Origin of the sequence: Erysipelatoclostridium sp. MSK.23.31 (assembly GCF_019125875.1) — a bacterium.
Classification (GTDB): Bacteria; Bacillota_I; Bacilli_A; order Erysipelotrichales; family Coprobacillaceae; genus Thomasclavelia; species Thomasclavelia ramosa.
In genome coordinates this window covers 57,672-113,004 of the sequence record NZ_JAHOCB010000005.1, presented here as the reverse complement: position 1 = coordinate 113,004, position 55,333 = coordinate 57,672, and the positions used below count along the sequence as shown (strand labels likewise).

Annotated in this window: 71 protein-coding genes, 2 tRNA genes and 1 other annotated feature (2 of these 74 only partly in view); of the genes, 56 read left to right on the top strand and 17 right to left on the bottom strand. The window is 30.5% G+C overall.

The window, feature by feature from the left end; translation table 11 throughout:
• Positions 1–618: the beginning of an NADP-specific glutamate dehydrogenase gene (gene gdhA / locus KSU54_RS04350; RefSeq protein ID WP_003537367.1), read on the bottom strand. Its footprint begins 726 nt before the window's first position; only the first 618 of its 1,344 coding nucleotides appear in the window; its start codon is at positions 616–618; the stop codon falls past the left edge of the window.
• Positions 619–970: 352 nt separating this feature from the next.
• Between gdhA and KSU54_RS04345 the strand changes: the two genes are divergently transcribed.
• From KSU54_RS04345 to KSU54_RS04330, 4 genes are all read left to right on the top strand, one after another.
• The gene (locus tag KSU54_RS04345; RefSeq protein ID WP_003537369.1) at positions 971–2,491 is read left to right on the top strand and encodes a Y-family DNA polymerase; all 1,521 of its coding nucleotides are present in this window, start codon (positions 971–973) and stop codon (positions 2,489–2,491) included.
• Positions 2,488–2,895 (top strand): hypothetical protein, encoded by a 408-nt coding sequence (locus tag KSU54_RS04340; protein WP_117791910.1) that lies wholly within the window; start codon positions 2,488–2,490, stop codon positions 2,893–2,895. The genes KSU54_RS04345 and KSU54_RS04340 overlap by 4 nt, the downstream gene beginning before the upstream one ends.
• 224 nt (positions 2,896–3,119) lie before the next feature.
• The gene (locus KSU54_RS04335) at positions 3,120–3,344 is read left to right on the top strand and encodes a PF20097 family protein (RefSeq protein ID WP_117561220.1); all 225 of its coding nucleotides are present in this window, start codon (positions 3,120–3,122) and stop codon (positions 3,342–3,344) included.
• Between the two features lie 34 nt (positions 3,345–3,378).
• Positions 3,379–3,717 (top strand): hypothetical protein, encoded by a 339-nt coding sequence (locus tag KSU54_RS04330; RefSeq protein ID WP_003537373.1) that lies wholly within the window; start codon positions 3,379–3,381, stop codon positions 3,715–3,717.
• 70 nt (positions 3,718–3,787) lie between these two features.
• Here the strand turns inward: KSU54_RS04330 and KSU54_RS04325 are convergent, their stop codons facing one another.
• Positions 3,788–4,495, bottom strand: a complete 708-nt coding sequence (locus tag KSU54_RS04325; RefSeq protein WP_003537374.1) for a hypothetical protein — start codon at positions 4,493–4,495, stop codon at positions 3,788–3,790.
• 145 nt (positions 4,496–4,640) lie between these two features.
• Between KSU54_RS04325 and KSU54_RS04320 the strand changes: the two genes are divergently transcribed.
• The 3 genes from KSU54_RS04320 to KSU54_RS04310 all read left to right on the top strand — a co-directional run bounded on the left by KSU54_RS04320 (position 4,641) and on the right by KSU54_RS04310 (position 6,251).
• Positions 4,641–4,871 carry a helix-turn-helix domain-containing protein gene (locus tag KSU54_RS04320; RefSeq protein ID WP_003537376.1) on the top strand — a complete coding sequence of 77 codons (231 nt, stop codon included), beginning with the start codon at positions 4,641–4,643 and terminating at the stop codon, positions 4,869–4,871.
• A gap of 167 nt (positions 4,872–5,038) precedes the next feature.
• The gene (locus KSU54_RS04315) at positions 5,039–5,584 is read left to right on the top strand and encodes a DUF6431 domain-containing protein (protein WP_003537377.1); all 546 of its coding nucleotides are present in this window, start codon (positions 5,039–5,041) and stop codon (positions 5,582–5,584) included.
• Positions 5,585–5,849: 265 nt separating this feature from the next.
• Positions 5,850–6,251 carry a sporulation initiation factor Spo0A C-terminal domain-containing protein gene (locus tag KSU54_RS04310; RefSeq protein ID WP_224209009.1) on the top strand — a complete coding sequence of 134 codons (402 nt, stop codon included), beginning with the start codon at positions 5,850–5,852 and terminating at the stop codon, positions 6,249–6,251.
• A 32-nt stretch (positions 6,252–6,283) separates the two neighbouring features.
• Here KSU54_RS04310 and KSU54_RS04305 read toward each other — a convergent pair whose 3' ends face one another.
• Positions 6,284–6,781 (bottom strand): sporulation initiation factor Spo0A C-terminal domain-containing protein, encoded by a 498-nt coding sequence (locus KSU54_RS04305; protein WP_009300174.1) that lies wholly within the window; start codon positions 6,779–6,781, stop codon positions 6,284–6,286.
• 524 nt (positions 6,782–7,305) lie between these two features.
• On the opposite strand from KSU54_RS04305, the gene KSU54_RS04300 reads away from it, so the two are divergent.
• The 11 genes from KSU54_RS04300 (at position 7,306) to KSU54_RS04250 (ending at position 15,913) form a co-directional block, all read left to right on the top strand.
• The gene (locus KSU54_RS04300) at positions 7,306–8,286 is read left to right on the top strand and encodes an ATP phosphoribosyltransferase regulatory subunit (protein ID WP_009009018.1); all 981 of its coding nucleotides are present in this window, start codon (positions 7,306–7,308) and stop codon (positions 8,284–8,286) included.
• Positions 8,279–8,908: an ATP phosphoribosyltransferase gene (hisG, locus tag KSU54_RS04295; protein ID WP_009009019.1), complete on the top strand. Its 630-nt coding sequence runs from the start codon at positions 8,279–8,281 to the stop codon at positions 8,906–8,908. The genes KSU54_RS04300 and hisG overlap by 8 nt, the downstream gene beginning before the upstream one ends.
• On the top strand, positions 8,908–10,206 hold the full coding sequence (gene hisD / locus KSU54_RS04290) for a histidinol dehydrogenase (RefSeq protein WP_029480278.1): 1,299 nt from the start codon (positions 8,908–8,910) through the stop codon (positions 10,204–10,206). Before hisG ends, hisD begins: the two co-directional genes overlap by 1 nt.
• Positions 10,207–10,208: 2 nt before the next feature.
• Positions 10,209–10,796: an imidazoleglycerol-phosphate dehydratase HisB gene (hisB, locus tag KSU54_RS04285; RefSeq protein WP_008791509.1), complete on the top strand. Its 588-nt coding sequence runs from the start codon at positions 10,209–10,211 to the stop codon at positions 10,794–10,796.
• A 19-nt stretch (positions 10,797–10,815) separates the two neighbouring features.
• Positions 10,816–11,424 (top strand): imidazole glycerol phosphate synthase subunit HisH, encoded by a 609-nt coding sequence (hisH, locus tag KSU54_RS04280; protein WP_003537396.1) that lies wholly within the window; start codon positions 10,816–10,818, stop codon positions 11,422–11,424.
• Positions 11,418–12,143: a 1-(5-phosphoribosyl)-5-[(5-phosphoribosylamino)methylideneamino]imidazole-4-carboxamide isomerase gene (gene hisA, locus KSU54_RS04275; RefSeq protein ID WP_009009021.1), complete on the top strand. Its 726-nt coding sequence runs from the start codon at positions 11,418–11,420 to the stop codon at positions 12,141–12,143. Before hisH ends, hisA begins: the two co-directional genes overlap by 7 nt.
• A complete protein-coding gene (gene hisF, locus KSU54_RS04270; RefSeq protein WP_022007557.1) occupies positions 12,125–12,889 on the top strand; it encodes an imidazole glycerol phosphate synthase subunit HisF in 765 nt (254 codons plus the stop codon). Before hisA ends, hisF begins: the two co-directional genes overlap by 19 nt.
• Entirely contained in the window at positions 12,889–13,527 is a 639-nt protein-coding gene (hisIE, locus tag KSU54_RS04265) for a bifunctional phosphoribosyl-AMP cyclohydrolase/phosphoribosyl-ATP diphosphatase HisIE (protein WP_003537400.1), read from the top strand. Before hisF ends, hisIE begins: the two co-directional genes overlap by 1 nt.
• A 1-nt stretch (position 13,528) precedes the next feature.
• Positions 13,529–14,314, top strand: a complete 786-nt coding sequence (locus tag KSU54_RS04260; protein ID WP_008791513.1) for a histidinol-phosphatase HisJ family protein — start codon at positions 13,529–13,531, stop codon at positions 14,312–14,314.
• An 85-nt stretch (positions 14,315–14,399) separates the two neighbouring features.
• The gene (locus tag KSU54_RS04255) at positions 14,400–14,747 is read left to right on the top strand and encodes a hypothetical protein (protein WP_008791514.1); all 348 of its coding nucleotides are present in this window, start codon (positions 14,400–14,402) and stop codon (positions 14,745–14,747) included.
• The gene (locus KSU54_RS04250) at positions 14,747–15,913 is read left to right on the top strand and encodes a cation diffusion facilitator family transporter (protein WP_003537412.1); all 1,167 of its coding nucleotides are present in this window, start codon (positions 14,747–14,749) and stop codon (positions 15,911–15,913) included. Before KSU54_RS04255 ends, KSU54_RS04250 begins: the two co-directional genes overlap by 1 nt.
• 34 nt (positions 15,914–15,947) lie before the next feature.
• Here KSU54_RS04250 and KSU54_RS04245 read toward each other — a convergent pair whose 3' ends face one another.
• The 7 genes from KSU54_RS04245 to KSU54_RS04215 form a co-directional block, all read right to left on the bottom strand.
• Positions 15,948–17,120: an ABC transporter permease gene (locus tag KSU54_RS04245; protein ID WP_003537413.1), complete on the bottom strand. Its 1,173-nt coding sequence runs from the start codon at positions 17,118–17,120 to the stop codon at positions 15,948–15,950.
• Positions 17,113–17,844, bottom strand: coding sequence for an ABC transporter ATP-binding protein (locus tag KSU54_RS04240; protein WP_008791516.1), 732 nt, complete (start codon positions 17,842–17,844; stop codon positions 17,113–17,115). The genes KSU54_RS04245 and KSU54_RS04240 overlap by 8 nt, the downstream gene beginning before the upstream one ends.
• A gap of 14 nt (positions 17,845–17,858) precedes the next feature.
• Entirely contained in the window at positions 17,859–18,320 is a 462-nt protein-coding gene (locus KSU54_RS04235; protein ID WP_003537415.1) for a hypothetical protein, read from the bottom strand.
• On the bottom strand, positions 18,307–18,522 hold the full coding sequence (locus KSU54_RS04230; protein ID WP_009009025.1) for a helix-turn-helix transcriptional regulator: 216 nt from the start codon (positions 18,520–18,522) through the stop codon (positions 18,307–18,309). The genes KSU54_RS04235 and KSU54_RS04230 overlap by 14 nt, the downstream gene beginning before the upstream one ends.
• A 66-nt stretch (positions 18,523–18,588) precedes the next feature.
• On the bottom strand, positions 18,589–19,056 hold the full coding sequence (locus tag KSU54_RS04225; RefSeq protein WP_003537417.1) for a hypothetical protein: 468 nt from the start codon (positions 19,054–19,056) through the stop codon (positions 18,589–18,591).
• On the bottom strand, positions 19,049–19,258 hold the full coding sequence (locus KSU54_RS04220) for a helix-turn-helix transcriptional regulator (protein ID WP_003537418.1): 210 nt from the start codon (positions 19,256–19,258) through the stop codon (positions 19,049–19,051). Before KSU54_RS04220 ends, KSU54_RS04225 begins: the two co-directional genes overlap by 8 nt.
• Before the next feature lie 101 nt (positions 19,259–19,359).
• The gene (locus KSU54_RS04215) at positions 19,360–19,650 is read right to left on the bottom strand and encodes a nucleotide pyrophosphohydrolase (RefSeq protein ID WP_009009027.1); all 291 of its coding nucleotides are present in this window, start codon (positions 19,648–19,650) and stop codon (positions 19,360–19,362) included.
• Positions 19,651–19,826: 176 nt separating this feature from the next.
• Positions 19,827–20,056 (top strand) — a binding site (T-box leader).
• 37 nt (positions 20,057–20,093) lie between these two features.
• On the opposite strand from KSU54_RS04215, the gene KSU54_RS04210 reads away from it, so the two are divergent.
• The 14 genes from KSU54_RS04210 (at position 20,094) to KSU54_RS19120 (ending at position 30,043) form a co-directional block, all read left to right on the top strand.
• Entirely contained in the window at positions 20,094–21,098 is a 1,005-nt protein-coding gene (locus tag KSU54_RS04210) for a methionine ABC transporter ATP-binding protein (protein WP_117791908.1), read from the top strand.
• Positions 21,099–21,764 carry a methionine ABC transporter permease gene (locus tag KSU54_RS04205; protein ID WP_003537421.1) on the top strand — a complete coding sequence of 222 codons (666 nt, stop codon included), beginning with the start codon at positions 21,099–21,101 and terminating at the stop codon, positions 21,762–21,764.
• Between the two features lie 9 nt (positions 21,765–21,773).
• Entirely contained in the window at positions 21,774–22,595 is an 822-nt protein-coding gene (locus tag KSU54_RS04200) for a MetQ/NlpA family ABC transporter substrate-binding protein (RefSeq protein ID WP_003537424.1), read from the top strand.
• 85 nt (positions 22,596–22,680) lie between these two features.
• On the top strand, positions 22,681–23,016 hold the full coding sequence (locus KSU54_RS04195) for an inorganic diphosphatase (RefSeq protein ID WP_003537426.1): 336 nt from the start codon (positions 22,681–22,683) through the stop codon (positions 23,014–23,016).
• Between the two features lie 11 nt (positions 23,017–23,027).
• Positions 23,028–23,372 (top strand): iron chaperone, encoded by a 345-nt coding sequence (locus tag KSU54_RS04190; RefSeq protein ID WP_008791519.1) that lies wholly within the window; start codon positions 23,028–23,030, stop codon positions 23,370–23,372.
• Positions 23,369–23,821, top strand: a complete 453-nt coding sequence (locus KSU54_RS04185; protein ID WP_003537430.1) for a VOC family protein — start codon at positions 23,369–23,371, stop codon at positions 23,819–23,821. Before KSU54_RS04190 ends, KSU54_RS04185 begins: the two co-directional genes overlap by 4 nt.
• An 80-nt stretch (positions 23,822–23,901) precedes the next feature.
• Positions 23,902–24,678, top strand: coding sequence for an HAD-IIB family hydrolase (locus KSU54_RS04180; RefSeq protein ID WP_003537431.1), 777 nt, complete (start codon positions 23,902–23,904; stop codon positions 24,676–24,678).
• Positions 24,679–24,680: 2 nt separating this feature from the next.
• A complete protein-coding gene (locus KSU54_RS04175; RefSeq protein WP_003537432.1) occupies positions 24,681–25,595 on the top strand; it encodes a helix-turn-helix transcriptional regulator in 915 nt (304 codons plus the stop codon).
• 54 nt (positions 25,596–25,649) lie between these two features.
• On the top strand, positions 25,650–26,393 hold the full coding sequence (locus KSU54_RS04170) for a GNAT family N-acetyltransferase (protein WP_008791520.1): 744 nt from the start codon (positions 25,650–25,652) through the stop codon (positions 26,391–26,393).
• The gene (locus KSU54_RS04165; protein WP_008791521.1) at positions 26,390–27,022 is read left to right on the top strand and encodes a GyrI-like domain-containing protein; all 633 of its coding nucleotides are present in this window, start codon (positions 26,390–26,392) and stop codon (positions 27,020–27,022) included. The genes KSU54_RS04170 and KSU54_RS04165 overlap by 4 nt, the downstream gene beginning before the upstream one ends.
• 63 nt (positions 27,023–27,085) lie before the next feature.
• Positions 27,086–27,766 carry a deoxyribose-phosphate aldolase gene (gene deoC, locus KSU54_RS04160; protein WP_008791522.1) on the top strand — a complete coding sequence of 227 codons (681 nt, stop codon included), beginning with the start codon at positions 27,086–27,088 and terminating at the stop codon, positions 27,764–27,766.
• 49 nt (positions 27,767–27,815) lie between these two features.
• Positions 27,816–28,691 (top strand): cation diffusion facilitator family transporter, encoded by an 876-nt coding sequence (locus tag KSU54_RS04155; RefSeq protein ID WP_117791907.1) that lies wholly within the window; start codon positions 27,816–27,818, stop codon positions 28,689–28,691.
• 66 nt (positions 28,692–28,757) lie between these two features.
• Positions 28,758–29,741, top strand: a complete 984-nt coding sequence (locus KSU54_RS04150; RefSeq protein WP_003537437.1) for a D-isomer specific 2-hydroxyacid dehydrogenase family protein — start codon at positions 28,758–28,760, stop codon at positions 29,739–29,741.
• A 170-nt stretch (positions 29,742–29,911) separates the two neighbouring features.
• Positions 29,912–30,043 (top strand): hypothetical protein, encoded by a 132-nt coding sequence (locus tag KSU54_RS19120; protein ID WP_003537439.1) that lies wholly within the window; start codon positions 29,912–29,914, stop codon positions 30,041–30,043.
• 106 nt (positions 30,044–30,149) lie between these two features.
• Here KSU54_RS19120 and KSU54_RS04145 read toward each other — a convergent pair.
• A tRNA-Gln gene (locus KSU54_RS04145) sits at positions 30,150–30,225 on the bottom strand.
• A gap of 55 nt (positions 30,226–30,280) precedes the next feature.
• Between KSU54_RS04145 and gltX the strand changes: the two genes are divergently transcribed.
• Both gltX and KSU54_RS04135 read left to right on the top strand, forming a co-directional pair.
• Entirely contained in the window at positions 30,281–31,717 is a 1,437-nt protein-coding gene (gltX, locus tag KSU54_RS04140) for a glutamate--tRNA ligase (RefSeq protein WP_117791906.1), read from the top strand.
• 333 nt (positions 31,718–32,050) lie between these two features.
• Positions 32,051–32,126 (top strand) — tRNA-Glu (locus KSU54_RS04135).
• Positions 32,127–32,184: 58 nt separating this feature from the next.
• Here KSU54_RS04135 and KSU54_RS04130 read toward each other — a convergent pair.
• Positions 32,185–33,069 (bottom strand): MurR/RpiR family transcriptional regulator, encoded by an 885-nt coding sequence (locus KSU54_RS04130; protein ID WP_003537446.1) that lies wholly within the window; start codon positions 33,067–33,069, stop codon positions 32,185–32,187.
• A gap of 209 nt (positions 33,070–33,278) precedes the next feature.
• On the opposite strand from KSU54_RS04130, the gene KSU54_RS04125 reads away from it, so the two are divergent.
• Genes KSU54_RS04125 through hydF form a run of 4 tightly spaced genes read left to right on the top strand, consistent with a single transcriptional unit; the run spans position 33,279 to position 37,227 of the window.
• Positions 33,279–33,524, top strand: a complete 246-nt coding sequence (locus KSU54_RS04125) for a TM1266 family iron-only hydrogenase system putative regulator (protein ID WP_003537447.1) — start codon at positions 33,279–33,281, stop codon at positions 33,522–33,524.
• Between the two features lies 1 nt (position 33,525).
• Positions 33,526–34,584: a [FeFe] hydrogenase H-cluster radical SAM maturase HydE gene (gene hydE / locus KSU54_RS04120; protein WP_008791525.1), complete on the top strand. Its 1,059-nt coding sequence runs from the start codon at positions 33,526–33,528 to the stop codon at positions 34,582–34,584.
• A gap of 31 nt (positions 34,585–34,615) precedes the next feature.
• A complete protein-coding gene (gene hydG / locus KSU54_RS04115) occupies positions 34,616–36,037 on the top strand; it encodes a [FeFe] hydrogenase H-cluster radical SAM maturase HydG (protein WP_003537452.1) in 1,422 nt (473 codons plus the stop codon).
• Between the two features lie 2 nt (positions 36,038–36,039).
• Positions 36,040–37,227, top strand: coding sequence for a [FeFe] hydrogenase H-cluster maturation GTPase HydF (gene hydF / locus KSU54_RS04110; protein ID WP_117791905.1), 1,188 nt, complete (start codon positions 36,040–36,042; stop codon positions 37,225–37,227).
• Between the two features lie 96 nt (positions 37,228–37,323).
• Here the strand turns inward: hydF and KSU54_RS04105 are convergent, their stop codons facing one another.
• A complete protein-coding gene (locus KSU54_RS04105) occupies positions 37,324–38,418 on the bottom strand; it encodes an aldo/keto reductase (protein WP_117791904.1) in 1,095 nt (364 codons plus the stop codon).
• A 116-nt stretch (positions 38,419–38,534) separates the two neighbouring features.
• Positions 38,535–39,035, bottom strand: coding sequence for a nitroreductase family protein (locus KSU54_RS04100; protein ID WP_008791528.1), 501 nt, complete (start codon positions 39,033–39,035; stop codon positions 38,535–38,537).
• 113 nt (positions 39,036–39,148) lie between these two features.
• On the opposite strand from KSU54_RS04100, the gene KSU54_RS04095 reads away from it, so the two are divergent.
• From KSU54_RS04095 to KSU54_RS04080, 4 genes are all read left to right on the top strand, one after another.
• Entirely contained in the window at positions 39,149–40,261 is a 1,113-nt protein-coding gene (locus KSU54_RS04095) for a metallophosphoesterase (RefSeq protein ID WP_003537457.1), read from the top strand.
• A 212-nt stretch (positions 40,262–40,473) separates the two neighbouring features.
• On the top strand, positions 40,474–41,895 hold the full coding sequence (locus tag KSU54_RS04090; RefSeq protein WP_003537458.1) for an amino acid permease: 1,422 nt from the start codon (positions 40,474–40,476) through the stop codon (positions 41,893–41,895).
• 72 nt (positions 41,896–41,967) lie between these two features.
• Positions 41,968–43,287 carry a M18 family aminopeptidase gene (locus tag KSU54_RS04085; RefSeq protein WP_009300185.1) on the top strand — a complete coding sequence of 440 codons (1,320 nt, stop codon included), beginning with the start codon at positions 41,968–41,970 and terminating at the stop codon, positions 43,285–43,287.
• Positions 43,287–43,688: a hypothetical protein gene (locus tag KSU54_RS04080; protein ID WP_003537461.1), complete on the top strand. Its 402-nt coding sequence runs from the start codon at positions 43,287–43,289 to the stop codon at positions 43,686–43,688. Before KSU54_RS04085 ends, KSU54_RS04080 begins: the two co-directional genes overlap by 1 nt.
• Positions 43,689–43,793: 105 nt before the next feature.
• Here KSU54_RS04080 and KSU54_RS04075 read toward each other — a convergent pair whose 3' ends face one another.
• A complete protein-coding gene (locus KSU54_RS04075; RefSeq protein WP_003537463.1) occupies positions 43,794–44,144 on the bottom strand; it encodes a hypothetical protein in 351 nt (116 codons plus the stop codon).
• Positions 44,145–44,286: 142 nt separating this feature from the next.
• Positions 44,287–44,646 carry a hypothetical protein gene (locus KSU54_RS04070; protein ID WP_003537465.1) on the bottom strand — a complete coding sequence of 120 codons (360 nt, stop codon included), beginning with the start codon at positions 44,644–44,646 and terminating at the stop codon, positions 44,287–44,289.
• Positions 44,647–44,931: 285 nt separating this feature from the next.
• Between KSU54_RS04070 and KSU54_RS04065 the strand changes: the two genes are divergently transcribed.
• The 4 genes from KSU54_RS04065 (at position 44,932) to KSU54_RS04050 (ending at position 46,868) form a co-directional block, all read left to right on the top strand.
• On the top strand, positions 44,932–45,354 hold the full coding sequence (locus KSU54_RS04065; protein WP_003537467.1) for a cell wall hydrolase: 423 nt from the start codon (positions 44,932–44,934) through the stop codon (positions 45,352–45,354).
• 13 nt (positions 45,355–45,367) lie between these two features.
• Complete coding sequence (locus KSU54_RS04060; protein ID WP_008791530.1) at positions 45,368–45,721, top strand: spore coat protein GerQ; 354 nt, start codon at positions 45,368–45,370, stop codon at positions 45,719–45,721.
• 139 nt (positions 45,722–45,860) lie between these two features.
• Entirely contained in the window at positions 45,861–46,142 is a 282-nt protein-coding gene (locus tag KSU54_RS04055) for a hypothetical protein (protein ID WP_003537472.1), read from the top strand.
• Between the two features lie 126 nt (positions 46,143–46,268).
• Positions 46,269–46,868, top strand: a complete 600-nt coding sequence (locus tag KSU54_RS04050; protein ID WP_003537474.1) for a PTS sugar transporter subunit IIB — start codon at positions 46,269–46,271, stop codon at positions 46,866–46,868.
• Positions 46,869–46,875: 7 nt separating this feature from the next.
• Here KSU54_RS04050 and KSU54_RS04045 read toward each other — a convergent pair whose 3' ends face one another.
• The gene (locus KSU54_RS04045; protein WP_117561211.1) at positions 46,876–47,748 is read right to left on the bottom strand and encodes a LysR family transcriptional regulator; all 873 of its coding nucleotides are present in this window, start codon (positions 47,746–47,748) and stop codon (positions 46,876–46,878) included.
• Positions 47,749–47,878: 130 nt separating this feature from the next.
• On the opposite strand from KSU54_RS04045, the gene KSU54_RS04040 reads away from it, so the two are divergent.
• The 10 genes from KSU54_RS04040 to KSU54_RS03995 form a co-directional block, all read left to right on the top strand.
• The gene (locus KSU54_RS04040; protein WP_003537477.1) at positions 47,879–48,115 is read left to right on the top strand and encodes a hypothetical protein; all 237 of its coding nucleotides are present in this window, start codon (positions 47,879–47,881) and stop codon (positions 48,113–48,115) included.
• Between the two features lie 32 nt (positions 48,116–48,147).
• Complete coding sequence (locus tag KSU54_RS04035) at positions 48,148–48,531, top strand: MerR family transcriptional regulator (RefSeq protein ID WP_003537478.1); 384 nt, start codon at positions 48,148–48,150, stop codon at positions 48,529–48,531.
• A gap of 106 nt (positions 48,532–48,637) precedes the next feature.
• Positions 48,638–49,015 carry a cyclophilin-like fold protein gene (locus tag KSU54_RS04030; RefSeq protein WP_224209007.1) on the top strand — a complete coding sequence of 126 codons (378 nt, stop codon included), beginning with the start codon at positions 48,638–48,640 and terminating at the stop codon, positions 49,013–49,015.
• Positions 49,002–49,883, top strand: coding sequence for a DUF3737 family protein (locus KSU54_RS04025; protein ID WP_117791903.1), 882 nt, complete (start codon positions 49,002–49,004; stop codon positions 49,881–49,883). The genes KSU54_RS04030 and KSU54_RS04025 overlap by 14 nt, the downstream gene beginning before the upstream one ends.
• Before the next feature lie 11 nt (positions 49,884–49,894).
• Positions 49,895–51,262, top strand: coding sequence for a MalY/PatB family protein (locus tag KSU54_RS04020; protein WP_117791902.1), 1,368 nt, complete (start codon positions 49,895–49,897; stop codon positions 51,260–51,262).
• A 195-nt stretch (positions 51,263–51,457) separates the two neighbouring features.
• Positions 51,458–51,880 carry a hypothetical protein gene (locus KSU54_RS04015; RefSeq protein ID WP_003537482.1) on the top strand — a complete coding sequence of 141 codons (423 nt, stop codon included), beginning with the start codon at positions 51,458–51,460 and terminating at the stop codon, positions 51,878–51,880.
• 525 nt (positions 51,881–52,405) lie between these two features.
• On the top strand, positions 52,406–53,287 hold the full coding sequence (locus tag KSU54_RS04010; RefSeq protein ID WP_003537483.1) for a LysR family transcriptional regulator: 882 nt from the start codon (positions 52,406–52,408) through the stop codon (positions 53,285–53,287).
• 77 nt (positions 53,288–53,364) lie between these two features.
• On the top strand, positions 53,365–54,162 hold the full coding sequence (locus tag KSU54_RS04005; RefSeq protein ID WP_003537485.1) for an MBL fold metallo-hydrolase: 798 nt from the start codon (positions 53,365–53,367) through the stop codon (positions 54,160–54,162).
• A gap of 157 nt (positions 54,163–54,319) precedes the next feature.
• Positions 54,320–54,691 (top strand): MerR family transcriptional regulator, encoded by a 372-nt coding sequence (locus tag KSU54_RS04000; protein WP_003537488.1) that lies wholly within the window; start codon positions 54,320–54,322, stop codon positions 54,689–54,691.
• On the top strand, positions 54,675–55,333 hold the 5' portion of the coding sequence (locus KSU54_RS03995) for an MFS transporter (protein WP_003537490.1). It continues 544 nt past the right edge of the window; the window shows 659 of its 1,203 coding nt (coding positions 1–659); its start codon is at positions 54,675–54,677; its stop codon lies off the right edge, out of view. The genes KSU54_RS04000 and KSU54_RS03995 overlap by 17 nt, the downstream gene beginning before the upstream one ends.

The window sequence follows — 55,333 nt, the reverse complement described above, 5'->3', positions numbered from 1 at the left end:
GGGACGAATTAAACTTCCTCCATATGGCAATGGCTTACCAGTTAAAACACCATTTTCAAAAGCACCACGAATACGACGATATTGACCATACATATAACCAATTTCACGGGCACCTGTACCAATATCCCCAGCAGGTACATCTACGTCTGGTCCAATATGACGATATAATTCAGTCATGAAGCTTTGGCAGAAACGCATAATTTCGTTATCAGATTTTCCTTGTGGATCGAAATCAGATCCACCTTTACCACCACCGATAGGTAGTGTAGTTAATGCATTTTTGAAAATTTGTTCAAATCCTAAGAATTTGATAATTCCAAGATTTACACTAGGATGTAATCTTAATCCCCCTTTATATGGTCCAATTGCACTTGAGAATTGAACACGATATCCACGGTTTACTTGTACTTGACCATTATCATCCATCCAAGGTACTTTAAACATTAAAGTTCTTTCAGGTTCTACTAATCTTTCAAGAATAGCTTGTTTTTCATATTCAGGATGAGCTTCGATTACAGGTCGTAAGCTTTCTAATACTTCTTCAACTGCTTGAATAAATTCAGGTTGATCAGCATTTTTTTCTTTTACTTGATTAAATACTTTAGTAATATAATCCATTTTTATATTGTCCTCCTTCTTGTATATTTAATATAATACTATTAGTCTGATAATAAATAAATCATTTAAGAAAAAAATATTATAAATAAATATAATTATTATATTGCATAAAAAATACCATCTTTATAATATTGTCTTTTAAAATACTATTTGTATATCAATAAATACATAGCTGCTATAAAGAGAGTTTCCAATATAGTGAGCTAATAAGTTAATAAACTTATTTTTTGTATACTTAGCGTGAGGATTAAAAATAAAATTTATTATTTGATAATAATAGATTTTTCTTTGTGAAAAAGGGCAAACTATAGTAGAATAAACAGTGGATTCTTTTTAGAAATGGAGTGTTAAAATGGAAGCAGCGGGACATGTATATATGGCGATTGATTTAAAATCTTTTTATGCTTCAGTTGAATGTATTGAAAGAAATTTAGATCCTTTAACTACTAATCTTGTTGTAGCTGACACTAGTAAAACAGAGAAGACGATTTGTTTAGCGGTATCACCATCTTTAAAACAGTACGGTATTTCAGGCCGAGCAAGATTGTTTGAAGTCATACAAAAAGTCAAAGAAGTTAATTTTCAAAGAAAAAGAGCAATTAACGACAGAAATTTTATAGATAAATCTTATTTTGATTCTCAACTAAAGAAAAATCCTTATTTAGAATTAAGCTATATAGCAGCATCACCCAGAATGGCTTTGTATATGGAATATAGTACACGAATATATAACATTTATTTGAAATATGTATCACCTGAGGATCTCCACGTCTATTCGATTGACGAAGTTTTTATTGATGCAACTAGTTATTTGAAAGCTTCAAGAAAAACACCTGGAGAATTTGCTAAAATGATAATATTAGATATTCTAGAAACGATTGGCATAACAGCTACTGCAGGAATAGGAACAAACCTATACCTCGCAAAAGTGGCAATGGATATTGTTGCTAAACATGTTAAAGCGGATGAAGATGGGGTTCGGATTGCCTATCTAGATGAAATGCGATATCGAAAATATTTATGGCATCATCAGCCGATTACAGATTTTTGGCGAATAGGACGAGGTTATGAAAAAAAATTAAAGAAAATAGGTTTATTTACAATGGGCGATATTGCCAAATGTTCAGTGGGCAGTGAAGATGAATATTATAATGAAGACCTTCTTTATAGTATATTTGGTATTAACGCTGAATTGCTGATTGATCATGCTTGGGGATGTGAACCTTGTACAATGCAACATATTAAGGCATATAAACCAGAAAATAATAGCATTGGAATTGGACAGGTTTTGAGTTCACCTTATTCATTCGAAAAAGGTAAATTGATACTTAAAGAAATGCTGGACGCATTAGCATTAAGTTTAGTTGATAAAAAGCTTGTTACAAACCAAATTATTATTACTATTGGATATGATATTGAAAATGTAACTACGGGTAGTCTTTATCGCGAGGAAATAATTACCGATAGATATGGGCGAAAGATTCCAAAGCATGCCCATGGAACAATTAATCTTGATAGTTATACTGCATCAGCAAAATTAATTATCTTGGCAGTTTTAAAATGGTATGAAGAACATGTTAAAAGATTCTTAACAATTAGAAGGTTTAATATTTCTGCCAATCATATTATTGATGAAAGCAGTATTAAAATAAAGCCGACAATACAACAAATGGATCTATTTACTGATTATGATCAACAAAAGAAAGATGAAGAAAAACAAAGACGTGATTTAGAGAAAGAAAAAAGACTTCAAAAAACAACTTTGGAGTTAAAAAAGAAATATGGTAAGAATGCTGTTTTAAAAGGGATGAACTTAGCAGAAGGAGCAACAGGGAGAGAACGTAATAAAACAATAGGCGGGCATAAAGCATGACAAAAAACATTCATGACTATCAAGATATTATTAATTTACCACATCATATTTCAATCAAGCATCCACAGATGTCATTAGAAGATCGTGCAGCTCAATTTGCTCCTTTTGTTGCACTGACAGGACATAAGGACTCAATTAAGGAAACTGAGCGACTAACAGCTCAAAGAAAAATCTTGGATGAAGATCGTATAGCAATTATTAATTTCAGATTACAACAATTATTAAAGCATCTTACTGAAGCACCGTTAATAAAAATAACATATTTTGAAGCAAATCAAAAAAAATCGGGTGGACAATACATTACAATTATAAATCACCTAAAAAAAATTAACGAATATGAAAATTTATTAGTGCTTGAAAACGGTGTAAAAATAAATATTGATGATATATACGAGCTTGAATAAGTTAATGGTTATTATGAGATAAGTTTATTTTAGTAAAAAAATATTGCTATTTTCATGTGGCTGGATGTATATAATATTTTAGTTTTAATGATAATTTTATGGTATCAAAATAGAGATGATTAGAACTAATAGCTGTTAGTTTATCTAATCATTTTTATTTTTGAATAAAAAATTGTATACTTAAATTGATTATTTAAATAATTATGAAAGTTGAGAAAGTATCAATGAAATCTCCATATTGTGCTAGCGAGATGATCCTTGGTTATATTTATTCGGGGAAAAATGATATTTGTTGGACTCCGGATAATGAAAAAAATAGCTGGATTATTAATCATCCAAATAAACAGCAGGTTATTTTAGCAAAATTAAATTTGATAAAAGGCTGTCGAATTAAAGTATTTAGATGTGCTAGCTGTCAAATAGAGATTATTAATGAAAAAGAGTTATAATTCGCTTATTGAAAAGCTGTAAAGGAGAGAAACTATGGTAAATATTAAGAAAATTATTAAGATTATTTCTTGGATCATTATTGCTCTTTTAGGTATAGCCTTGTTACTAAATTGGCAAACAATTGAATCACCAGTCATTATTCATGCTGATTTGTCAGGGAATTTCTCTTATGGTAATAAATCTACACTTATTGTTTTCTATCTAATTATAGTTCTAATAAACTTATTATTTACATTTAAATATGAGATACCATTGATGAAAGAATTGCATAAAATGATTAAATCCTCGTTAGTGATAGATATAATTAGTATATTTTTTCAATTTTTGATAATTGTTGTTATAGGAGCATTTATAGTTAAAGCCATAATTTAAAAAGTATAATTAAATCAAGTTTCCCTAATAAGGGAATTTTTTTATGACGTATATTCAGAAATAAAGAAGACTAGGTTTTGTTACTTTGTCGCTCATTTAAAACTACGATTTGTTCAAAAATACTGTCAAATTCAGGATTATCCAGATTAGTATAAATTTCAACTTTATACTTAATTGGAGCGACTTCAATAAATCGATTCATTGAATCTAAAACGAAACTATCAAATTTAGCTAAATCAATGTTTGAATAAGTTTTATTAATTTTCAATTTAGCACGAAGATACTGTGAAATAAAATATCTAATTTGAGCAATATGAATTTTTTTCAATAAACCAATATTATCAAAATAGTCAATGCTGTGATCAAATTCATCACCATTATGATCGATCATGTCACATAAAGTAGAAACTTCAATGTTTAATTTAGCATTAAAAAAAGGAATTTCTTCTAAATATGCAATCTCATTTATAAGCCATATTGCTTCAAATAAGCTAGCTTTAAGTTCATTATTGTCTAACTCATTTAAATCAATTAGATTTGATGTGAGCTGATTCATATAGTTATAGAACTTATCAATTGGATAGTATGATAAATTAGATAAATCATCATATCTTGCATAGGTTAGATACAATTTGTCACAGCTAACTTTATAACCTCTTTGAATTAATTCATCTTTTTTACAAATACCAAAATATAGATAGTTACCTCTTGGTAAATCATTAATATTGGGAACCTGCTGTAATAAGTCTAATGAATTAAAAAAATCATACATATACATAAATTTTACTCCTTCTTTGTTATAAGTATTAATTTTGGGAAAAATAGCTACATCAATATAATACCTTACTAAATAGCAAATATCTATATAGATAATTACTAAAAGGCAATTTATTATTTATACTTATTTCAAAGAGGTGATTTCAATGAATGAATATGGACATATAATAATGAATATAGAGCAGATTTTAAAAAATAAAGGAATAAGCAAAAATAAAATATGCAAAGAATTGGATATACCTCGACCTAATTTTAATCGATATTGCAAAAATTCTTTTCAAAGGATCGATGCAAATCTTATTTGTAAACTATGTTATTATCTTGAGTGTAACATAGAAGAATTAGTTACTTATATTCCGCCTCAAGAAACTAAATAAAATAAAACTACGTTATTTGAACTAAATTTCATATATATAAGTATTTAATGGAAATGGTTTAGTAAGACGTAGTTTTTTATCTTTAGTATATCAAATAATAGCAAAATATTTATTGATTTGATTACCTGATTAAGCGTAATATATAAGTATAAACGGGAGAGCTAAAAATGATTATAATTTCAAATGATACAGTATATTTAAAAAAGGAATTCACACAAGAAACATATGATCAAGCACTGATACGGGTTGATATGAAGGGGCTTGAATGTGACTGTGGCAGCAATGGTAAACTAGTTAAAATTGGCTATTATCAAAGGTATTATAAAACATCCACGCGAAAAATATGTATTCAAATTCAACGAGTGATGTGTAAACATTGCGGTAGAACACATGCGCTTTTTGTAGAATGTATGGTTCCTTCGTCAATGTTACTAGTAACAACTCAAATTGAATTGTTGCGTTCATATTATAATCATAGACTTGAAGAATTTTTGATGGTATATCCAACCATTGAACGTTCTAATGCTTTTTATGTAGTTAAAAATTATGAAAAAAAATGGTCGAAAATTTTGAAATTAACAGGTCTTTCGTTAATGGATGAAGAAAAGAAGATAATAAAAGTATTTATAAAAAAATATCAAATGCAATTTATGCAGATGAGATCATACTCAAAAATAGTATCTCAATTACGGCTAAGTGAAAAGCTTAGCTAAATTTGATCAATACACATAATTTTTATATTTTAAAGGGCCTAAATTTGTTATACTAATCCTGGGATAAAGAGAGGGGAGTGAGTATAATGAATTATTTTGATATAAAAAATATATTAAGATATAAATTCTTAGTGAAGTACAAGGTTATCTCGGGATAAGGGCTTTAATGCGCTCAAAAACAGATTCAATATGGGATAAAGTTTAAAGTGAGGAGATAAGTGTATTAGACACTAAGTTATTAAAAATGAATAGGGAATTTAGTATTGTGATCTTACCAAAGGATCAAATGATAGAAAAGAATAGTAGAGATAAAAATATATTTATAATGAAACGACTATATGAAATATTTTTATCGATAGGTGCACCAAATCATTTAAACGGATTTGGTTATTTAGTTTCAGCAATAAAACGTTCATGCAGTGATATTGAAATTTTGACAGAAATTACAAAAGAATTATACCCAAGTGTAGCAAGAGAGTATTCTACAACTTCGTCACGGGTGGAACAATCAATCCGACATATAATCAAGGTTATTTGGTCAAACGGTAATCTTGTAGAGTTAGAAAAAATGTTTGGTTATCGAGCTAAACATCGACCTTGTAATTCAGAATTTATTTCAATGGTAACTGATCGACTGTTGTCAGAATATAAAATATATAATGAGTAATTTATAAAAAGAAGTTCATATAAAACTTCTTTTTATCTGCTTTCAAATGCATAACGATTTTTTATTTTGAGTTTATCTGCAATTAAAGCAATAAATTCAGAATTTGTTGGTTTTCCTTTAAGAGAATCTGGGGCGGCCCTAATAATGGTATTAATTTTTCTTTTGTCACCTTGATTCCAACTGTTTTCAATTGCATGACGAATTGCTTTTTCAACTCTTGAGGCTGTCGTACTGTATTGGCGAGCAATATTTGGATAAAGTCTTTTTGTTATTTGACCTAATAATTCGATATCAGAGTATACCATTAAAATAGCAGTTCTTAAATACATGTAGCCTTTCAAGTGAGCCGGAATGCCAACCTGCTTTAGAATTGTTGTAATATCATGTTCAAGTTTAACTTCACTATGATTTGTGGACTGAAGATTATTGACTGCTTCTATCCAAATGTTATTATTGTTTGATAAATGATCAATCAGTTCAGCAGATATTTCTTCATCTTCTTCTAAAATATATATGTAGTATTGTTTCATATTATTCTCCTTCCAAATAATGACAAAAACTATTATATAAAGACAATGATTTTAGTAAAAGGGGAATTGTTATTATTTATTTTCTTTTAGTAAACTAGGTAATAAGATTCATGTTTTTCTAAAATATTTCGCCTTTTTTAGCTAATATTTAACGAATATTTGCTAATACTCACGAATTTTGGTAAATATTTGATTATAAATGGCAATGGTAATGTTGAAGATAAAAATTTAAGATTTTAACAAGTTAGATAAATAAACTTTATGATAAATCTATAATTTTAATTAATTTTATCTTTTCATTTATCATTAGATATGATATATTGTATACAATGAGAGGTGTTAATTATGAAAACAACAACAAATTTACAATTACATCACCATCATTGGATTGCCTAGGGTTTTATCAGTTTATTGATACAACCCATTTTGTGTTAAATATTATTTGGGTGTATCTAATGACAATATTACTTTAGCGAGTCATTAGTGTAATGACTCGTTTTTTTGTAACTAAAGGGGGAAATAAAATGGAAGAATTTAAGTATTTAATACCGGAAGAAAGTATTGACGCAATTATTACTAATGTATCGAAATTACGAGAGATTGAAAATAGTTTAAGAGCTATCTTTGCAAAGAATAACTATAATGAAGTGTTAATGCCATCATTTGAGTATGTTGACTTATATACTCAATTAGATTGTGGTTTTGAACAAGAAAAAATGTTTCAGTACATTAATCATGAAGGTAAAAATGTTGCAATGCGCTGTGATTTTACAATTCCATTAGCACGTTTCTATTCAACAAACAATTATGGTGATGAAGAAGCACGTTATTGTTATTTTGGTAAAGTATACCGTAAGGAAACTATGCATAAAGGACGTTCCAGTGAGTTTTTTCAAGGTGGAGTTGAGTTGATCAACAAGCCTGGAATTGCTGGTGATAAAGAATGTTTAAACATGATTCAAGAGTCTTTACCACATCTTGGATTAAAAAATATTCTTGTAGAAATTGGTTCAGCACGTTTTTTTAATCGCCTATGCACACTGGTTGGTGATAAGGCAGTTGAATTAACAGAAATATTGAAGTATCGGGATATAAGTGAAATGAAAAAGTTTGTTGCCGATAATGAATTTGATGGGCAGTTAAATGAACTATTATTAAAATTGCCGACTGCTTTTGGTGATATCACTTTATTAGATACTGCAATCAAAGGAATAAATGATGAAATATTGTTAAAGGCTTTGGAAAGATTAAAAGAGTTATATAACTCTTTGGATAATAAAGAAAGTATCATTTTTGATTTAGGAATGGTGCCAACAATGAAATACTACACTGGCTTAATGATTAAAGGATATAGTGATAAAAGTGCGCAGCCAATCATTTCTGGGGGAAGATATGATGACTTATTACCAAGATTCAATAAAAATGTTGGTGCAATTGGATTTTGCTACCATATGAATCATATTTTAAAAGCGATTGATAAGCAGGGGGAAGGCAATAATGATTAAAATAGCAATAACTAAAGGTAGAATTGAAAAGCAGGTCTGTAAGTTGTTACAAGAAGCGGGATTTGATATGGAACCAATTTTTAATAAGGATCGGGAATTATTAATTGCAACAAAAGATGGAATTGAAATGATTTTTGGTAAAGCCAATGATGTAGTAACTTTCTTAGAACACGGAATTGTCGATATTGGTTTTGTTGGTAAAGATACATTAGACGATGTTGATTTTGAAGATTATTATGAATTATTGGATTTAAATATAGGTAAATGTTACTTTGCTGTAGCGGCTTATCCAGAGTATCGTAACAAGAAATTTGAACGGCGTAAAAAAATTGCAAGTAAATATACTAAAGTAGCAAAAAAATATTTTGCAACAAAACAAGAAGATGTTGAAATCATTAAATTAGAAGGATCTGTAGAATTGGGACCAATCGTGGGAATCAGTGACGCAATTGTGGATATTGTAGAAACGGGGTCGACTTTAAAAGCAAATGGCTTAGAAGTGATTGAAAAAATTAGTGATATTTCAACTAGATTAGTGGCCAACAAAGTTAGTTTTAAGTTTAAAAAAGATGAAATTATGAATTTAGTTAATAAATTAGAAGCAGTTACGGAGGGAAAATAATGTTAAAGATTGTTGATTATAAAGGCAATTTAGAAGCGGTAGCGACTAAATTAGACAGCCGTAAGGAAAGTGTTAATAAGGAAGTAAATGAGGCTGTATTAAAAATTATTGAAGATATTAATGAACGTGGAAATAAAGCATTATATGAGTATTGTTTAAAATTTGATGGTTATCAAATTAATGATGAAAAAGATTTAATCGTTAGTGAGATAGAAAAAGAAGAAGCATTAAAACAAATAGATGCAGATTATCTACGTATCCTTGAAAGAACTAAAGAACAAATTACTGAATTTCATAAAAATCAAATTGATAAATCATGGTCTTTATTTAAAGATAATGGGGTAATCATGGGACAGATGGTGCGTCCAATTGAACGGGTGGCATTATATGTTCCTGGGGGAACCGCTAGTTATCCTTCTACAGTATTAATGAATGCTGTTCCAGCAAAGTTAGCGGGAGTTAAAGATTTAGTAATTATTACACCGGTAAAAGAAGATGGAAAAGTTAATCCGATTATTATTGCTGCAGCAAAAGTAAGTGGGGTCGATACAATCTATAAATTTGGTGGCGCTCAAGGGGTGGCTGCCATTGCTCATGGTACTGAAACAATAAAGAAAGCCGATAAAATCGTAGGTCCTGGAAATATTTTCGTTGCGACGGCTAAAAAACTTAGTTATGGACTTGTTGATATTGATATGGTTGCAGGCCCAAGTGAGGTATTGGTAATTGCAGATGAGAACGCTAATCCTAAATATATTGCTGCTGATTTAATGAGTCAGGCAGAACACGATAAACTGGCTAGTGCTTTATTAGTTACGACAAGTCGTGATTTAGTGGCTAAAGTAAATGGTGAATTAGTTCGCCAAATGGCTTATTTATCAAGAAGAGATATTATCGAAGAATCCTTGGTTAATTATGGTGGAGCAATCATTGTTGATAATTTGAATGAAGCATTTGATGTTTCCAACTATTTAGCACCAGAACATTTAGAAGTATTAGTAGATAATCCTGTAAATATGTTACCAAAAATTAAAAATGCCGGTTCTATTTTCTTAGGAGAATATTCACCGGAACCATTAGGCGATTATATGAGTGGAACTAACCATGTACTACCAACTGGAGGAACTGCTAAGTTTTATTCGGCATTAGGGGTATATGATTTTGTTAAATATTCATCTTATAGCTATTATCCTAAAAATGTCTTAGGCGAATTCAAGGAAGATGTAATTAAATTTGCTAAAAGTGAAGGTTTAGATGCCCATGCAAATTCAGTAGCAGTAAGATTTGAGGAGGAATAGTCATGAGAATTGGAAAGATTGAACGTGAAACAAAAGAAACGAAAATTCTTGTGCAATTAGATTTAGATGGAGAAGGTAAAAGTGAAATTAGTACTGGAATCGGATTCTTTGATCATATGTTAACACTATTTGCTTTTCATGGAGGTTTTGATTTAATCGTTAAATGCGAAGGTGACTTAGAAGTTGATACTCATCATACAGTAGAAGATCTTGGAATTGCTTTAGGAACTTGTTTAAAAGAAGCGCTTGGCAATAAACTCGGGATTAAAAGATATGGAGCTTTTACTATTCCGATGGATGAAACGCTAGTAACAACCAATTTAGATATTAGTGGGCGTCCTTTCTTAGTTTATAATGTTAATCTAACTTGTGAAAGAATTGGCACATTTGAAACAGAAATGACGGAAGAATTTTTTCGGGCATTGGCATTTAATTCACTGATTACTTTACATATTAATGAACAGTATGGAACTAATAATCATCATATTGTTGAAGCTATATTTAAAAGTTTAGGAAGAGCTTTAAAAGAAGCGGTTAGTATTGATGAAGCTAACAAAGATAAAGTTGTTTCATCAAAAGGAGTCTTATAAAAATCAAGGGGGGATTTAGATGGTAGTAATCATTGACTACAATATTGGTAATTTAAGTAGTGTTATTTCCGCTTTAAAAAGGGTCGGAATTGAAGCTGTAATTACTCGTGACAAAGATATTATTCGCCAAGCTAAAGCAATTGTATTACCTGGAGTAGGGGCTTTTCCGGTAGCTATGAATAATTTAAAAAAGTTTGATTTAATTGATGTTTTAAATGAACGAAAAGATGCTGGAATACCAATTTTGGGAATTTGTTTGGGAATGCAAATTTTATTTGAAAAAGGGTATGAAGTTGAAGAAACTAAAGGATTAGGTTTCCTGGATGGAGAAGTAGTCTTTATGGATATTGATGAAAAGGTTCCTCATATGGGTTGGAATCAATTACATTTCAACCAAAACCATCCAATTTTAAAAAATATTCATGAAAATGATGATGTCTATTTTGTTCATTCTTTTATGGCAACATGCCCAAATGAACAATTAATTGCTTATAGTGATTATGGTAAGACAAATATAACGGCAATTGCGGCTAAAGACAATGTGATTGGTTGCCAGTTCCATCCTGAAAAAAGTGGAGCTGTAGGACAAAAAATATTATTAGCGTTTAAGGAGATGATCGAATGTTAGTTATTCCAGCAATAGATTTAAAAGATGGTCAAGCCGTTAGATTGTTTAAAGGTGATTATAATCAAAAAACAGTATATAGTAATGAACCAGAAAAATTAGCTGAGAATTTTGAGAAAATGGGTGCTAAGCTGCTTCATGTTGTTGATTTAGATGGTGCTAAAGATGGTGAATGTATTAATCTTGAAACAATTAAGAAAATAAAACAAAATACTTCAATGCAAGTAGAACTTGGTGGGGGGATTAGAAATATTGAAACAGTTGCTTTATATTTAGATGAAGTAGGAATAGATCGGGTAATTTTAGGAACTGCTGCAATTAATGATCCAGAGTTTTTAAAAAGTGCTATTAATACCTATGGTCCTGAAAAAATTGTCGTAGGAGTTGATGTTAAAGATGGCTTTGTTTCAACTTCAGGCTGGTTAAAAATCAGTAACGTGCCATACTTGGAGTTTATCAAAGAGTTAGAGAAGTTAGGGGTTAAATACATTGTTGCTACAGATATTAGTAAAGATGGAACATTACAAGGTCCTAACTTTGATATGTATGAACAGATCGCTAGAACTTCTACTATTAACTTTGTTGTTTCAGGGGGCATTAAAGATGCTCAAAATATTAAAGATGTAGCTAGTAAGAACTATTATGCATGTATTGTTGGTAAGGCTTATTATGAGGGTAAAGTAGATCTCAAGGAGGTTATTACATGCTTACAAAACGGATAATACCTTGTTTGGATATAAAAAATGGTAAAGTTGTAAAAGGAATTAATTTTGTAGAATTGAAAGATGTTGGAGATCCCATTGAATTAGCTAAACGTTATGATCAGCAATGTGCTGATGAAGTAGTGTTTTTAGATATTACTGCAAGTTATGAAGAACGTGATATTATTAAAGATATTATTGAACGCGGGGCTAGTGAATTAACGATTCCTCTAGCTGTTGGCGGGGGAATCCGGACGCTTGATGATTTTCGAACGATCTTAGCTAGTGGAGCAGATAAAGTATCTGTTAATTCGGCAGCTATTGCAAACCCTGATTTAATAAAAGCGGCTGCTGATGAATTTGGGGTACAGTGTGTAGTCGTTGCAATCGATGCTAAAAAACGTGATGATGACGGTTATGACGTTTATGTAAAAGGTGGTCGTGAAAATACTGGAATTGATCTAATAGAATGGGTAACTAAATGTGAAGAATTGGGTGCTGGGGAAATTCTATTGACTTCAATGGATGCAGATGGGACTAAAGCAGGTTATGATATCGACATGATCAATGCTGTATGTAATGCTGTTGATATTCCAGTAATTGCCAGTGGTGGTTGTGGCAGTATTCAAGACATTGTTGATGTCTTTAAACAAACTAATTGTGATGCCGCTTTAGTGGCTTCATTATTTCATTTTGGCGAAGCAACTGTTGAAGATGTTCGTAAAGAATTAAGGAAACATGATATAAATGTAAGGAGAGCAATGTAATGAAACCAGATTTTACAAAAATGGAGTTGATTCCTGCTATTGTTCAGGACTATAAAACAAATGAAGTTTTGATGTTAGCTTATGTCAACGAAGAAGCATATCAAAGAATGTTAGAAACAAATCAAACTTGTTTTTTTTCAAGAAGTAGGAATGAACTATGGCATAAAGGTGAAACATCAGGTCATTTTCAAAATATTAAAGGGATGTATTTAGATTGTGATTTAGATACACTGTTAATTTTTGTTGAACAAATTGGAGCAGCATGTCACACTGGAGCGTACTCTTGTTTCTTTAATGAAATAATGGCTTATGATAATACTAATATTTTTAGAAGTCTATCAAATCTAATTGAAAATCGGAAACAAAACCCAGTTGAAAAATCATATACTAATTACTTATTAGATCAAGGTGTTGATAAAATTTGTAAAAAAGTAGGTGAAGAAGCAAGTGAAACGATTATCGCGGCTAAAAATGATGATAAGGAAGAATTAATCGGTGAAATCAGTGATTTATTTTATCATGTTTTTGTTTTAATGAATAATCAAGGGGTAACACTTGACGATATTGAAAATAAGTTAAAAGATCGTCATAAAATAACTGGAAATAAGAAAGATTTTCATACTAAAGGAGACTATTAAAATGCGTTCCATTGACTATCATATGCACACTAGATTTTCAGGTGATAGTGAGGCTGATCCGCGTGAACATGTAATTCAAGCAATTAAAATGGGACTAGATGAGATTTGTTTTACTGATCATCGTGATTTCGATTACCCAATTGATGTTTTTGATCTAGATGTCGAAGGTTATTATCAAACAATTATGGCTTTAAAAAAAGAATTTGCAGATAAAATTATAATAAAATGGGGCATTGAAATAGGTCTAGATATGAATCATCAATTAGAGATTAATAATTTGATTAACCAGTATCCTTTTGATTTTGTAATTGGCTCAATTCATGTAATTGATCATACTGAATTTTATTATGGGGATTTTTTTAAAAATCTAAATAAAGAGCAAGCTCATCAGGCTTTCTTTGAAGAAACGCTAAGGTGCGTTAAAAATTTTGACTGTTTTAATGTTTTAGGACATTTAGATTACATTATGCGATACGGGCCTTATGAAGATAAAAAAGTTGAACATAAGAAATATCAGAATATAATTGATGAAATATTTAAAAATTTGATTATTAAAAATAAGGGGATTGAGGTAAATACTTCTGGATATGCAGTTAATCAGACTTGCGGCTTTCCAAATTTTGAACAAGTTCAACGTTATTATGATTTAGGAGGTCGTATTATTACTATTGGTACAGATAGTCATACAAGTGATCGAGTTGGTCAGTATGTCAATGACGTTAAAGAAAATTTAATTAAAATCGGCTTTGAGGATGTTAGTACATTTACAGGGCGTTTAAAGGATTAGATAGCAAAAATCTAATCTTTTTAATTTATTATCATAATCATTAATCATTTATGGTATAATGGATAATATATTTGGAGGTAAAAATATGGAATTATACAACAAGGAAACATTAAAAGCATTGAAAGAAAGTGTCGATGATAGTACTTATTATCTGCCAAAAGCTTTATTTCAAGGCAGTAAATTTGGAAATATTCGTTTAGAAACAAAACTAGCATATGCTGCTTTACTAGATACATTATTAAGAAAGCCTGTTTTTAATCAAGAAAATATTGCTTTGTTAAAAATAGATAATCCAGTAATTGCTCAAACTTTGGCAGCGATGGCAAATAAAGAGGTAAATCAGGCAAAAGTAGCTAAATACCTAGATGAACTAATAGAAGCTAATTTAATCGAGATTAATAAACAAGACATTTATATTTATCATATTGATTAATGTTTAAATTTATATCTAAAAAAATCATTAAGAATTATAATGATTATAATAACCCTAAAGTAAGAGAACAGTATGGCATGCTTTGTTCAATCGTTTCGATTGCCTGCAATATTGTTTTAGTGATTTTTAAACTTACAATGGGGGCTATTACTCATAGTATTGCCATTCAGGCTGACGGGTTGAATAACCTTTCAGATGTTGGTAGTAATTTAGCTTCATTATTTGGTTTTAAATTAGCTAATCGTCATCCTGATTCAGAGCATCCTTATGGTCATGGTAGAATTGAATATGTAGCTGGTCTAATAATCGCTTTTTTAATTTTATTAGTTGGTTTTCAAGCTTTAAAAGATTCTATTTTTAAGATCATTGCTCCTGAAAAAGTAACTTTTACAATCGTAGCTGTAGTTATTTTAATTGTTTCAATTTTAATTAAATTATGGATGGCAATGTTTAATCGAACGGTTTCTAAAAATATTAATTCTGCTACCTTAATGGCTGCCAGTCAAGATAGTTTAAACGATGTGATGGCGACATCAGCGACTTTAATTTCATTAATTTTATCCCTTTATACTGATTTGCCAGTAGATGGGATAATGGGAGCTGTTGTATCAATTATTGTTTTAAAAGCAGGAATTGATATCTTTAAAGATACTGTTGATCCTTTATTGGGGATGGCACCTGATAAGGAATTGATTAATGAAATCGAAGAATATATTCTTTCTTATCCAGAAGCTTTAGGAATCCATGATTTAATGATGCACGATTATGGACCGGGTAGAAAATTTTTAACTTTGCATGTTGAAGTTGATTGTAATGATAATATTATGGCAGTTCATGATGCGATGGACTTGATTGAGCGTTCAATGTTGGAGAAATATCATATCCTGACAACGATTCATATGGATCCAGTAGACACAAATGATGCTCTAACAAATGAATTAAAACAAGTAGTCTTAGGAGTTGTCAAAGGAATTAACAAAGAATACAGTATTCACGATTTTAGAATTGTTACTGGACCAACACATACAAATTTAATTTTTGACGTTATGATTCCTTCAAATGATGAAATTAAACATAAAGTTTTAAAAGAAGAAATCAATACGAAACTACGTGCAATTAACCCTAATTACTATACGGTTATGCAAATTGAACATAGTTTTATTTAAAAAAGAGCCGCTGCAGTTTATCTGCAGCGGCTCTTTATGCTCTAAAGATTACCTCTTCTTTTTCATACATCATTTTAGCTGCAATCATTGAAACAATTACATAAACGATTGACCAGCCAATTGTCATATATAGATGAACATAATTTAATTGATTGAATATAATTTCTTTAATAACGATTACAACATTGAGAATTGGGATATTCATCATCGCCATTGAAACTGAACTTGGCTCCATATACATTGTAATTACTGAAAGTAACACCGGAATAAGGGTTACAGGAGTTAAATACGTATTAGCTTCTTTTAAAGAACGAGCATATGTTGAAACTAATAACATCACTGCAGAAATAAAGATTACATATAATACTGCTAATAATACGATTAACAGCATGCTTTGAAGTGATAAATCGATAGTGATGGCCATCGTATCACTCATTCCAAATTTAAAAGCAAGCAGTAAACCGACTGCTGATAAAATTGAAGTAATGCTACCAAAAGTTGCAGTGACAATCAGTTTACCAATTAAAATAGAACTTCTAGAAATACTTGTTGAAAGTAATGGTTCTAAAGTTCCCCGTTCTTTTTCACCAGCACCTAAATCGGTTGCAATAGGTACGATTCCTGAACCAGAATAACCAATGATCATCATAGGAATTAACATTCCTAGCATCATTAAGGACATACTATCAGCTTCTTCGTCTTTAGCATGTTCATTATAAGTAAATGGTTGTAAAACTTTACTTGATAAATGATTTGCTTCTAAATATGATGCTAAATAACTATTTTGATAAGTACTGAACATTGTTTGAACAGTACTTATAGCAGTCATTGCACGTTGCGAGGTTGTATCATAATATAGGTCAACTTCAGGTGTACTTCCTTGTGTTAATGATTCATTAATATCATTAGCGATGATGTAAGCTACGATTTTCCCATCATAAGCTTCGTTAATAGGGTCTTTGCTATTAACAAGTTCGTAAATACCCGCTTCTTTAAAAAGAGCAGTGATTTCCGGATTATTTGTTTCTAAAACAATTTTATATTTATTATCTTCGCTTGGTGATGCCATATCGCCAATTGATGAAAAGATAAAGGTAAACAATAGGGGCATGACTATGATTGGGATAACGAAAGTCATTAGTAATGTTTTACGATCACGTAAAATATCTTTAAATTCTTTTTTTACAATTGTCATAATATTATTCATGATCATTACCTCCAATACATTCAATAAATAAATCCTCAAGATTATCTTGTTGATATTCCTTTTTTAATTGTTCAATCGTGCCGCTGGCAACAATTTTTCCTTTATGAATTATGATAACGCGATCACATAGTTTTTCAGTTTCATACATATTATGACTAGAAAAAACAATAGCTTTATTTTCTTGCTTACATTTTAAGATAAAGTCATGAATTAATTTACTTGATAAAACATCTAATCCTGTAGTTGGTTCATCAAATAACATAACATCAGGATGATGAATGATACTTCTTGCTAATGATACTTTCTGTTTCATCCCCCGACTATACTTACCAACAGGACGATCAATATATTCTACCATTTCTAGATCTTGAGCAATTTGATCAACTGCTTGTTTAGCTTCTTGATCACTCATCCCGTTTAGTTTAGCAAAATATGTCATATTTTCTCGTCCTGATAAACGATCATATAAAGCAACATCACCACCAAATAAAATACCGATATGTTCTCTAATTTTACTAGGATTATCAATAATATTATAATTATCAATATAAGCGTTACCGCTAGTTGGCTTTAACATTGTTGCTACCATTCTTAATGTTGTTGTTTTACCGGCTCCATTTTCTCCTAATAGACCGATAATTTCTCCAGCGTTGACTTCGAAAGATACATTTTCAACAGCATTAATTTTTTTAAATGTCTTTGTTAAGTTTTCTACTTTTAACATGTTCTTCCCCTCCATTAATTATCATCATCTTGATGATAATGGTTATAAATTACTTTGATTACATAGGTGATAAAGATAATGATGTAAAAGGAAGTGAAAATTAGTTCACAGCCTAATACGGATAATTGATTGTCTATGATTAAAGGTTTTCCATTGATAATTAAAAATAGATATAAACCAAAAAAACCAAATCCATAAAGACCAAAAAATATAAATAATAAACGATACCGGGCCTTTGTTAGAGGATATATTTCATAGTAGATCATTAAAATAAAACAATAAGTAATACTAATGAACAAAGCAATTAAATATTCCCAATCACCAATCATTAGGTCAATATTAAATATCTCTTTAATAAAAAATATTGCAATAATAATAAAACTCAATACTGAAAAACTCTTAAAATAGATATTTCCTCTAATTTTCAATTGTCGTTCATCGAGTCGGCATTTAAATAATGACTTAAATTTCTTCATCAAGAATATCCTCCCAAAATAATTCATCCAACGATTTATTTAAAACTTTACAAATTTTAATACAAAGTTTAACTGTTGGATTATAATCTCCTTTTTCAATCGCATTCATTGTTTGACGTGATACCCCAACAGCATCTGCTAAATCTTTTTGGGTCATATCCAGTGCAGCTCGAGCTGCTTTTATCCTTAGATTTTTAGCCATCTCATCACCTCAAGATAATAGTAGTGTATATTTTAATAAATGTCAAATATATATTACATTTTGTAATTAATATTTATGATTATAATATAAATATAAACATCCTCGGATTATAATGATAATGAAAATACAAGCTACGATTCCAAGCAATAAGTCAAAACTGTAGAGTGGGGCAATCACAGAAACCAATGCCATTGTAATAATCTCAAAGGTAAAAGAAAAATTTCCCCCAACCTTGTCAGCAATAAATAATTTACGTTCATCATGGTCATTTATATATTTTTCAATTAACTTTACTTCATTTTTAGCTAAAAAGAAGTTAGAAATTAGATTAATGCACGGAAAAACAAATAAAGCAAAAGAAAGTCCTGTTTGATATCCATGTACAAAGTCAATGTAATGTTCGTTATTTGAATTAATAGTTAAAACATTAGTTAAGGACAAGATGATTAAAGTTAAAGCAGATATCATTAAAGTAATCATCCAGTAATTAGTTTTTTTCAAGTCTTCACGTGCTAGAACAATTCTTTTATCCATTATTTAGTTCCTCCTCAAAATCAAATATTTCTTCAATTGTCAAGTTAAAATATTTTGCAATTTTATAAGCTAAAATTAATGAAGCTGTGTATTTGCCTACTTCAATTGAAGTAATTGTCTGTCGGGTTACCCCGACAGACCTTGCTAGTTCTTCTTGAGAAATTTTATAGGCTTTTCTAAGTTCAGGAATTTTAGTTTTCATTATAACACTCCTATCTTTGCAAAGTACACTTTACAATTAAAGTATAGTTTGCTTTGCAATATATGTCAAGCTAACTTTGCAAAATAAAAACCTGCTAAAGATTAAAATTCTTTAACAGGATATTTTTCAGCATTTTTTATAAGTTTTTTTTCAATAATTGTACTTACATCAAGATTTAGTGAGTATGCCAGCTGAAAACAATATATCATTATATCGGCAAGTTCTTCACTAATATTTTCTGTTTTGTAATCATTATCCCACTGAATACATTCAAGTAATTCCCCAGCTTCAATAGAAATACTTTTAATTAGACATTCGGGATGTTCTAATTGATCCCAACCACGTTTTTGAACAAATTCAATAATTTTATTTTCAAGCTCTTTCATAAACATCTCCTTTTTTATAATTATATGAACTATTGATAGATAATCAAGTAAAATGAATAAATGTCGATACAAACGGGAATAAATTTAGATATAAAAAAGACAGGAAAATAATGCATAGTAAAAAAGTAGGAAATAATTAAAAAATACTCTTGACTTTTAAAATAGATTTAGTTAATATATTGCCAACGACAATGAAAAGAAGAGTAGTTCACTTGAACTTTATAGAGAATCCTTGGATGGTGGAAAAGGATAGGGGATAATGAATGAAGATGGTCTTGGAGTCTTGTAGGCGATATTTAGCCTATGACGGGTGTGCCCGTTAGCGCACTAGAGTATGATTGTACTCGAAGAGGTTATTGCTGTGAGGTAATAATGAATTAAGGTGGTAACACGGGCAATGCTCGTCCTTTGGCTTAAAGGACGAGTTTTTATATTTTAAGGAGGATTTTATGATTGAAATTAAGCGCGTTAGTAAAGTTTATCGATTAAAGGATCGTGAAGTAGTTGCTGTAGATGATGTTTCTTTAACTATCGAAGATGGCGATATTTATGGAATAATTGGTTATAGCGGAGCTGGTAAATCTACATTAGTGCGTCTAATTAACCAATTAGAGGTACAAGATAGTGGTAAAATATTTATTGATGGACAAGATTTAGGGAATTTATCACAAATAGAATTAAGAAAATTGAGAACTAAAGTAGGAATGATTTTTCAGCATTTTAATTTATTGTGGTCACGAACAGTAAGTGAAAATATTGAATTAGCTTTAGAAATTGCTGGTAATAAAGATAAAAGGATTCGTCAGCAAAAGGTTCAAGAACTAGTAGAGCTAGTTGGTTTAACAGGTCGTGAGAATGCTTATCCTAGCGAATTATCAGGTGGACAAAAGCAACGGGTGGGGATCGCGCGAGCTCTTGCTAATGATCCTAGAATCTTATTATGCGATGAGGCTACTAGTGCATTAGATCCCGATACGACAAAATCGATTTTAGAATTATTATTAAAAATAAATAAGAAATTAAATATTACGATCATTATGATCACACATCAAATGGAAGTAGTCCAAAGAATCTGTAATCATATTGCAGTTATGTCAGAAGGAAAAGTTATCGAAGAAGGAACTGTTAAAGAGATTTTTACTTCGCCGCAACATTCAGTAACTAAAAGTTTTATTCAAGAAGGAAAAAATCATAATGAATTTGATGAGACTGTTCTAAAGAAAATTTATTCTAAAGGACGATTATTGAAAGTAGTGTTTGATGAAAATGTTAGTCGTTTGCCAATTTTGACTAAAGTAATTAGAGAATGTGATAGTGATATAAATGTAATTGAAGCTAATTTAAGCAATATTATCGATAGTTCATTTGGGATTATGATTTTGCAAGTAATCGGTGATTATGAAAAAGTAATAACTTTATTTGAAAAATATTTAGCTAAAGTGGAGGTGATGTAGATGCGAAGTATTTTAGAAAACATTGATATCAATGCGATGATAGCAGCTCTAAATGAAACGCTCTTTATGACATTGATTTCATTGATTTTTGCGGTAATTCTTGGAATGGTCTTGGGAATTGCTATATATTTAACTCAAGATGATGGACTGTATCCTAATTTGATCGTTAATAAAATTTTAAATTTGATCGTTAATGTATTTAGAGCGGTACCATATATTATTTTAGTATTTTTGCTAATTCCATTGACTACATTTTTGGTTGGTTCAATGTTAGGTGCTAAGGCAGCATTACCGTCATTGATTTTATCAAGTGCACCATTTTATGGACGGATGGTCATGATTGCTTTAAATGAAGTTGATGGTGGAACGATTGAAGCAAGTAAAGCAATGGGGGCAAGTAATGTTCAAATCATTACTAAGGTTTTAATTCCAGAAGCTAAACCAGCTTTGATTTCTTCGATTACAGTTATGTCCATTTCATTAGTTGGTTATACAGCAATGGCAGGTGCCATAGGAGCTGGTGGTCTTGGGAATCTGGCATATCTATATGGGTTTGTAAGAACTAACAATTATGTAATGTATACAGCCACATTTTTAATTTTAGTTATTGTTTTTATTATTCAATTTATTGGTGATTATTTTGTAAGGAAAATAGATAAAAGGTAGGGAAATATTATGAAAAAATTATTTATCGGAATTATTAGTTTATTATTAGCAGTTACACTAACTGCATGTGGTGGAAAAACAGAACGTGATGATAAAACATTATTAGTGGCTGCAACCTCAAAGCCACATGGTGATATTTTGGAAGAAGCTAAGAACATTTTAAAGGATGATTATGATATTGATCTAGAGATAAAAATTTTAGATGACTATTATATTTTTAATCGCTCTTTAAATGATGGTGATGTAGATGCAAACTTTTTCCAACATGTCCCATTTTTTGAAAAGGATATTAAGGATAATAAATATGATCTAGTTAATGCTGGTGGAGTGCATATTGAACCATTTGGTTTTTATTCAAAACAAATTAAAAATATTAATGAATTAAAGAAAAATGATATTGTTGTTATTTCTAATTCTGTTGCTGATCATGGACGAATTCTAGCTATTTTAGATGAAGCAGGGATCATTGAATTAGATGATAAAGTGAAAGTGCAAGATGCAACGATTGAAGATATTAAGACTAATCGATTAAATTTGGAATTCAAGGAAATTAAACCAGAATTGCTAACTAATGCGTATAAAAATGATGAAGGTGCATTAATCGCAATCAATGGGAATTATGCAATTGATGCTGGCTTGAATCCAACTAAAGATGCGATTCTTTTAGAATCAGCAGATGAAAGTAATCCATATGTTAATATCGTGGCGTGTCAAAAGGGACATGAAAATGATAAAAAAATCAAAGCTTTAGTAGCAGTATTACAATCTCAAAAAATTAAAGATTTTATTACCAATACGTATAGTGATGGATCAGTGATTCCGGTTAAATAAAGATGCTTAGGCATCTTTTTTTATTATGGCGATTGCGTAGATACAGAAAATAACATATAATTTTTAAAGTTAGGAGGTTTTACCAATGTTATGTAGAGATTATTTGTATCAAGAAGTAGAGGTTCTCATTGATCGTCCATTAGGTTCTCAGCATCCTCAATACGGCTTCATATATCCTCTTAATTATGGTTTCATTGAAAACACAGTTAGCGGAGATGGAGAAGAACTTGATGCTTATTTGCTTGGTGTCTTTGAGCCGGTAGAAAGATATCGTGGGGTAGTTATTGCAGTTATCCAGCGGACTAATGATAATGATGATAAATTGATTGTTGTTCCTCATAATGTTGATTATAGTGATGAACAGATTAGAGCCTTAACAGAGTTTCAAGAGAGATATTTCAATTCGGTTATTCTAAGATAAAGGAGAAGATGATGACTATAACAGTAGACGAATATATTAATAGTTTTTACCAACAGATACAAATAAATTTAATTAAGTTAAGAAAAATAATTAAAGAAACGGCGCCTGAAGCTCAAGAAAAAATATCATGGGGTGTACCAACATATTTTCAAGACGGTTTTCTAGTCCAGTTTGCAGCATATAAAAAACATATTGGCTTCTATACATCACCGCAAACAATAGAAGCTTTTAAAACAGAATTAGCTAATTATAAGACAAATAATAAAAATACAGTGCAATTTATGTTTGAACAAGAATTACCAGTAGAATTAATAAAAAAGATGGTTTTATTTAAAATAGAGGAGAACACTAAATGAGGCTAGGAACAACATATATTAGTGTCAATGATTTTGCTAAGTCACTGGCTTTTTATCAGCTTTTATTGGAGCAAGAGCCATTATATTGTAATGATGATCGGTGGGCTACATTTGATTGTGGGAATTCATTATCATTATATAATCGACAATTTGATATTGATTTTCTTGTAAATAACGATTATCGTGGCCATTATAATCATTCATATTTGACAACTTTGAAAAATGAAAATAGTGATAAAATAAATACATCAGTTATATTCAATTTTGAAGTAGAGGATTTAATAAGTGAATATGAACGAATTAAAAAATTAAAGATAGGGGCTGTATCTGAACTGTTATTTGTCAATATCCATATGCCATACTGGTATTTTACAATCAAAGATCCAGATGGTAATGAAATTGAAATTACTGGCAATTATAATGGAAGCGACAAGCTAACAGATGAGTAAATTTTTATCTTTTCATATTCAGTAAATAAAAAATAATTATATTAAAATATGATAGGATAAAACAGTTGGAGGTTTTAATAATGAAACGTAAATTTTTCTTTTTTGATATTGATGGTACTTTGGCAGTTGGGACACCAGGAAATCAATATGTACCAGAATCGACTAAAATAGCTATTTCAAAATTAAAAGAGGCTGGTCATTTTGTTGCTATTGCTACTGGAAGGAGTTATGCGATGGCAGTAGAACATATGAAAGAACTAGGGTTTGAAAATATGGTAAGTGACGGTGGAAATGGAATTACAATACATAATAAATTAGTAGAAATTAAACCCTTAGATTACGATAAATGTATCAATTTAATTAATGAATGTAAGGAAAAAGGATATATTTGGGCAATTTCACCTGATAATGCGACAAGACGATTGGCACCAGATAATCGCTTTTATGATTTTACACATGATATCTATATGGATACCATAGTTCAAGAAGGTTTGGATCCAAAAGACTTTGATAAAATTTATAAAGTATATGTGGCTTGTTATGCTCCAGAGGAAGAAAAGCTGGAAACTTTAAAGGAACTGCCTTGGTGTCGTTTTCATCAAGAATACTTGTTTGTAGAACCTGGCGATAAGTCAGTTGGAATCAAAATGATGGTTGATCATTTTGATGGGGATTATAGTGATGTAGTTGTTTTTGGTGATGAAAAAAATGATTTGAGTATGTTTACTGATGAATGGACTAGTATCGCAATGGGAAATGCAATTGATGCTTTGAAAGCTAAAGCTGCATATATTACAGATGATTGTGACAAAGACGGTATTTATAATGCCTGTAAACATTTTGGCTGGATCGACTAAATATGTCCGTTAATCGACTATTTGAAACTATTTATTATCTGATTGAACATAAGCAGACTACTGCTAAAGAATTGGCTGAACACTTTGAAGTTTCAACCCGGACAATATATCGTGATTTAGATCGCTTGATCGTAGCTGGATTTCCAATTTATGCCAATCAAGGAGCTAAGGGTGGAATTTATATAGATAGTGAATTTGTTTTGGATAAAATGACATTCAGTGATGATGAACAGAATCAAATTTTAATGGCACTTCAATGTATAGAGAGGCTTCAAGATAGAGATGAAGCAGGCTTAATTGATAAGATGGCAGCGTTATTTAATAAAAATAAACTAGATTGGATTGAAGTTGATTTTACTACTTGGCATCATAACAATAGTCAAAATGAAAAGTTTGAAACAATAAAAAAAGCTATTTTTGAACAAAAGGAAATTAAATTTAAATATATTAATTCTTATGGTGAGAAATCACAGCGATGTGTTTTTCCAAATAAACTGTTTTTTAAAGCAAATACTTGGTATTTACAAGGATATTGTCTTCAAAAAAATAGCTATCGTGTTTTTCGGCTAACAAGAATTATAGAATTACTAACGACATCAAATTATTTTCAACTTGAAGAAATTGCTTTACCACCAAAAATAAATAAAATTCCTAATTTGAATACCCCGAGGATTAAAGTGATTTTAAAATTTGATAAAAGTATAGGGAGTGTTGTTTTTGATGAATTCGGTGATGGTGTAATCTGTGAGGATACTGCTGGAAATTATATAGTAAGTAGTGTTGTCCCTGATGATTACTGGTTGATTAGTTTTATTCTCTCATTTGGGTCTAAAGTTGAGGTAATAGAACCTCAAGACCTTAAAGATAAGGTAATTATAGAAATTAATAAAATTAAGGCTGTTTATAAACAAACTTGACAGAGGATGTCAAGTTTGTTTTGTTATAATGATTCTATAGAAAGGATGAGTTAAATGGAAATAATCACAGTCGATCAAAATAATTTGGAGAAGGAGCATATTTGTTGTGCAATTTCTAGTAATAATGATATCCAAGTTAAAGCTAAAAAAGCTTGGCTTGAGGAACAGTTTAAATGCGGATTGATTTTTAAAAAGATGGATGTAAGGGGAAAGTGTTTTATTGAATATTTACCACTTGAAGAAGCTTGGGTACCTATCGTAGGTGATGATCTTATGCATATTAATTGTCTTTGGGTATCTGGAAAATATCAAGGACAGGGATTAGCTAAAAAATTGTTGGAAGCTTGTATTGAAGATTGTCGTAAACAGAAGAAACATGGAATAACTGTTATTTCTGCAAAAAGGAAAATGCCGTTTGTAATGGATTATAAATTTTTAATTAAGCATGGTTTTATTTCAATAATGAGTCTAGATAAATATGAATTAATGTATTTAAGTTTAGATTCTCAAGCAGTTCAACCAAGTTTTACGATTAAAGAAATGACTTGTGAGGAAGGTGGATTAGTTTTATATTATAGTCATCAGTGTCCTTTTACAGCTAAATATGCCCCGATGATTGAAGCGTATTGTCAAGAAAAAGGTTTAATAATTAAATTAAAACTATTAAATAGTAGTGAGGAAGCAAAAAATGCGGGAATTCTTTTTACCACATATAGTTTGTTTTATAATCATAAATTTATTACAAGAGAAATTTTATCGGTTAAAAAATTTGAGAAAATATTGGAGGAATTAATATGACTAAATTAGATTATAAGAAAGAATATAAAGATTTATATTTACCAAAAAGGTCCCCAATGTTGATTAATGTAGATAAAATCACGTATGTAACAGTTGATGGTAAAGGTAATCCTAATACATCAGCTGAATATAAAGAGGCTCTAGAATTATTATATAGTATTTCTTTTACAATTAAAATGTCCAAAATGACGGATAATAAAATAGATGGCTATTTTGAATATGTAGTTCCCCCTTTGGAAGGCTTATGGTGGCTGGATAAAAAACCAACTGAAAAAGTAATCGGTGATAAAAGTAAATTTTATTGGAAATCAATGATTAGATTACCTGAATTTGTTACACTTGAAGTTTTTGAACATGCTAAAGAATTATTAAAAGTAAAAAAACCATACTTAAATCTTGATAAAGTAAATTACGAAATTATTGAAGAAGGGAAATGTGTTCAAATTATGCATCTAGGCAGTTATGATGAAGAAAATACGAGTATTGAAAAAATATATCAATTTATCGAAACTCATGGATTACAAATTGATCTCAATGAAGTCCGCCGACATCATGAAATTTATTTAAGTGATCCAAGAAAATGTAAACCTGAAAATTTAAAAACAGTAATACGTTATCCTGTTAAATAAAAATACGTTATCATAATAGAGGGTTTGTAGTATAATTATGATAAATAGAAAGGCGGGATATAAATGCAACGAACATTAGAAGAAATTACTCAGTATATTGATCATACATTATTAAAGCCATATGCGTCAAAAGAAGCGATGCAAGCTTTTTGTAATGAGGCAAAAGAATTAAAGGTAAAGATGGTCGCAATAAATTCTTACTATACTAAATTTTGTAAAGAATTATTAAAAGACACCACAATCCATGTTGGCGCAGCTATTTCTTTTCCTTTAGGTCAAACAACAATAGCAGTCAAAGCTTTTGAAACTATTGAGGCAATCAAAGATGGTGCTGACGAGATTGATTATGTTTTAAATCTTGCTAAAGTTAAAGACGGTGATTTTACTTATATCAAGGAAGAGATGGAAACAATTGTTAAGATTTGCCGTGAGGCAGGAATCATTAGTAAAGTAATTTTTGAAAATTGTTATTTAACAAAAGATGAAATCAGGAAATGTGCACAAATTGCTAAAGAAGTTAAACCGGATTTTATCAAGACTTCTACTGGCTTTGGAACAAGTGGAGCTTTGATCGAAGATGTGAAAATAATGTTAGAAACTGTAGATGGTGTTTGTAAAGTCAAAGCAGCAGGCGGGATTAGGGATTATAAAACTTTTAATGAATTTATAAATTTGGGAGTTGAACGAATTGGGACAAGTTCGACTAAAACAATTATTAAAGAATTTAAGGAAAATGATGAGTAATCTAGGTCACTAGATTACTTTTTTTGCATATAATAACTTAGGTGATAATATGGAAGAGTATCAAAAAACGGTAATGCGTGTTTCAACAGTTACATTATTAGGAAATTTAATTTTAGCATTTTTTAAAATCTTAATTGGGTTTATATCTTTTTCTAATGCAATTATTTCCGATGGTATCCATACTGCGTCAGATGTTTTAAGTACAGTTGTAGTTATGGTTGGCGTAAAATTATCCAGTAAAGAAAGTGATTTAGAACATCCATATGGTCATGAACGGTTTGAATGTGTGGCAGCAATTATTCTTGCAGTTATGTTGTTTTTAACGGCGTTGTTGATAGGATATGGCGGTATTATAGAAATTATTAACCCAAGTAATGTTAAATTAAAATATGGATCGTTAGCTATTGTTATAGCTGTAATATCGATTGTGGCTAAGGAAGCGATGTATTGGTATACGATTATTGAAGCAAAACGTATCAATTCAAATGCAATGAAAGCAGATGCCTGGCATCATCGAAGTGATGCTTTTTCTTCAATTGGCAGTTTAGTCGGCGTTATTGGTTTTTATTTAGGATATTATATTTTAGATGCAATTGCTAGTATTCTCATTTGTGGTTTTATTCTAAAGGTAGCGATCGAGATTTTTAATGATGCGATTGATCAAATGATTGATCATGCCTGTAGTAGAGAATTTCAAGAGGATTTGATTTCTTTAATTACGGAGCAAAGTGAAATAATTAATATTGATGATTTGAAAACAAGATTATTTGGTAATAAAGTATATATAGATTTAGAAGTACAGGTTGATGGAAATGATAATTTACGTCATGCTCATGCTATTGCTCATCAAGTGCATGATTTGATTGAAAATAATTTTCCAACAGTCAAACATTGTAATGTTCATGTTAATCCTAGTGACAGTTGACAAAGAGTTTACATCTTCTAAGGCAAGTGCTAAACTATAGTAGTTGTAAATAATAGGGGGTAAAACATGAAAATTGCAGTATATAATTATCGAGAATTTGATGAGGGACAATATTTTGAAAAGTTTTCACAACATTATTGTGTTGAAATAATTAAAATATATGATTCACCAAATAAAGAAAATGCAGTTTTAGCAAAAGGTTGTAACGGGGTAAGTGTTATTACTACAGCAATCACTAAGGAAATTATTGAGATTTGGCATGAACAAGGTGTAAAACATATTTCAACAAGAACTATTGGTTATGATCATATTGACTTGAAAGCAGCTAAGGCGAATAAGATGATCGTAAGTAATGTAACCTATTCGACTGCCAGCGTTGCAAATTATACAGTAATGATAATGTTAATGGCTTTAAGAAAAATGAAAATGATCATGCGTCGAGCAATTGGATTTGATTATTCATTAAACGAGAGTATTGGATTAGAACTTGAAAATATGGTTGTTGGGGTGATAGGAACAGGTGCTATAGGTCAAAAAGTGATTAAAAATCTAAGTGGTTTTGGCTGTCAGATACTTGCTTATGACCCATTTGAAAAAGAAGAAGTAAGAAAATATGCAGATTATGTGGCAATGGAAGAAATTATTACTAAGAGCGATATCATAACATTTCATGTTCCGGCTTTAGAAGATACGTATCATCTTGTTTGTCAAGAAACTATTGAAAAAATGAAGGATGGTGTTATTATAATTAATACCGCTCGTGGAAGTATTATCGATACCAGTGATTTGATTAGTGCGTTAGAGAGCGGTAAAATCGCTGCCTGTGCTTTAGATGTAATCGAAAATGAATTAGGATTATATTATAATGATTATAAATACAAAGTGATTGGAAACCATGAATTATCTATATTACGAGATATGCCCAATGTTTTATTAACTCCACATATGGCCTTTTATACAGAACAAGCAGTCAGTGATATGGTTGAACATTCGATTGAAAGTATTGTAGCTGATCGTGATGGTAAAGAAAATAAATTTAGAGTATGTTAAGATAGTTTTATAGTTATAAATTTTAGATAAATATTATTTTCAATAATGTTATAAGCTTAAAAATATTTAGCTACATACTTTTTAACAATAAGTAGTTAGAAAGTTATGAATAAGTTAGAAATGTAGTATTAATTTATTTATTGGAGACAAACTATTATGGGGTGATAATAGTGAAGAATAAGAAAAAACAAAATAAGTCAAATGAAGCAGTAAAAACAGCTGGTAATAATCAATGGACAAATAATAATACCAAATATTATCCTGATGAACGCGAGCGTCAAGATGGTCCCGGAGGCAATTAATAAAAACAAGTTGGTTAACATATGTTAATTCAACTTGTTTTTTTATAGATTTACTTATAAGAAAGGAATATAATAAAAAAAGTAGAAAGCTCTACTTTTAAATGCATGGCTAGGGTACTTGGATTCGAACCAAGGAAATGTCAGATTCAGAGTCTGATGCCTTACCGCTTGGCTATACCCTAATTAGTGGACATTTATAATTTTAAAACTTTATTGGAAAAAATACAAGGGGATGGAATGAAATTTATGAAAATTAGAACAAGATTTGCACCTAGTCCAACTGGCTATATGCACATAGGTAACTTACGAACAGCTTTGTATGGTTATTTGATTGCTAAAAAAGACGATGGTGATTTTATTTTGAGGATTGAAGATACAGATCAAGCCCGGGAAGTAGCTGGGGCAATAGATGTAATTTATCAAACATTATCAGATACTGGACTTGAATATGATGAAGGACCTGATAAAGATGGCGGATATGGACCATATATTCAATCACAAAGATTAGAAATTTACCAAAAGTACGCTCATGAGCTTGTTAAGCTGAATGGAGCTCACTACTGTTTTTGTAATCAAGAAAATGTTAAGGGTAATAAAGAGGATCAAATATTTAAAGATCCATGTCATCAATTATCTGATGAAGAAATAGAGAAACTATTGTCAGAAAATAAACCGTATGTTATCAGACAAACAATTAAGCAGGGGCAAACAACTTTTAATGATGAAGTATACGGAGAAATAACTGTCGATAATGATACTTTAGATGAGGGGGTGTTACTAAAGAGTGATGGTTATCCAACATACAATTTTGCTAATATCATCGATGATCATTTGATGAGTATAACCCATGTAGTACGAGGAAATGAATATTTAGCTAGTACGCCGAAATATAATATAATTTATCAAACTTTTAATTGGGAAATTCCAACGTACATTCATGTTCCGCCAGTGATGAAAGATGAGCAGCATAAGCTATCAAAGCGCAATGGAGATGCTTCATATCAAGATTTAATTAAGCAAGGATACCTAAATGAAGCAGTCATTAATTATATTGCTTTATTAGGGTGGGCTCCAGAAGGTGAGGAAGAGATTTTTTCTTTATCCGAACTGATTAAAAATTTTGATATTAAAAGAATATCAAAGGCACCAGCAATTTTTGATCTCGATAAATTAAAGTGGATGAATGGACTTTATTTACGAAATTTAACGTTAGAAAATTTTCATCAACTAGCAATGCCGTATTATCAAAAAATAATTACACGCGATGTTGATTTATTAGAACTGAGTCAAGTACTACAATTGAGGATTTCCTATTTAAATGAAATACCGGAGATGATTGATTTTATTAATGAACCATGTAATGCTGATGAAACATTATTTAAAAATAAAAAGATGAAAACAAATCCTGAAAACTCATTAGAAGCTCTTATTTGGGTTAGAGATGCTTTAAGTACTTTTGATAATTTTAATGATGATCTAGCGTTACATGATTTATTTATTAATTTAGCTCAAGAAAAAGAAGTGAAGAATGGACGGATTATGTATCCTGTCAGAGTTGCTTTGACTTTTAAGTCATTTACTCCGGGCGGAGCTGTTGAAATTGCACATATTTTAGGGAAAAATGAATCACTTAAAAGAATCGATCTGGCCATTAGGTTATTAAGTATGAAATAATTTGATACTTAAATTGAAATAGTATTTTGAATATACATAAAAGCCTTTTTTACAGGAATTTTGTTTCCATTAAAAAGGCTTTTAAAAGTGGCATATATTACTGTTTTATTAGCTCTGATTGCTTTAAAGTTGGTACTTATTATTATAATGAATATAAGTTTTATAATTATTGATGTTGATATTTCTGGGTCCATGTCTAAAATATACTCAACTGTATAGATAATTTTGCCATAGATTCACTACACTATCTAAAACATCTAATAATTATATTGATAAAAATTGTTTTGAATAATGATTGTCTTTTTTTTATAAATAGTGCTATAATATTTACATGGTCTGTTGGTGAAGCGGTCAACACACTAGGTTCTCATCCTAGCATTCACGGGTTCGAACCCCGTACAGGCTACCAAATAAAAATAACACCCACGTAAGGGGTGTTTTTTTTGTTTGGTTTTGAATTGATGAGTTTATTGAGGAAATTCATCTTCATCAATAAACTCATAACCCGAGTGACGGTCATCAACAGCTTTAGCAATTTGAATTTTATAATCAAGATTTTTTTGATAATCAAATGAAAAAATTCCTGCATAAAGAGTATCCAGTAAGTATTTAATCGATGTTGTTGTTGCAAAATCTCCAATCTTTGTATGTAACATTTCACGTGATGAAATTCGTAATGTTACATCAGCAATTTTAGAAAGGCGATTATTTGCAATACAGGTAATCGCGATGATTGGAGTTTCTTTCTTTTTCAATACCTTAGCAACCTCAATAATAAATTCTGTTTCTCCAGAATATGAAATTAAAATAGCACAATGGGTTTCATCACTCATTGCCGCTTGAACCTTGGGATTACCAGGCAGACGACAGATATTTACATTACGATGAATATAAAATAATTTACTTCTAAATCCTTCTGCTAATAAAAGGTTATTAGAAACTCCATAGAGATCTAATTCTTTAGCATTTCGAAGATAACGTAAGGCCGTTTGTAAGTCATCATGATTCAGCATGGACATCGTGTCTTGAATCGCATCAATTTGAAGTTGACCGATATTATTAGAAATTGTCATAATATCATCACTAACAACAAAAGGAATACTAGCATCGACCTTTTGTTCTTTAAATAAATATTCGAGTTCTGCAATAAAATCTTCTTTAAAGGCGTTCCAGCCGGAATAACCTAATTTTTTGGCAATACGTACTAAAAGTGGGGCAGAAGTGAATGTTGCTTTAGCAATACTGTTGGCTGACATATTCTTTATTTTTAAACCTTGTTCAAGAATGTAGTCAATAATAATAGCTTCACTTGATGAAAAGTGAGTATGTTCAAGTTTGTGAATTATTAACATATTTTTTACCTCGCTTTATTTCATTATACGTGTCGAAGACAAAAGAGTAAACCAAAAAGAATTAAAATGATAACGTTTTCATTTCAAATGTGGTAGAATATAAGTATGCAGCTAATGATGAGGAAATTTCTGAGTCAAAGGGTGAACAATTATTTTTGTTTTGTTCAACCATTAGTACGCCCTAATGGTTTTTAGTTTAAGGAGGTAAAATGGAAAGTAGAATTGCAATTTTAGGAATTTTTGTTTATGAATTAGACAGTGCTAATAAGATTAATGACTTGTTGCATAAATATAGTCGCTATATTATTGGGCGAATGGGAATTCCCTATAAAGATAAGCAAGTATCAGTTATGTCTGTTATCGTTGATGGACCAAATGATGTAATAGGGGCTTTATCGGGAAAAATCGGAATGCTCAAAGGTGTCAGTGTAAAGGCACTATATTCAAAAGGATAGAATGAGTAATATTGATTTAATTAACAAGCTTCATCAAGAAGGCGCATTGGATTTTGATGAGTTTAAAAGATTATTAAAAACATTTGATCAAAACGATTTTGATTACGCTAAGAAGATTGCTGCGAAAATCACTGAACAAATATTTAAAAATAAGATCTATATTCGGGGATTAATTGAAATCAGCAGTTATTGTAAAAATGATTGTTATTATTGTGGATTACGTCACAGTAATAAATTAGCATTACGCTATCGGCTAAATTTAGAAGAAATATTATTATGCTGCAAAGAAGGTTATCGCTTAGGCTTTCGAACATTTGTTTTACAAGGTGGAGAAGACGAATATTACCAAGATGAACGAATGGTAGAAATTATTGAGAAAATAAAAGAATTATATCCTGATTGTGCAATTACGCTATCGTTAGGAGAAAAAAGTAAAGAAACTTATCAAAAGTATTTTAATGCAGGTGCTGATCGTTATTTGCTTCGTCATGAAACTTATAATAGAGAGCATTACTATCAGCTTCATCCTCATGAGATGTCATTTGATAATCGAATTGACTGTCTTTTGAATTTAAAAGCAATTGGGTTTCAAACAGGATGTGGATTTATGGTAGGAAGTTATCATCAGGATATTGATTGTCTGGTTAATGATTTATTGTTTATTAAAGAGCTAAAGCCGGAAATGGTAGGGATTGGACCATATTTAGTGCATCAAAATACGCCTTTTAAAAACCAACCAAATGGTGATTTAAAACTTACTCTTTTTTTATTAAGTTTGATTAGAATTATGACAAAGGATGTTCTATTGCCTGCAACAACTGCTTTAGCAACTTTAGATTCTAATGGGCGCTTAGAGGGAATTAACCATGGTTGTAATGTTGTGATGCCTAATTTATCACCTCAGGAGGTAAGAAAAAAATACTCGTTATATGATGGAAAAGCAGCGAGTGGACAAGAAGCGAGTGAAGGATTAAAAGAATTAATTGATACGCTAAAGACGGCGGGATATGAAGTTGTATATGAGCGTGGAGATTATTGTAAATTTGATTACGAGGGTTAGACCTAAGTAAAAGAAAGTGAGAAAAAGGAAAATGTATAATGTAAAATCTAATAAGGCTGAAGAATTTATTGATGATCAAGAAATACTGGAAACAATTGCATATGCTAAAGAAAATAAAGATAATCGAGAATTAATCTTTTCTTTAATTGAGCGTGCTAAAGACTGTAAAGGATTAACGCACCGTGAAGCAATGCTGTTATTGGAGTGTGAAATTCCTGAAGCAATTGATGAAATGGAAAAAGTTGCTAAAATGATTAAGCAAAAATTATATGGTAATAGAATTGTAATGTTTGCACCTTTATACTTATCAAATTATTGCGTTAATGGTTGTGTCTATTGTCCTTATCATTTAAAAAATAAGCATATTGCAAGAAAAAAATTAACTCAAGAAGAAATAAAAAAAGAAGTCATCGCACTTCAAAATATGGGGCATAAGCGTTTAGCATTAGAAACAGGAGAGGATCCAATCAATAATCCAATTGAATATGTATTGGAAAGCATTAAAACTATATATGGGATCAAACATATAAATGGAGCAATTAGGCGGGTTAATGTTAATATTGCTGCAACAACAGTTGAAAACTATAAAAAGCTAAAAGAGGCTGGGATAGGAACTTATATTCTTTTCCAAGAAACATATAATAAGAAAAATTATGAAGCACTGCATCCAACGGGACCAAAACATGATTATGCTTATCATACTGAAGCAATGGATCGGGCTATGGATGGTGGAATTGATGATGTCGGTATTGGGGTTTTATTTGGGCTAGAAATGTATCGATATGATTTTGTGGGTTTATTGATGCATGCCGAACATTTAGAGGCCGCAAAAGGAGTTGGACCACATACGATTAGTGTTCCGAGAATTTGTCCAGCAGATGATATTGATAAATCAGACTTTAGTAATGCTATCAGCGATAAAATTTTTGAAAAGATTGTAATGATCATCAGAATGGCAGTACCATATACGGGAATGATTATTTCAACACGTGAATCTAAACGGGTTCGAGAAAGAGTGTTAGAGTTAGGTATTTCACAAATTAGTGGTGGCTCTAAGACAAGTGTTGGCGGTTATGATGAACCTGAAACTGAAGAAGATACTACTTCTGCACAATTTGATATTAGTGATAATAGAACTTTAGATGAGGTTGTTAAGTGGTTATGTGAATTAAATTATATTCCAAGTTTTTGTACTGCTTGTTATCGCGAAGGAAGAACGGGAGATCGTTTTATGCAATTATGTAAATCTGGTCAAATCTCGAATTGTTGTCATCCTAATGCTTTGATGACATTAAAGGAATATAGTCAAGATTATGCCGGTGATGATACTAAGTTAAAAGCTGATAATTTAATTATGAAGGAATTAGATAATATCACTAGTGATAAAGTTAGAAAAATTTGTCAAGAACGTCTTACGATGATTGAAGACGGGAAACGTGATTTCAGGTTCTAATAATGGCAGGGTTAAATAAAACACCAGGAGCTAATCGGCTCCATATTGGTTTTTTTGGAAAACGTAATAGTGGCAAATCGGCATTGATCAACGCCTTTGTTAATCAAGAAGTTTCAATTGTCTCAAGTGAACCGGGAACAACTACTGATCCTGTCTATAAGGCGATGGAAATTGATGGTTTGGGACCATGCTTGTTAGTTGATACTGCAGGTTTTGATGATATTGGGACTCTAGGGCAATTGCGAAACGATAAGACAAAAAAAGCTAGTGAAAAGATTGATATTGCAATCATTCTTTTTAATGATAGAAAGATTTGTCAAGAATTAGACTGGTATCATTATTTTAAAGAGAAGCATATTCCTACGATATTAGTAATAAGTAAAGCTGATTTACAAAGGAATGATAATCTTCTAAAGAAAATTACTGAAGCAACTAGTGAAACACCATTACTGATTAGTTCGTTAACGAAGCAAGGAATAAAAGAGTTACAGGAAAAATTGCTTGAAAAGGTACCGGCTGATTTTGAAAAAGAAAGCATTACAGGTGAATTAGCAAAAAAAGGTGATCTTGTACTATTAGTAATGCCACAAGATATTCAAGCTCCCAAAGGCAGATTAATTTTACCCCAAGTTCAGGTAATGCGTGAATTGCTTGATAAAGGTTGTCAAATTATGGCTGTAACAACGGAACAACTAAAATCAGCTTTACAAAAATTAAATCAAGCCCCTGATCTTGTTATTACAGATTCACAAGTATTTAAATATGTTTATGAAAATATTTCTTCAGAAAGCAAATTGACATCATTTTCTGTTTTAATGGCAGGTTATAAGGGAGATTTAAATTATTATGCTAAAAGTGTTGAAATCTTAGAACGGCTGAATGGTGATTCGACAGTTTTAATTGCAGAATGTTGTAGTCATGCACCATTAAGTGAAGATATTGGACGGGTTAAAATTCCTCGAATGTTAAAGAAAAAATTTCCTGGAATTGGTGTTGAAATTGTTAGTGGAACAGATTTTCCAGATGATTTAACCAAGTACGATTTAATTATTACTTGTGGTGGCTGTATGTTTAATCGCCGGTATATTATGACAAGAGTTAATCAGGCAAAAGGGCAAATGATTCCGATGACAAATTATGGCATTTTTATTGCATATGTAAATGGAATCTTGGATAAAGTTATATATTAAAAGGACTATTCAAATGATACAGAAGTAAAATAAAGGTAGATATTGGAACTAATACCTACCTTTTCATTACATTTGCATCATGGAGTATCTTTTTAATTACTCAAATGTTTCAGCGACTTCTTTTAAATATTTAATAATTGGCAGATGCTGCGGACAAATATGTTCGCATTGTTGACATCCAATACAAGTAGATGCCTTGCCATTAGTTTTTGTGTGAACTCCATAATAATAATCACTATTCCAGTCATTAAATATTTTTTTATCATTATAACAGCCAAATAAGTCAGGAATTGAAATTTTCATCGGGCAGCCGTCTGTACAATAACGACAAGCGGTACAAGGAATTCCTCCTAAGGAATCTAATATTTTTCGAACTTTTGCTACCGCCTCGTATTCCTCATCGTTAAAAGGAATGAAATTTTTCATAACCTTCAAATTATCTTTCATTTGCTCTAAATTACTAACACCTGATAAAACTTTATATACACCTTCAAAAGACGCTGCAAAGCGTAGAGCATAACTAGCGTTGCTGGCATTTTTATTTAGATCAGTTAAAATTCTATTTGCTGCTTCGGGAAGATTCGCAAGACCACCGCCTTTAATTGGTTCCATTACTAAAATAGGTTTATTAAATTTGCGACATACTTCATAAACCTTCTTACTTTCAACACTAGGATTATTAAAATCAGCATAATTAAATTGAATTTGGACAATTTCTATTTCGGGATGTTCACTTAAGATCATCTCTAAAATAGTTGCAGTATCATGAAATGAAATTCCAATGTGTTTGACTTTTCCTGTTGCTTTTAATTCTTGAGCAGCTTGATAAGCTTGACATTTTTGAAAATGCTTATAATTTTCACGGTCTTGTGCATGCATTAAATAATAATCAAAATATGAAACACCTGTTTTTTGTAATTGCTCATTAAATAGTGGAAGAATATCTTCTTTGCTGTTAAAAAAACTTTTAGTTAGTTTGTTAGTAAGGACATATGATTCACGGGGATAGCGTGAGACTAAACAATCACGAAGTGCGGTCTCACTTTTTCCGCCTAGATACCCGTGGGCAGTATCAAAATAATTAAATCCTTCCTGCATATACAAATCAATCATTTGATTAAACTCGTCATAATCGACTTCATCATTTTTCATTGGTAGTCGCATACAACCAAAACCAAATTTATTTTCCATAATTAACCTTCTTTCTATTATAGTTGTATTAATAAATTTATCATACATCTTAGAGTTAACTAGAAGTCAATATTTGAATAAATAAAAATAGTTTTAACAAAGAATAATTTTTGATTCTATTTAAAATAGCTAATATTTTTAGAATCAAAGCGATCAATCAGTGGCTTTGTTTCATTACTGTAACCAACAGCTACAACACCAACGGGATATTCATTATCAGCTAGATTGTAATAGTTTTTAAAACCTTCAATTCTTTCCGAAACTGGAGCGATTCCACACCAGCAGCAACCAAGCCCTTGATTGACTGCTTCAATTAAAAGGTTTTCAATTGCTGCACTACAATTGATTAGACCATATTCAGGTGAAATAGCTTTATTTAAATCAGCTATTACGAGAATAGCACAAGGAGCTTCTTTCATCATTGTTGTATATGGTGATAATTTCGTCATATCATTTAGTGCTTGAGAATTTGTAATAACTTTAAATTTCCATTCTTGTGTATTACGGGCTGTCGGCGCGTTCATTGCTGCTTTTAAAAGTTCTAAGATTTTTTCAGGTTCAACTGGTTTGTTCAAATACTTTCTAATGCTTTGACGTTGTTCAATTTCTTTTAACATTTTTATTACCTCGTTTCTAGTATGATTATAACGCAGAATTTATAAATACTTAAGATAATATTACTGTAAATTATTTATATATTTATGCTATAGTAGGACTAGAGGTGAAGTGAATGTTGGAGGCACAGCATATAAAAATAAAAGTAGTAGGAGAATATCGCTGTATTGTAATCAGTGATATTCACTCTCACTTAGATCGATTTAAAGCACTGCTAAAAAAGGTTGATTATCGATACGATGATTACTTGATTATTTTAGGTGACTTTATTGAAAAAGGTACGCAAGCTTTAGAAACTGTTAGATTTTTACAAGAACTTCAGGCAAAAAGTGAGCGCGTATATGTGATTCTTGGTAATTGTGAATATGCGTTAGAAGAAATGGTAGATAATCCTAAATATGCTAACCAAATAGTTCACTATTTAAATCGTATTGGTAAAGGCGGAATGATTCGACAAGCTCTAGAAAAATTGAATATAGACATAAAAAAAGAAAATCCTGAAGTAATGCAGGTAAAAATAAAACAGTTTTTGCGGCCATATTTTCAATATTTTAAAACTTTACCAACAATACTAGAATTCAATAATTTTATTTTTGTTCATGCAGGAATTGAAAATCGAAAAGACTGGCAAAATTCATCTACTTCATCGCTTATTGAAATGCGAACGTTTTATCAAACTGGTCACTGTTTAGATAAATATGTTGTGGTTGGACATTTACCGACATCAAATCAATATGCTAATGCAATCAATAATGATATTATCATTGATAAGCAAAAGCGTATTATTAGTATTGATGGGGGAACTGGGGTAAAATCTATTAGTCAATTAAATGCATTGATAATTACTGGTGATGGCGATAGATTTAAGTTATCAAAAGAATATATACAGCCGTTACCGTTATATCAGGCAGTAGTTGATGTTAATGTAGAAAAACAAGTTGTCAATAAAGTGGCATGGCCTAATTTTGAAGTCGAGGTGCTTAAGCAGGGAAAATTATTTTCAACCTGCAAACAAATTAAAACAGGTAAGATTTTTAAGATCAAGAATGAATTTTTGTATTTAAATAATCAAAAATATTATTGTTTGGATGACTATGTTGATTATTTGATTCCTTTGGAAAAAGGTGAGGTAATTAAATTAGTGGGAATATACGGTCCTTATGCTTATGTGATCAAAGATAACGAAATAGGATGGGTTAAATATCGTTATTTAAAAAAAGTAAATTAGATATCTGAGGATAATTGGGTATCTTTTTTTATACAGCGGGAATAATTTTCATTATTATAATAAAAAAATGTAAATGTGTAGGCTAAATATAAGATTTTTGTTATAATAGAAACGTTGCGAAGCAAATGAACTGTTTTTATTTATAAACAATTAGTTTTGCAACCCGACGGGACTAAAACGAACACGGTGTTGTTCAAGATTAGGAGGGTTTTATGTCAAATTCGAAGAAAATCGTTTGGTATAACTTAGCCTTTATGGCCTTTTCGACTGTTTGGGGATTCGGAAATGTGGTTAATGGTTTTGTATACTTTAACGGAGTCCAAGTAATTTTTAGTTGGATCATGATGTTTGCACTATACTTCGTACCATATGCATTAATGGTAGGAGAGTTAGGCTCAGCATTTAAAAATGCTGGTGGTGGTGTGAGTTCATGGATTCAAGAAACTTTAGGACCAAAATTAGCTTACTATGCTGGATGGACTTATTGGGTTGTTCATATGCCTTATATTGCTTCTAAAGCATCAGGTGGGCTAAAAGCTTTAAGTTGGGTATTGTTCCAAAATTCATCTTTTTATGATTCTTTGGATATTCGCCTAGTCCAAATTATTACCCTGGTAGTATTTTTAGTATTTGCCTGGGTAGCATCACGGGGGTTAAATCCATTAAAATCATTGGCGACTATTGCTGGATCGTCGATGTTTGTAATGTCAATTTTATTTATTATCTTAATGATGGCAGCACCGGCTTTAAATCCTAATGGAGGATATCAAACTATTGATTGGAGTTTTAAAAATTTAATTCCATCGTTTAGGTTAGAATATTTTACTTCATTATCGATATTAGTATTTGCCGTAGGTGGATGTGAAAAAATTTCACCATATGTAAATAAAGTAGAAAATCCTTCAAAAGGATTTCCTAAGGGGATGATTGCATTGGCAATCATGGTAATTATTTGTGCCATTTTGGGTACAATTTCAATGGGAATGATGTTTAATGTTGCTGAAATTAATGCTAATTTTGATTCATATGTAGCTAATGGAGCATATTGGTCATTCCAAAAATTAGGAGAGTATTATGGTATTGGTAATACCTTCTTAATTGTTTATGCAGTATGTAATATGGTCGGGCAATTATCAACTTTGGTAATTTCTATCGATGCGCCACTTAGAATGTTATTAGACAATGAAAATGCGCGTCAATTTATTCCTGCAAAATTATTAAAGAAAAATGACAAAGGCGCATATACCAATGGAATTTTGTTGGTAGTAGCAATTGTTACACCATTAATTTTAATTCCGGCGTTAGGAATAGGAAGTGTTACGGCATTTTTAAAATTCTTGACCCAACTAAATTCAGTTTGTATGCCACTGCGTTATTTATGGGTGTTTATTGCATATATTGCATTGCGTAAAGCAATTGATAAATTTCCAGCAGAATATCGCTTTACTAAAAGTCAATTTTTTGCGAAATTTTTTGGATGGTGGTGTTTTATTGTCACTGCAGCTTGTTGTGCTTTAGGAATGTTTAAAGGAAGTGCATTTGAAATCGCAATGAATATTATTACCCCAATTATTTTAGTTGGATTAGGAGCAATTATGCCTGCTCTAGCTAAACGTGGTAAGACAAGTCAATAGTATCTTAGACATTCCTTTAACACATGTTAAAGGATATGTTACAATAGAGCCGTAATTATGGAGGTCATGAAAATGGATAAACAAATATCACAGGAATTAGTAACTTTTATTAAGCAAAGCCCAACTGCTTTTCATGCTGTAGCTAATATGCAGAACATTTTAATTGAACATGGGTATGAAGAATTATTAGAAGGACAAACGTGGCAAATTAAGAAGGGTGGTCATTACTTTGTCACTAGAAATAATTCTAGCATTATTGCTTTTAATCTTGGTGAGAATTTAGATAATTATAGTTTTAATGTTGCTGCATCACATAGTGATTCACCAACTTTTAAAGTCAAAGAGAATGCTGAAATTGAAATAAAAGGTAAGTATACGCAATTAAATACAGAGGGTTATGGTGGGATGTTATGTGCTACCTGGTTTGATCGCCCATTATCTATTGCAGGTAGGGTTTTAGTTCAAGAAGGTGATAACTATGTTACCAAACTAGTAAATATTGATCGAGATCTAGTAATGATTCCGAATGTTGCAATTCACATGAATCGTACTGTCAATGATGGTTATGCTTATAATAAACAAGTTGATATGTTACCGTTATTTGGTGGATCTGAAACTAAAGCAGGAGATTTAAAGAAACTGATTGCTGATGAATTAGGTGTTGATGTTGAAACTATTTATGGAACAGATCTATATTTATATAATCGCATGGAACCATCAATTTGGGGAGCTAATGAAGAATTTATTTCATGTCCACAACTAGATGATTTACAATGTGCATATACTTCATTACAAGGTTTTCTCAAGGGAGCAAATAAGCAATCAATCAATGTATTTGCCTGTTTTGATAACGAAGAAGTAGGTTCAGGTACTAAACAGGGTGCAGGATCAACATTTTTATATGATGCTATGCGTAGAATCAACAATGCTTTAGGAAAAGGTGAAGAAGAATATTATCGGGCATTGGCTTCAAGCTTTATGTTAAGTGCTGATAATGCTCATGCTGTACACCCAAATCATCCTGCGAAAACAGATGTTAATAATTGTGTTTATATGAATGAGGGTATTGTTGTAAAATCTCATGCTGGTCAAAAATATACTAGTGATGCAGTTAGTATAGCTGTTTTTAAGGGATTATGTAAAAAGGCTGGAGTTCCAGTACAATTTTTCTCTAATCGCAGTGATACTGCTGGTGGTAGCACGTTAGGTAATATTGCAATGGCACAAGTTTCAATGAACAGTGTTGATATAGGATTACCTCAATTAGCAATGCATTCATCTTATGAAACAGCTGGTGTCAAAGATACTGCTTATATGATTAAAGTGATGGAAGAATTCTTTAATAGTCATATTGAAGAAATGAGTGGACATATTTTAAAGGTTACTAAATAATGAAAAAAGAAAAAACTAGTAAAAAGCGATTAAAAGAGATAAAAAAAGAAGTACTTGAAAAGTATATTATTGCTGGTTTATGGCAAACGATGTGTGGCTATATTGTTTTACTTTTTATCAAAGAATTATTAACTGATAATTATTTAGTCAGTTTTTCTGTTGATGTTTTGATTGCGATTATTGCTTTCTATGTTACATTACATAATCTAGTTAATCAATACAAACTAATTAAGGAAAATCGGTTGTCATTAAAGCCTTTCTCTTTTCAAATTTTTGGAATTATTGTTGGTTTGTTCATTGTAATACTTACTTTAAAGAGTCCTTTTGATATTTCTTTTGCGATTCTTGTAATTGCTTTTTTAACAAGTAAAAAAATGTTTGAAAAAGAACTAATGAAATAACTGTACGTTTGTATGGCTATTTTGATAACTACTTTTTATAATGTTATCAGATTAATAAAAAAGTCACGATATTGATTTGTCGTGACTTTTTTTAGAATAATTAATTTAATGAGATAATTTTTCTTCTTTTAATTTATTAGCAACATCCATTTGATGTTCTTTTTCTTCTTGAAGTTTGACTGCCATTTCATCAGTAGTTAGTTTATGTGTTTTTGGTTCTTCTTTAGCTTTACCAAAAACTTTTTCAAAAGCTTCTTCTGCTTCTAAATCAATTTTTTGTTTTAAATCATTTAATTCATGTAATTTAGCTTCATGATGAGCAATTTCTTCATTAACGATAGCTTTAATTTGATCTTTAGTAAGTGGTGTAACATTTTCTTTAATAAGATCTTTACCTTCGTTAAAATAAGTTTTTAAAGATTCAATAGCTTGTTCATTGATTTTTTTAGTATTCATAATAATTTCCCTCTTTCTTTTGTTTTCATTTGTAATATATGCTTCTGTGCAAAATAATTCTATATATAATAATCATTTATAAATGCTGTTAACAAAATTTCTACTTTCAATTTAGATTATTTGTTAATGGCATTAACAAATGTTATTTCCTTAATTTAGCTGTTTTTAATTTATTTGCAGTTTCAATTTGATGAGTTTTTTCTTCTTGTAGTTTAACTGCCATCTCATCAACAGTTAATTTATTTGGAGATTTTTTGCTGGTAATCCTTTTACCTAAAACCTTTTCTAACGATTCTTCTGCCTCAATAGCAATATTTTTTCTCAGCACTTCAAGTGATTCAACTTTTTTTTCTTGAGCTTGGATTTCTTCGTTGACAATTTTAGTTATATCTTCTTTATCCAAAGGCTTTCGCTCAAAATCATTCAATACTTTATCGGGATTATCTTTAAAGTAAGTGTTTAATGAATTGAGTGCTTGTTTTTCAATTTCTCTCTTATTCATTTTAATTACCTTCTTTCCTTAACTACACTCGTATCATAATCGTTACTGATAATTTTGGAAAGTAAAAAATAGTTGATTTAAATACTATTAACAAAATTAGAAGTTTTTTTATCATAGTTCTGTTAATGTTGTTAACAAAATATCGGGAATAAAGTTATTATTCGAAAGATTAATTTTATATCTAATAATATTTTTTGAATAAGTCGAAAAAAGCTTAAATTACTGTATAAATTAGTTATATTGTTGCTTTATCGGCATATAGTCTTAAAGAGGTGATATCAGAAGATGAGCTCAAGGATTGCTTACAACAGTAAGGAAGTAGAATTACTAGCACGGTTGATCAAGGCTGAAGCATTAGGCGAAGGTCAAGAAGGAATGCTGTTAGTTGGGAATGTTGTCGTTAATAGAGTTGCTGCAGTTTGTGATGTATTTAAAAATGTTGTTACTATTACGGAAGCAATTTATCAGAAAAATGCTTTTGCTGGAGTTGGAACAGATTTATTTAATGGACCTGTTAATACCAAAGAAAAAGAACTAGCGCTTAAAACAATTAAAGGTTATCGGAATGCTCCAGCAACATATGCGTTATGGTTCAAAAACCCTGGGGATAATGTTACTTGCCCAAAAACATTTTATGGAGAATTTTCGGGTCGATTTAAGAATCATTGTTTTTATAATCCCGGACCAAATTTAGTATGTGAAATCTAAAGGAGATGCATTTATGAATTATTTTGAAGATTTAAATCCTTATTTTGTTAGACAGGATCCAGATGCTGAAGTGAATCCTGACGGTACACTGATACCGCCTAAAAACCCTAATCCGGCAGCTGTACCACAAATATATATGGGAAATATCATTCGTTTGAATATCGGTAAGCTTGGGACTTTTTATTTCACTTATAGTGATAGTGAGAAATGGCGAGATGAAGTTTTTGTTGGTATAGTTGAGGATGCAGGTCGAGACTATTTTATTATTAAAGATGTAAATAGTGAAGATCGGTTTTTATTACCGTTAGTATATTTTTTATGGGCTCGATTTAAGGGCGCAATCTCGTTTACGGTACCGCCACAATAACTAATAATAAAGGATAGCCACTTTAATGATAAATTTTTGAGGTTATCCTTTGTTGTTATAATAAAGCTTCTAAAAAAATGTACAAGTAGATATACAATCCTTATTCTTAATACTATAATAAGGTTGGAGGGATAATTATATGGCAACCGGAGACGTAATCGATTTTTTGGAAAGGGAAGGATATGACTTAGATTTTATTAAGACAGCAAATCGTTATCTTTCTTATGATTCTGAACATCTTATTTTGCAATGTAAAAATGATATATTAGAATTTGGTGAAAAAGAACTTGTAAAAATGTATTTAGATAATGACATTTTTTATAGTTATACTTTGAGTAGGTTCAATTCAAAGGTTGGGTTAGCCTATTTTGAATGTACCCTGAAAGATGCTTTTTCAATTTTTACGTTGCAAAATATTTAAAATTATGTGTTAAAGCTCTACTAAGATAGAGTTTTTTTGTATATAGAATATTTTTCAGTTACTTACCCTCTTGACATTAAAGTTAACTTTAGGTTTATACTAGGCAATGTAAGGGGGAAAATTAATATGGATGAATTTTATCAAGATTTATTAGAACCGGTTGTTTATCGCTGGGTTAAGACGCATGAACATATCAAAGTCTGTGAAAATCAATGCACTCTATGTATTGATGGAAGTAACAGTACCGGAATAATCAGTTTTCATAATGAGGGAATCGTTGAATTGAGTGTAAAGAATAAAGATAGTGATGAAATATTGTTTTATTTACATTTTCAAATGCATGATTTTAAATCTACAATGGATCAATTTAATACATTTTTTAATTATCTTTGTTTACCCACAATTAAGCTTGGTGAGAGCATTTTCAATAATGTAAATACTAATAAAATTTTACTTAGTTGTAGTGGCGGTCTGACAACTTCATATTTTGCTTATTCAATGCAGGAAATTTTTAAACGTCAGGGCTTGGATATAGTTGTTGATGCGGTAGGATATATGGAAATTGATAAAGTTATTGATGATTATGATATGGTTTTATTAGCACCACAAGTTGCTTATTTACTGCCACAGTTGAAAAATAAATATGGAAATAAGATTTTTATTATTGATTCGCTAGATTTTGCAACGAATGATTTTAATGCCATTATAAAAAAAGCAGTTAATTAATGAAGCATTAGATAAGTTCAATTACTTTTTTTAAAAAGAAATCTGCAGCTTTGGAAAAAATTTGATATTTTTTCCAAACAAGATCTAGTCCAACTTCAAGCTTTGGCTCTAATGGTTTAAAACATAATGTACTATTGTATGTATTAATTAATTTATCAAGTGTTAAGGCATATCCAGAACCTTCATCAACTAATAATGAAGCATTGTAGATTAGATTATAAGTAGCGACAATATTTAATTTGTCAAAATCATCTTTTAGCCACCCTGAAAGTTCATTTCGAACAAGGTCTTGGTTAGAACAAATTAGTGGCAGGTCTTTTAAATCCTGGGGGTTGATATATTCTTTGGATGCTAGAAAAGCGTCTTTTTTCATCAATACACCCCAGCAATCGGTATAAGGGAGCTTAATAAAATCATATTTTGAAAAATTAGTCGGCTCAATTAAAATTCCAAAATCTAATAGACCTTTATCAAGTTTTTCAGTCACATCTTGGGCATTTCCACTATAGAGATGAAATTTGATTTCTGGATGAATTTTTTGCGTTTCTTTAATCGCTTTCGTTATTAATCGCATTCCTTCTGTTTCACCACCACCAATATAAATATCACCACTAATAGTTTCATTATCAAAAGTCATTTCTGCTTCAGTTTTATTAACTAAGTCAATAATTTCTTCGGCTCTTTTTCTAAAGAGAATTCCATCATCTGTCAAGGTAATCCGACGATTACCTCTAATTAGTAACTGCTTACCAAGTTCATTTTCAAGATCTTTTAATTGTCTTGACAGGGTTGGTTGGGTCATATGTAAATAATCAGCTGCAGCAGAAATACTTTCTTCACGAGCTACAGTAATAAAATATTTTAGAACTCTAAGTTCCATACAAATCAACTCCTTTAAGATATTTTAACATGCATCAATATGCCTTTCAAGCATAGGAAACTATTTAATATAAGTATTTGCTATCCGAAAAGCTATATTTTAGAATATAGCTGAAGGAGATGATAAAGTGATGTGTTCAAATGATACACCTGAAGCGGTATATCAAAACTTATTAGATGCAGGTTGTGATAGTAAATTAGTAGATAGATTTATGCTATTATTTGCACATAAAAACTATCAAGGACAATTACAAATTTTGTCAGAACAAAGAAAGGAATTATTAGATGAACTTCATCTAGTTCAAAAAGAATTAGACTGTTTGGATTATTTAATTTATAAAATAAAAAAGCTTTATTTAAATGACTAATTGATTATTTATATGACAAAGGGGAGATTTTGATGGGTTACACTATTCGAGAAGTATCTGAAATTTTAAAAATACCAGTTTCGACGATTCGCTATTATGAAAATTTGGGGTTATTACCAGTAATTCAAAGAATTGAAGGAAAACGTGTGTTTACAAATGAAAATATTACTGATTTAAAGCGAATAAAAAAACTAAAAGATATGGGGATGACATTAAAAGATATTAAGAATTTCAATCAATTATATTCAAAGGGAAAACTGTCATTTGAACAAAAAATTATGATACTTGATCAACAACATACTGTAATTATTGAACAAATTGAAGAACTTCAGCATACGCTAGAGATCATTGAAACGGAACGTTTAAAATATAGCAATATTATCAATAAAAATCATACTGCAATTATTTGCAGTTAATAAATAAGATGAAAAAGAAATATATTTTTTACTTCTAGTATTAATATTGATAGGCTATCTGGTTAAACAAAATATAGATAAACAAGGAAAAGAAGAATCAAAAGAAATGATAAAAATAAAGATTGAGATTAATGGACAAATGTTTTTAGCTACATTAGATGATACTCCAACATCCCAGGCTTTATTGGAAAAATTGCCGATGGTGCTTACAATGAAAGAGTTAAATGGTAATGAAAAATTCTATAATTTAGAATACTCTTTGCCAGTAACTAGTCAATCAGTTAATCAAATTAATAAAGGAGACTTGATGCTATTTCATGACAATTGCTTAGTATTATTCTATCAAGACTTCTTATCTAAGTATCAGTATACGCGAATTGGTCAAATAGATGATGCAGGTAATATAAATCAAATTGTGGGTGCAGGAGATCTGGTAGTTAGCTTTATGAAATATAGAAATGGAGAAGAAAATGGAAATAATTAAACAAAAATATTTAAGCGGTGAAAGAGCACTTTTTAAAAGTAATAATCTAAAAATTGAAGATTCTATTTTTGCTGATGGTGAATCACCGTTAAAGGAAAGTAAGAATATAGAAATCAATGAGACTATTTTTAAATGGAAATATCCATTATGGTATTGTAATGATGTTAAAGTCACTAATTCAACATTGTTGGAAACGGCACGCTCAGGAATTTGGTACACTAAAAATATTAGTATTATAGATAGTATTATTGAGGCACCAAAAACATTTCGTCGAGCACAAAATATTTATTTAGAAAATGTAGATTTGCCAATAGCGCAAGAAACGCTTTGGAATTGCACGGATATTGTTTTAAAGGCAGCGAGGGTACATGGTGACTATTTTGGGTTTAATAGTATAAATATTAAGATTGATGATTTGAATTTAACAGGAAATTATAGTTTTGATGGTGGAAGAAATATTGAAGTGCATAATTCAAAGCTGATTTCAAAAGATGCCTTTTGGAATTGTGAAAATGTTACAGTTTATGATTCAACGATCATTGGTGAATATTTAGGATGGAATTCTAAAAATATAACGTTTATAAATTGTACGATTGAGAGTTTACAAGGACTTTGTTATATTGAAAATTTAAAACTGATTAACTGCAAACTTATTAATACAACACTTGCATTTGAATATTCTACAGTTGAAGTTGAGGTAAATTCGCATATTGATAGTGTTATGAATCCAATCTCAGGTGTAATTAAAGCACATAGTATCGGTGAATTAATTCTAGACAAGACCAAAATAAATCCTAGTGAAACAAAAATTGTGATAACAAATCCTCCAATAAAAAGCCAAACAAATATCGAATGTATATGTTGTTAGAGGAGGAGAAAATGAAAAATCAATTTTCAAAACTGACGAACCGCTGGAATAGTGGTTCTTTGAAGTGGGAAATTAAAGAGAATGAACTTCCTATGTGGGTAGCGGATATGGATTTTGAAACTGCGCCAGAAATAATCGAGGCTCTAAAACAAAGAGTTGAGCATGGTATTTTTGGATATAACATCGTTCCTGATGAATTCTTTGAAAGTATTCAGACCTGGTGGCTAAAAAGGCATAATTATTATCTAGAAAAAGAGTGGATGTTATTTTGTACAGGGGTAGTCCCAGCAATTTCTTCACTCGTTAGAAAGATGACAAGTGTAGGAGAAAATATTTTAATTCAAGCACCAGTATATAATATTTTTTATAATTCTATTTTAAATAATGGACGGCATATTATTTCGAGTGATTTAATTTTTGATGGAAAAGAATATTATATTGATTTTGTAGATTTAGAAATGAAGCTGGCAGATCCTCAAACAACTATGATGATTCTTTGTAATCCACATAATCCAATTGGAAAAATATGGGACATTGAATCATTAGAGCGGATCGGTGAAATGTGCGCTAAATATAATGTTTTAGTAATTAGTGACGAGATTCATTGTGATCTTACTGCACCTAATAAAGATTATATTCCGTTTGCTAGTGTTTCAAAAGTTAATCAGATGAATAGTATTACTTGTATTGCTCCAACTAAAGCTTTTAATTTAGCTGGACTACAAACTGCTTGTATTGTTGTCGCTAATCCACAATTACGACATAAGGTAAATCGGGGCATTAATACTGATGAAGTGGCAGAACCTAATAGTTTTGCTATTACGGCAACAGTTGCTGCGTTTACTAAAGGGGCAGTGTGGCTTGATGAATTGAGGGAATATATTGAAGAAAATAAAAATATAGTATCTAAATTTATTCGATGCTATTTACCAGAAATTTATTTAATTCCTAGTGAGGCTACTTATTTATTGTGGCTTGATTGTTCACGAATAACAACTGACAGTACAATGTTAACACAATTTATTCGCGATAAGACGGGTTTGTATTTGACTAGCGGAATTGAGTATGGTGAAAATGGTAATGGATTTATTCGAATGAATATAGCTTGTCCACAATCACGATTATTCGACGGTTTAGAGAGATTTAAAGAGGGTATAAGAGCCTATCAGCAAGGAGAAATAAAAATGGAAGAGATTGACATAGAAAAAATGCATCAATTTGAAGATGTTATTAATATGGAAATATTTTATAATAAAACTACTCAAGAAATTATGGAACAATACTATTTGCAAAGAGAAAATGCAGATTCTCTAGCAATGCAAGATTTTACGTTGACTGACGAAGAATTAAGGGTGTTGGATCAATTAATAAAAATTTAATTAAAAAATTATATTAAATTGCTCTTTTCTAGGAAAATAAGTGAAATAAAAACTTGTACTTAGAAGGGAGCATATTTTTTATTGGAATGTTATATTAATTAGAAAAGAAAATTACAAGCCATTATATAATTAACTGATTATTATTTTTTTATATGGTAAAATATTCTTGAAATTTGATAACAAAGGGGAAAGTTTATGGAAAATAATCAGAAAAAAGAAGTTAATGAAGCACTTCATGCAATTGAAGAAACTTTAGGTCATTTATCAAGGGCTCAGGATTATTTAAGTAGTGCAGGAAACTGGGGACTTTTTGATATGATTGGTGGTGGTTTTATTACAACGATGATCAAACATGGTAAAATGAATGAAGCTGAAAGAGCAATGGCAGCAGCACGTAATTCGATACGAAATCTAAAAAAAGAATTAAGTGATGTAGATCAGCTGGTTGATGTTGATTTAAATATTAGTGATTTTTTAAGTTTTGCAGATTATTTCTTTGATGGAATCATTGCTGATTGGATGGTTCAATCAAAGATCAAAGATGCTCGATTTCAAGTTGATAAAGCTATTCGAGAATTAAATCGTATTAAAAATACGTTACTGACCCTTGCAGTCTAGAGATATTGTAAAATGAAGGTATGATTTGATATTATGGATAACATAATCAATCAAATGATTGAAGTAATTACTTAGTTTGAAGATTTAGAAGTACAATTTTTAAAGGTAACAAGTTGTTTAAAAGAAAATGGATTAATGTTAATATATGGTTTTCAACCATTTATGAATATGTTCGTACTGTCTGAAGCAAGTGTATTTGATGAAAATTCATTTAAATAAAATTGAATATTTGTATTTTGGGAAGGAATCTTAGAAAAATACTGAAATATTTTATATAACTAGACAACACAAATCAAAAGAATTCACTAGTTTTTGGCATATATTCAGTGGAATTATTAATGTATTTACTTATGTAAGTATGAATGTCATAAGATTAAATGAAAGAGAAGTAGAATTTATATAATGAAAACAGTCTATAATAGGATAGACTGTTTTATAGTACGATGGACTTATTTTAAATTGCTTTAGATTGGATTAGGAATTTTGTCATAAATTTTATATAATAAAATAAAGTGAGGTGTAAGCATGGAATTAAGAGTACTTAAGTATTTTTTAGCGGTAGCACGTGAAGAAAATATCACAAAAGCCGCTGAGTTTTTACATATAACTCAACCAACCTTATCAAGACAACTGATGCAGCTTGAAGAGGAGTTAAACGCGCAATTATTTATCCGAGGAAAAAATCGAATTGTTTTAACAGATGAAGGAATGCTGCTTCGAAGAAGAGCTGAGGAAATTGTAGATCTAGCTAATAAAACGGAAAAAGAATTTTTAGAACAAGATAATCTAGTTACAGGAGAAATTTTTATTGGTGGTGGGGAAACAAATGCTATGCATATTCTTGCTAGAATAATCAAAGAATTTAAAGAAGAATATCCTCAAATCAAATATCAATTTTATAGTGGGAATGCTGATGATATTAAAGAGCGTTTAGATAAAGGATTGATTGATATTGGTTTGCTGACTGAACCAGTTGATATTGAAAAGTATGAGTTTGTACGCTTAGAGCAAAAGGAAGTTTGGGGTATTTTAGCACCTAAAGATAGTAAACTTGCAGCTAAGGAATATGCAACACCACAAGATTTATTAAAATTGCCATTATTAAGTACTCGAAGAACAATCGTTCAAAATGAAATAGCTAATTGGTTTGGGCAAGATTATGAGCAATTAGATATTATTGCGACATACAATCTTATTTATAATGCTGCAATTATGGTAGAAGAGGGGATTGGGTATGCGATTTGTTTAGAAAAGTTAGTCAATATTAATGATGAAACAAAAATTCGCTTTATTCCATTTTATCCTCCATTGTTAACTGGAACAGTAATCGTATGGAAAAAGCATCAAATTTTTTCACCTGCTACAGCGCGATTTATTGAAAAAATAAAGCATTCTCTAAAAGCATGATTGATTATAGATTATAGGTATTAGACATATAATTTCTGACGATTTATAATAACATTGAAAAGAAAGGATGAATTATAATGACAAAACAAGCTGTTGCACCACGAACAATTTTTATGACGGAAAAGGATTTTCAGCCCATTGATGAAACTAGAATTTATTGGTTATCAAGCGCTGGTGTGATGATCAATAGTCACGGTACTACTTTGATGATTGATCCATTATTAGAAGGATTTGATCTACCTTTATTAGTTGAAATGCCAATTTTACCTAAAGATGTACCTAGTTTAGATGGAGTACTGATTACACATTGCGATAATGATCATTTTAGTCGATTAACCTGTAAAAATTTAGCTCCAGTGACTAAATCATTTCATGGTCCTCATTATTTAGCAGAATTATTCGCAGAAGAAGATTTAAAAGGAAATGGATATGATATTGGTGAATCATTTGAAATTGGAAACATGAAAATAAAATTAACTCCTGCTGATCATGCTTGGCAAAATGAAAGTAGTAAGTATAGTAAAATTCGTAAATATCAGTTTGAAGATTATTGCGGTTATTGGATTGATACACCTGATGGGACGATTTGGATGGTTGGAGATTCGAGACTTTTACAAGAACATCTGCAAATGCCAGAACCAGATGTTATGTTATTTGATTTTTCAGATAATTCTTGGCATATCGGCTTAGATAATGCGATTAAATTGGCCAATACATATCCTAATACAGAATTAATTTTAATTCATTGGGGAACTGTTGATGCTCCGGAAATGAATGCATTTAATGGTGATCCTAAGTCTTTGAATGGACGTGTTGTTAATCCAGAAAGGATTAGAGTTGTAGCTCCAGGGGAAGCTTTTGTATTAAAAAAATAAAATTGTTAGAACCAAGTTGTCATTAGTATAGCTTGGTTTTTTGATATATCAATAATGCTTTTTAGGTATTATTGATAATACAATATAGGTATTAGACATAACAATATAATTAACTTAAAATATAAGTGTATAGATAAGGTAATGGAGGTGAAACATCTTGAGAATAAAAGAGGTAAGTAAGAGATTTAATGTTTCAATAACAGCTTTACGATACTATGAAAAAGTTGGTCTATTTGAAGATGTTAACCGTGTTAATGGTATTAGAGAATATGAAGATAAAGATATTGAAAGATTAAGTTTAATATTAACATTGAAAAATATTGGCTTGAGCAATGAAACTATTTTGAAATATATCGAATTAAATGAACAAGGGGCACATACGAAGAAACAGCAAATTCAGGTTTTGAAGTTAGAACGTCAAAAGCTATTAGATAGTATTCATAATCAACAGAAAAATATAGATTCTTTGGATTATTTGATTTACCAGTTAAAAGATAAGGAGAAGATAAAACATGGTGAGCAAAAGTAGTAAACATTGGTTAGTTTTAATTGTATGTTGTGGTTTAGCGGCATCTTCAATAGGGGTTTCAATTAATTCGTCAGGTGTCTTTTATACACCTGTTTCAACTAGTCTTGGAATTATGCGTGGAACATTTTCTATGCATATGACTATCTTTTCATTAACAACAGCAATTGGGGCTTTATTCATACCTAGAATTATGAATAAAGTATCTTACAAACTATTACTGACAATTAGTGTTGTAATAGCAGTAGTTGCTACAGGATTGATGGCAGTAACTAAATCAATTCCGGGATTTTATCTGCTGGGAGCTATCAGAGGACTTAGTACAGGTATGTTTTCAATTGTTCCCTTAACAATAATTATTAATAATTGGTTTGAAAAAAGTCATGGTTTGGCTACTAGTATTGTCTTTGGATTCAGTGGTTTAGCAGGATCGATTTGTTCACCGATTTTATCAAGCTTTATTGAAAATTTTGGATGGCAAACTGGTTATTTAATCAAAGCTGCAATTATATTAGGATTATGTTTGCCCGCTGTCTTATATCCATTTCACCTTGATCCACAAAAAGATGGTTGTTTACCTTATGGACATGTGGAGCAGCCACAAGATATGGTGACACAAGTGTCAAATTCATTTAGCTTTACAAC

What these genes read in the sequence shown, in the direction of transcription:
- KSU54_RS04170 (WP_008791520.1), top strand. Translation starts at nt 25,650, where the DNA reads ATGGAAATAATCACAGTCGATCAAAATAATTTGGAGAAGGAGCATATT.
- KSU54_RS04255 (WP_008791514.1), top strand. Translation starts at nt 14,400, where the DNA reads ATGGAATTATACAACAAGGAAACATTAAAAGCATTGAAAGAAAGTGTC.
- KSU54_RS04175 (WP_003537432.1), top strand. Translation starts at nt 24,681, where the DNA reads ATGTCCGTTAATCGACTATTTGAAACTATTTATTATCTGATTGAACAT.
- KSU54_RS04205 (WP_003537421.1), top strand. Translation starts at nt 21,099, where the DNA reads ATGCGAAGTATTTTAGAAAACATTGATATCAATGCGATGATAGCAGCT.
- hisG (WP_009009019.1), top strand. Translation starts at nt 8,279, where the DNA reads ATGATTAAAATAGCAATAACTAAAGGTAGAATTGAAAAGCAGGTCTGT.
- KSU54_RS04030 (WP_224209007.1), top strand. Translation starts at nt 48,638, where the DNA reads ATGATAAAAATAAAGATTGAGATTAATGGACAAATGTTTTTAGCTACA.
- gltX (WP_117791906.1), top strand. Translation starts at nt 30,281, where the DNA reads ATGAAATTTATGAAAATTAGAACAAGATTTGCACCTAGTCCAACTGGC.
- deoC (WP_008791522.1), top strand. Translation starts at nt 27,086, where the DNA reads ATGCAACGAACATTAGAAGAAATTACTCAGTATATTGATCATACATTA.
- KSU54_RS04095 (WP_003537457.1), top strand. Translation starts at nt 39,149, where the DNA reads ATGTTGGAGGCACAGCATATAAAAATAAAAGTAGTAGGAGAATATCGC.
- KSU54_RS04130 (WP_003537446.1), bottom strand. Translation starts at nt 33,069, where the DNA reads ATGTTAATAATTCACAAACTTGAACATACTCACTTTTCATCAAGTGAA.
- KSU54_RS04215 (WP_009009027.1), bottom strand. Translation starts at nt 19,650, where the DNA reads ATGTTTATGAAAGAGCTTGAAAATAAAATTATTGAATTTGTTCAAAAA.
- KSU54_RS04060 (WP_008791530.1), top strand. Translation starts at nt 45,368, where the DNA reads ATGAATTATTTTGAAGATTTAAATCCTTATTTTGTTAGACAGGATCCA.
- KSU54_RS04190 (WP_008791519.1), top strand. Translation starts at nt 23,028, where the DNA reads ATGACTATAACAGTAGACGAATATATTAATAGTTTTTACCAACAGATA.
- KSU54_RS04035 (WP_003537478.1), top strand. Translation starts at nt 48,148, where the DNA reads ATGGGTTACACTATTCGAGAAGTATCTGAAATTTTAAAAATACCAGTT.
- KSU54_RS04315 (WP_003537377.1), top strand. Translation starts at nt 5,039, where the DNA reads ATGATTATAATTTCAAATGATACAGTATATTTAAAAAAGGAATTCACA.
- hydG (WP_003537452.1), top strand. Translation starts at nt 34,616, where the DNA reads ATGTATAATGTAAAATCTAATAAGGCTGAAGAATTTATTGATGATCAA.
- KSU54_RS04070 (WP_003537465.1), bottom strand. Translation starts at nt 44,646, where the DNA reads ATGAATAAGAGAGAAATTGAAAAACAAGCACTCAATTCATTAAACACT.
- KSU54_RS04330 (WP_003537373.1), top strand. Translation starts at nt 3,379, where the DNA reads ATGGTAAATATTAAGAAAATTATTAAGATTATTTCTTGGATCATTATT.
- KSU54_RS04240 (WP_008791516.1), bottom strand. Translation starts at nt 17,844, where the DNA reads ATGTTAAAAGTAGAAAACTTAACAAAGACATTTAAAAAAATTAATGCT.
- KSU54_RS04180 (WP_003537431.1), top strand. Translation starts at nt 23,902, where the DNA reads ATGAAACGTAAATTTTTCTTTTTTGATATTGATGGTACTTTGGCAGTT.
- KSU54_RS04005 (WP_003537485.1), top strand. Translation starts at nt 53,365, where the DNA reads ATGACAAAACAAGCTGTTGCACCACGAACAATTTTTATGACGGAAAAG.
- KSU54_RS04050 (WP_003537474.1), top strand. Translation starts at nt 46,269, where the DNA reads ATGGATGAATTTTATCAAGATTTATTAGAACCGGTTGTTTATCGCTGG.
- KSU54_RS04025 (WP_117791903.1), top strand. Translation starts at nt 49,002, where the DNA reads ATGGAAATAATTAAACAAAAATATTTAAGCGGTGAAAGAGCACTTTTT.
- KSU54_RS04065 (WP_003537467.1), top strand. Translation starts at nt 44,932, where the DNA reads ATGAGCTCAAGGATTGCTTACAACAGTAAGGAAGTAGAATTACTAGCA.
- hisF (WP_022007557.1), top strand. Translation starts at nt 12,125, where the DNA reads ATGCTTACAAAACGGATAATACCTTGTTTGGATATAAAAAATGGTAAA.
- KSU54_RS04320 (WP_003537376.1), top strand. Translation starts at nt 4,641, where the DNA reads ATGAATGAATATGGACATATAATAATGAATATAGAGCAGATTTTAAAA.
- KSU54_RS04150 (WP_003537437.1), top strand. Translation starts at nt 28,758, where the DNA reads ATGAAAATTGCAGTATATAATTATCGAGAATTTGATGAGGGACAATAT.
- KSU54_RS04305 (WP_009300174.1), bottom strand. Translation starts at nt 6,781, where the DNA reads ATGAAACAATACTACATATATATTTTAGAAGAAGATGAAGAAATATCT.
- KSU54_RS04155 (WP_117791907.1), top strand. Translation starts at nt 27,816, where the DNA reads ATGGAAGAGTATCAAAAAACGGTAATGCGTGTTTCAACAGTTACATTA.
- KSU54_RS04125 (WP_003537447.1), top strand. Translation starts at nt 33,279, where the DNA reads ATGGAAAGTAGAATTGCAATTTTAGGAATTTTTGTTTATGAATTAGAC.
- hisB (WP_008791509.1), top strand. Translation starts at nt 10,209, where the DNA reads ATGAGAATTGGAAAGATTGAACGTGAAACAAAAGAAACGAAAATTCTT.
- KSU54_RS04055 (WP_003537472.1), top strand. Translation starts at nt 45,861, where the DNA reads ATGGCAACCGGAGACGTAATCGATTTTTTGGAAAGGGAAGGATATGAC.
- hisA (WP_009009021.1), top strand. Translation starts at nt 11,418, where the DNA reads ATGTTAGTTATTCCAGCAATAGATTTAAAAGATGGTCAAGCCGTTAGA.
- KSU54_RS04075 (WP_003537463.1), bottom strand. Translation starts at nt 44,144, where the DNA reads ATGAATACTAAAAAAATCAATGAACAAGCTATTGAATCTTTAAAAACT.
- KSU54_RS04045 (WP_117561211.1), bottom strand. Translation starts at nt 47,748, where the DNA reads ATGGAACTTAGAGTTCTAAAATATTTTATTACTGTAGCTCGTGAAGAA.
- KSU54_RS04345 (WP_003537369.1), top strand. Translation starts at nt 971, where the DNA reads ATGGAAGCAGCGGGACATGTATATATGGCGATTGATTTAAAATCTTTT.
- hydF (WP_117791905.1), top strand. Translation starts at nt 36,040, where the DNA reads ATGGCAGGGTTAAATAAAACACCAGGAGCTAATCGGCTCCATATTGGT.
- KSU54_RS04015 (WP_003537482.1), top strand. Translation starts at nt 51,458, where the DNA reads ATGGAAAATAATCAGAAAAAAGAAGTTAATGAAGCACTTCATGCAATT.
- KSU54_RS04235 (WP_003537415.1), bottom strand. Translation starts at nt 18,320, where the DNA reads ATGAAGAAATTTAAGTCATTATTTAAATGCCGACTCGATGAACGACAA.
- KSU54_RS04195 (WP_003537426.1), top strand. Translation starts at nt 22,681, where the DNA reads ATGTTATGTAGAGATTATTTGTATCAAGAAGTAGAGGTTCTCATTGAT.
- KSU54_RS04010 (WP_003537483.1), top strand. Translation starts at nt 52,406, where the DNA reads ATGGAATTAAGAGTACTTAAGTATTTTTTAGCGGTAGCACGTGAAGAA.
- KSU54_RS04185 (WP_003537430.1), top strand. Translation starts at nt 23,369, where the DNA reads ATGAGGCTAGGAACAACATATATTAGTGTCAATGATTTTGCTAAGTCA.
- KSU54_RS04090 (WP_003537458.1), top strand. Translation starts at nt 40,474, where the DNA reads ATGTCAAATTCGAAGAAAATCGTTTGGTATAACTTAGCCTTTATGGCC.
- hisH (WP_003537396.1), top strand. Translation starts at nt 10,816, where the DNA reads ATGGTAGTAATCATTGACTACAATATTGGTAATTTAAGTAGTGTTATT.
- KSU54_RS04100 (WP_008791528.1), bottom strand. Translation starts at nt 39,035, where the DNA reads ATGTTAAAAGAAATTGAACAACGTCAAAGCATTAGAAAGTATTTGAAC.
- KSU54_RS04220 (WP_003537418.1), bottom strand. Translation starts at nt 19,258, where the DNA reads ATGAAAACTAAAATTCCTGAACTTAGAAAAGCCTATAAAATTTCTCAA.
- KSU54_RS04105 (WP_117791904.1), bottom strand. Translation starts at nt 38,418, where the DNA reads ATGGAAAATAAATTTGGTTTTGGTTGTATGCGACTACCAATGAAAAAT.
- KSU54_RS04225 (WP_003537417.1), bottom strand. Translation starts at nt 19,056, where the DNA reads ATGGATAAAAGAATTGTTCTAGCACGTGAAGACTTGAAAAAAACTAAT.
- KSU54_RS04210 (WP_117791908.1), top strand. Translation starts at nt 20,094, where the DNA reads ATGATTGAAATTAAGCGCGTTAGTAAAGTTTATCGATTAAAGGATCGT.
- KSU54_RS04325 (WP_003537374.1), bottom strand. Translation starts at nt 4,495, where the DNA reads ATGTATATGTATGATTTTTTTAATTCATTAGACTTATTACAGCAGGTT.
- KSU54_RS04020 (WP_117791902.1), top strand. Translation starts at nt 49,895, where the DNA reads ATGAAAAATCAATTTTCAAAACTGACGAACCGCTGGAATAGTGGTTCT.
- KSU54_RS04165 (WP_008791521.1), top strand. Translation starts at nt 26,390, where the DNA reads ATGACTAAATTAGATTATAAGAAAGAATATAAAGATTTATATTTACCA.
- KSU54_RS04260 (WP_008791513.1), top strand. Translation starts at nt 13,529, where the DNA reads ATGCGTTCCATTGACTATCATATGCACACTAGATTTTCAGGTGATAGT.
- KSU54_RS04230 (WP_009009025.1), bottom strand. Translation starts at nt 18,522, where the DNA reads ATGGCTAAAAATCTAAGGATAAAAGCAGCTCGAGCTGCACTGGATATG.
- hisD (WP_029480278.1), top strand. Translation starts at nt 8,908, where the DNA reads ATGTTAAAGATTGTTGATTATAAAGGCAATTTAGAAGCGGTAGCGACT.
- KSU54_RS04085 (WP_009300185.1), top strand. Translation starts at nt 41,968, where the DNA reads ATGGATAAACAAATATCACAGGAATTAGTAACTTTTATTAAGCAAAGC.
- KSU54_RS04300 (WP_009009018.1), top strand. Translation starts at nt 7,306, where the DNA reads ATGGAAGAATTTAAGTATTTAATACCGGAAGAAAGTATTGACGCAATT.
- hisIE (WP_003537400.1), top strand. Translation starts at nt 12,889, where the DNA reads ATGAAACCAGATTTTACAAAAATGGAGTTGATTCCTGCTATTGTTCAG.
- hydE (WP_008791525.1), top strand. Translation starts at nt 33,526, where the DNA reads ATGAGTAATATTGATTTAATTAACAAGCTTCATCAAGAAGGCGCATTG.
- KSU54_RS04040 (WP_003537477.1), top strand. Translation starts at nt 47,879, where the DNA reads ATGTGTTCAAATGATACACCTGAAGCGGTATATCAAAACTTATTAGAT.
- KSU54_RS04340 (WP_117791910.1), top strand. Translation starts at nt 2,488, where the DNA reads ATGACAAAAAACATTCATGACTATCAAGATATTATTAATTTACCACAT.
- KSU54_RS04200 (WP_003537424.1), top strand. Translation starts at nt 21,774, where the DNA reads ATGAAAAAATTATTTATCGGAATTATTAGTTTATTATTAGCAGTTACA.
- KSU54_RS04080 (WP_003537461.1), top strand. Translation starts at nt 43,287, where the DNA reads ATGAAAAAAGAAAAAACTAGTAAAAAGCGATTAAAAGAGATAAAAAAA.
- KSU54_RS04245 (WP_003537413.1), bottom strand. Translation starts at nt 17,120, where the DNA reads ATGAATAATATTATGACAATTGTAAAAAAAGAATTTAAAGATATTTTA.
- KSU54_RS04250 (WP_003537412.1), top strand. Translation starts at nt 14,747, where the DNA reads ATGTTTAAATTTATATCTAAAAAAATCATTAAGAATTATAATGATTAT.
- KSU54_RS04335 (WP_117561220.1), top strand. Translation starts at nt 3,120, where the DNA reads ATGAAATCTCCATATTGTGCTAGCGAGATGATCCTTGGTTATATTTAT.